This window comes from Microbacterium sp. Marseille-Q6965 (assembly GCF_946151065.1).
In the GTDB taxonomy this organism is placed as follows: domain Bacteria; phylum Actinomycetota; class Actinomycetes; order Actinomycetales; family Microbacteriaceae; genus Microbacterium.
Window position 1 is genome coordinate 1 of the sequence record NZ_CAMGZA010000003.1, and the last position, 57,671, is coordinate 57,671.

At 71.3% G+C, this 57,671-nt stretch carries 43 protein-coding genes and 2 pseudogenes (1 of these 45 running past the window's edge); 23 read left to right on the forward strand and 22 right to left on the reverse strand.

Going from position 1 to position 57,671, the window contains the following annotated elements; translation table 11 throughout:
- Positions 1-366 precede the first annotated feature (366 nt).
- Positions 367-1,800: pseudogene (locus N8N77_RS09045) on the forward strand (tannase/feruloyl esterase family alpha/beta hydrolase); the annotation flags it as partial.
- 90 nt (positions 1,801-1,890) lie between these two features.
- On the opposite strand, the gene N8N77_RS09050 reads toward N8N77_RS09045, so the two are convergent.
- The 6 genes from N8N77_RS09050 to N8N77_RS09075 form a co-directional block, all read right to left on the reverse strand.
- Positions 1,891-2,667, reverse strand: coding sequence for an IclR family transcriptional regulator (locus N8N77_RS09050; RefSeq protein ID WP_261166406.1), 777 nt, complete (start codon positions 2,665-2,667; stop codon positions 1,891-1,893).
- A 4-nt stretch (positions 2,668-2,671) separates the two neighbouring features.
- Positions 2,672-3,466 (reverse strand): ABC transporter permease, encoded by a 795-nt coding sequence (locus N8N77_RS09055; protein WP_261166408.1) that lies wholly within the window; start codon positions 3,464-3,466, stop codon positions 2,672-2,674.
- Positions 3,466-4,290: an ABC transporter ATP-binding protein gene (locus N8N77_RS09060; RefSeq protein WP_261166410.1), complete on the reverse strand. Its 825-nt coding sequence runs from the start codon at positions 4,288-4,290 to the stop codon at positions 3,466-3,468. The genes N8N77_RS09055 and N8N77_RS09060 overlap by 1 nt, the downstream gene beginning before the upstream one ends.
- A 29-nt stretch (positions 4,291-4,319) precedes the next feature.
- Entirely contained in the window at positions 4,320-5,408 is a 1,089-nt protein-coding gene (locus tag N8N77_RS09065) for an ABC transporter substrate-binding protein (RefSeq protein ID WP_261166411.1), read from the reverse strand.
- A gap of 99 nt (positions 5,409-5,507) precedes the next feature.
- Positions 5,508-6,779: an FAD-dependent oxidoreductase gene (locus N8N77_RS09070; protein ID WP_314732522.1), complete on the reverse strand. Its 1,272-nt coding sequence runs from the start codon at positions 6,777-6,779 to the stop codon at positions 5,508-5,510.
- Positions 6,776-8,491, reverse strand: a complete 1,716-nt coding sequence (locus N8N77_RS09075; protein ID WP_261166413.1) for a dihydroxy-acid dehydratase — start codon at positions 8,489-8,491, stop codon at positions 6,776-6,778. The genes N8N77_RS09070 and N8N77_RS09075 overlap by 4 nt, the downstream gene beginning before the upstream one ends.
- 176 nt (positions 8,492-8,667) lie before the next feature.
- On the opposite strand from N8N77_RS09075, the gene N8N77_RS09080 reads away from it, so the two are divergent.
- From N8N77_RS09080 to N8N77_RS09100, 5 genes are all read left to right on the forward strand, one after another.
- The gene (locus N8N77_RS09080; protein ID WP_261166414.1) at positions 8,668-9,930 is read left to right on the forward strand and encodes an aconitase X catalytic domain-containing protein; all 1,263 of its coding nucleotides are present in this window, start codon (positions 8,668-8,670) and stop codon (positions 9,928-9,930) included.
- Positions 9,927-10,343 (forward strand): aconitase X swivel domain-containing protein, encoded by a 417-nt coding sequence (locus N8N77_RS09085; protein ID WP_261166415.1) that lies wholly within the window; start codon positions 9,927-9,929, stop codon positions 10,341-10,343. The genes N8N77_RS09080 and N8N77_RS09085 overlap by 4 nt, the downstream gene beginning before the upstream one ends.
- Before the next feature lie 85 nt (positions 10,344-10,428).
- A complete protein-coding gene (locus tag N8N77_RS09090) occupies positions 10,429-11,763 on the forward strand; it encodes an alpha/beta hydrolase (RefSeq protein WP_261166416.1) in 1,335 nt (444 codons plus the stop codon).
- A 3-nt stretch (positions 11,764-11,766) separates the two neighbouring features.
- Complete coding sequence (locus tag N8N77_RS09095) at positions 11,767-13,905, forward strand: alpha/beta hydrolase-fold protein (protein ID WP_261166418.1); 2,139 nt, start codon at positions 11,767-11,769, stop codon at positions 13,903-13,905.
- A gap of 207 nt (positions 13,906-14,112) precedes the next feature.
- Complete coding sequence (locus tag N8N77_RS09100; protein WP_261166419.1) at positions 14,113-15,048, forward strand: hypothetical protein; 936 nt, start codon at positions 14,113-14,115, stop codon at positions 15,046-15,048.
- Positions 15,049-15,057: 9 nt separating this feature from the next.
- On the opposite strand, the gene N8N77_RS09105 is transcribed toward N8N77_RS09100, so the two are convergent.
- Positions 15,058-16,197, reverse strand: a complete 1,140-nt coding sequence (locus N8N77_RS09105) for a DUF4232 domain-containing protein (RefSeq protein ID WP_261166421.1) — start codon at positions 16,195-16,197, stop codon at positions 15,058-15,060.
- Positions 16,198-16,225: 28 nt separating this feature from the next.
- A complete protein-coding gene (locus N8N77_RS09110; RefSeq protein WP_261166422.1) occupies positions 16,226-17,698 on the reverse strand; it encodes an aldehyde dehydrogenase family protein in 1,473 nt (490 codons plus the stop codon).
- 222 nt (positions 17,699-17,920) lie between these two features.
- Here N8N77_RS09110 and N8N77_RS09115 point away from each other — a divergent pair, with 222 nt between their 5' ends.
- The 11 genes and pseudogenes from N8N77_RS09115 (at position 17,921) to N8N77_RS09165 (ending at position 30,555) form a co-directional block, all read left to right on the forward strand.
- Positions 17,921-18,724 (forward strand): methylenetetrahydrofolate reductase, encoded by an 804-nt coding sequence (locus N8N77_RS09115; RefSeq protein WP_396652826.1) that lies wholly within the window; start codon positions 17,921-17,923, stop codon positions 18,722-18,724.
- A gap of 10 nt (positions 18,725-18,734) precedes the next feature.
- Positions 18,735-19,610, forward strand: coding sequence for a formyltetrahydrofolate deformylase (gene purU / locus N8N77_RS09120; RefSeq protein ID WP_261166425.1), 876 nt, complete (start codon positions 18,735-18,737; stop codon positions 19,608-19,610).
- Between the two features lie 33 nt (positions 19,611-19,643).
- Positions 19,644-21,050, forward strand: coding sequence for an aminomethyl transferase family protein (locus N8N77_RS09125; protein WP_261166426.1), 1,407 nt, complete (start codon positions 19,644-19,646; stop codon positions 21,048-21,050).
- A gap of 85 nt (positions 21,051-21,135) precedes the next feature.
- Positions 21,136-21,741 carry a PadR family transcriptional regulator gene (locus N8N77_RS09130; protein WP_261166428.1) on the forward strand — a complete coding sequence of 202 codons (606 nt, stop codon included), beginning with the start codon at positions 21,136-21,138 and terminating at the stop codon, positions 21,739-21,741.
- Between the two features lie 65 nt (positions 21,742-21,806).
- Positions 21,807-22,997, forward strand: a complete 1,191-nt coding sequence (locus N8N77_RS09135; protein WP_261166430.1) for a cytochrome P450 — start codon at positions 21,807-21,809, stop codon at positions 22,995-22,997.
- A gap of 120 nt (positions 22,998-23,117) precedes the next feature.
- Positions 23,118-24,836: an iron ABC transporter permease gene (locus N8N77_RS09140; protein ID WP_261166431.1), complete on the forward strand. Its 1,719-nt coding sequence runs from the start codon at positions 23,118-23,120 to the stop codon at positions 24,834-24,836.
- Between the two features lies 1 nt (position 24,837).
- Positions 24,838-26,022 (forward strand): ABC transporter ATP-binding protein, encoded by a 1,185-nt coding sequence (locus tag N8N77_RS09145; RefSeq protein WP_261166433.1) that lies wholly within the window; start codon positions 24,838-24,840, stop codon positions 26,020-26,022.
- Positions 26,019-27,242: a cytochrome P450 gene (locus N8N77_RS09150; RefSeq protein ID WP_261166434.1), complete on the forward strand. Its 1,224-nt coding sequence runs from the start codon at positions 26,019-26,021 to the stop codon at positions 27,240-27,242. The genes N8N77_RS09145 and N8N77_RS09150 overlap by 4 nt, the downstream gene beginning before the upstream one ends.
- Before the next feature lie 70 nt (positions 27,243-27,312).
- Positions 27,313-27,582, forward strand: a complete 270-nt coding sequence (locus N8N77_RS09155; RefSeq protein WP_261166435.1) for a hypothetical protein — start codon at positions 27,313-27,315, stop codon at positions 27,580-27,582.
- Positions 27,583-27,709: 127 nt separating this feature from the next.
- Positions 27,710-29,428, forward strand: a complete 1,719-nt coding sequence (locus N8N77_RS09160; protein ID WP_261166436.1) for a hypothetical protein — start codon at positions 27,710-27,712, stop codon at positions 29,426-29,428.
- Between the two features lie 102 nt (positions 29,429-29,530).
- Positions 29,531-30,555, forward strand: a pseudogene (locus N8N77_RS09165) (Atu2307/SP_0267 family LLM class monooxygenase).
- 57 nt (positions 30,556-30,612) lie between these two features.
- Here N8N77_RS09165 and N8N77_RS09170 read toward each other — a convergent pair.
- Both N8N77_RS09170 and N8N77_RS09175 read right to left on the reverse strand, forming a co-directional pair.
- Positions 30,613-31,650: an ABC transporter substrate-binding protein gene (locus N8N77_RS09170; protein ID WP_261166437.1), complete on the reverse strand. Its 1,038-nt coding sequence runs from the start codon at positions 31,648-31,650 to the stop codon at positions 30,613-30,615.
- Between the two features lie 120 nt (positions 31,651-31,770).
- Positions 31,771-33,315, reverse strand: coding sequence for a PaaX family transcriptional regulator C-terminal domain-containing protein (locus N8N77_RS09175; RefSeq protein WP_261166438.1), 1,545 nt, complete (start codon positions 33,313-33,315; stop codon positions 31,771-31,773).
- Between the two features lie 107 nt (positions 33,316-33,422).
- Between N8N77_RS09175 and N8N77_RS09180 the strand changes: the two genes are divergently transcribed.
- Positions 33,423-33,992 (forward strand): MarR family winged helix-turn-helix transcriptional regulator, encoded by a 570-nt coding sequence (locus N8N77_RS09180; RefSeq protein WP_261166857.1) that lies wholly within the window; start codon positions 33,423-33,425, stop codon positions 33,990-33,992.
- A gap of 1 nt (position 33,993) precedes the next feature.
- On the opposite strand, the gene N8N77_RS09185 is transcribed toward N8N77_RS09180, so the two are convergent.
- From N8N77_RS09185 to N8N77_RS09220, 8 genes are read right to left on the reverse strand one after another with little or no spacing between them, the layout of a single operon-like run.
- On the reverse strand, positions 33,994-35,175 hold the full coding sequence (locus tag N8N77_RS09185; RefSeq protein ID WP_261166439.1) for an MFS transporter: 1,182 nt from the start codon (positions 35,173-35,175) through the stop codon (positions 33,994-33,996).
- A 9-nt stretch (positions 35,176-35,184) separates the two neighbouring features.
- On the reverse strand, positions 35,185-36,435 hold the full coding sequence (locus N8N77_RS09190; RefSeq protein WP_261166440.1) for a 2-hydroxyacyl-CoA dehydratase family protein: 1,251 nt from the start codon (positions 36,433-36,435) through the stop codon (positions 35,185-35,187).
- Positions 36,432-37,484: a 2-hydroxyacyl-CoA dehydratase family protein gene (locus N8N77_RS09195; RefSeq protein WP_261166441.1), complete on the reverse strand. Its 1,053-nt coding sequence runs from the start codon at positions 37,482-37,484 to the stop codon at positions 36,432-36,434. Before N8N77_RS09195 ends, N8N77_RS09190 begins: the two co-directional genes overlap by 4 nt.
- The gene (locus N8N77_RS09200) at positions 37,481-38,716 is read right to left on the reverse strand and encodes a CaiB/BaiF CoA-transferase family protein (RefSeq protein ID WP_261166442.1); all 1,236 of its coding nucleotides are present in this window, start codon (positions 38,714-38,716) and stop codon (positions 37,481-37,483) included. The genes N8N77_RS09195 and N8N77_RS09200 overlap by 4 nt, the downstream gene beginning before the upstream one ends.
- On the reverse strand, positions 38,713-39,843 hold the full coding sequence (locus N8N77_RS09205) for a CapA family protein (RefSeq protein ID WP_261166443.1): 1,131 nt from the start codon (positions 39,841-39,843) through the stop codon (positions 38,713-38,715). Before N8N77_RS09205 ends, N8N77_RS09200 begins: the two co-directional genes overlap by 4 nt.
- On the reverse strand, positions 39,843-40,673 hold the full coding sequence (locus N8N77_RS09210) for an amino acid ABC transporter ATP-binding protein (protein WP_314732523.1): 831 nt from the start codon (positions 40,671-40,673) through the stop codon (positions 39,843-39,845). The genes N8N77_RS09205 and N8N77_RS09210 overlap by 1 nt, the downstream gene beginning before the upstream one ends.
- Entirely contained in the window at positions 40,673-41,578 is a 906-nt protein-coding gene (locus N8N77_RS09215) for an amino acid ABC transporter permease (protein ID WP_261166445.1), read from the reverse strand. The genes N8N77_RS09210 and N8N77_RS09215 overlap by 1 nt, the downstream gene beginning before the upstream one ends.
- A gap of 20 nt (positions 41,579-41,598) precedes the next feature.
- Positions 41,599-42,516 carry a transporter substrate-binding domain-containing protein gene (locus N8N77_RS09220; protein ID WP_261166447.1) on the reverse strand — a complete coding sequence of 306 codons (918 nt, stop codon included), beginning with the start codon at positions 42,514-42,516 and terminating at the stop codon, positions 41,599-41,601.
- A gap of 166 nt (positions 42,517-42,682) precedes the next feature.
- Here N8N77_RS09220 and purU (N8N77_RS09225) point away from each other — a divergent pair, with 166 nt between their 5' ends.
- Positions 42,683-43,558: a formyltetrahydrofolate deformylase gene (gene purU, locus N8N77_RS09225; RefSeq protein ID WP_261166449.1), complete on the forward strand. Its 876-nt coding sequence runs from the start codon at positions 42,683-42,685 to the stop codon at positions 43,556-43,558.
- 81 nt (positions 43,559-43,639) lie between these two features.
- Here the strand turns inward: purU (N8N77_RS09225) and N8N77_RS09230 are convergent, their stop codons facing one another.
- Positions 43,640-44,611 (reverse strand): class A beta-lactamase-related serine hydrolase, encoded by a 972-nt coding sequence (locus tag N8N77_RS09230; RefSeq protein ID WP_261166451.1) that lies wholly within the window; start codon positions 44,609-44,611, stop codon positions 43,640-43,642.
- 112 nt (positions 44,612-44,723) lie between these two features.
- Positions 44,724-46,682: a M13 family metallopeptidase gene (locus tag N8N77_RS09235; protein WP_261166452.1), complete on the reverse strand. Its 1,959-nt coding sequence runs from the start codon at positions 46,680-46,682 to the stop codon at positions 44,724-44,726.
- Between the two features lie 105 nt (positions 46,683-46,787).
- On the opposite strand from N8N77_RS09235, the gene N8N77_RS09240 reads away from it, so the two are divergent.
- The 3 genes from N8N77_RS09240 (at position 46,788) to N8N77_RS09250 (ending at position 50,239) form a co-directional block, all read left to right on the forward strand.
- Positions 46,788-47,957, forward strand: a complete 1,170-nt coding sequence (locus N8N77_RS09240; RefSeq protein ID WP_261166454.1) for a MarP family serine protease — start codon at positions 46,788-46,790, stop codon at positions 47,955-47,957.
- A 38-nt stretch (positions 47,958-47,995) separates the two neighbouring features.
- A complete protein-coding gene (locus N8N77_RS09245) occupies positions 47,996-49,327 on the forward strand; it encodes an MATE family efflux transporter (protein ID WP_261166456.1) in 1,332 nt (443 codons plus the stop codon).
- A 180-nt stretch (positions 49,328-49,507) separates the two neighbouring features.
- Complete coding sequence (locus N8N77_RS09250) at positions 49,508-50,239, forward strand: M23 family metallopeptidase (RefSeq protein ID WP_261166458.1); 732 nt, start codon at positions 49,508-49,510, stop codon at positions 50,237-50,239.
- Here the strand turns inward: N8N77_RS09250 and N8N77_RS09255 are convergent.
- Complete coding sequence (locus N8N77_RS09255) at positions 50,206-50,859, reverse strand: TrmH family RNA methyltransferase (RefSeq protein WP_261166459.1); 654 nt, start codon at positions 50,857-50,859, stop codon at positions 50,206-50,208. The two genes, N8N77_RS09250 and N8N77_RS09255, sit on opposite strands and share 34 nt — an antisense overlap.
- A 72-nt stretch (positions 50,860-50,931) precedes the next feature.
- Positions 50,932-57,255, reverse strand: coding sequence for a DUF11 domain-containing protein (locus N8N77_RS09260; RefSeq protein ID WP_261166461.1), 6,324 nt, complete (start codon positions 57,253-57,255; stop codon positions 50,932-50,934).
- Positions 57,256-57,493: 238 nt separating this feature from the next.
- On the opposite strand from N8N77_RS09260, the gene N8N77_RS09265 reads away from it, so the two are divergent.
- Positions 57,494-57,671 carry the start of an Nramp family divalent metal transporter gene (locus N8N77_RS09265; RefSeq protein ID WP_261166463.1) on the forward strand. 1,082 nt of this gene lie beyond the right edge of the window, so only the first 178 of its 1,260 coding nucleotides appear in the window; the start codon lies at positions 57,494-57,496; its stop codon lies off the right edge, out of view.

The window sequence follows — 57,671 nt, forward strand, 5'->3', positions numbered from 1 at the left end:
TCGAATGGAACGTCGTCGCCGAGTACCTGTTCAACCCGAGCGTGCTGCTCGGGCTGGGCATGAGCATCATGCTCACGATCATCGGCATGGTGCTCGGCTCGGTGCTCGGCACGGTGCTCGCGGCGGGGCAGCTGGCGGGCTTCTGGCCGGTCAAGGCCGCGTCGGGCGGGTTCGTGGGGGGCTTCCGCGGGGGCCCCCCGCCCGCCCGCCCCGATCCCCCAGGTCGCCCCGGCGACGCCCGGCGAGCTGCTCGAGTGCGCCTCGCTCGTCGGCTTCGACCACGCCCGCACCACCATCACCGCCGCCGAGGTCGTCCCCGCGGGCGCCCTCCACAACGGCGGAGCGCCCGTGGGCGAGCACTGCCGCGTGACCGGGTCGATGAACGAGCGCACGGGCGTGGACGGCCAGCGCTACGCCATCGGCTTCGAGATGCGCCTGCCCGCCGACTGGGCCGGCCGCTTCCTCTACCAGGCCAACGGGGGCATGGACGGAAACGTCGTGCCCGCGCTCGGCTCGTTCACCGGTGGACAGCTGCGCAACGGCCTGCAGCAGGGCTTCGCCATCCTCAGTTCGGACGCGGGCCACTCCGCGTCGCAGAACCCCCTCTTCGGCCTAGACCCCCAGGCGCGCCTCGACTACGGCTACCAGGCGGCGATCGCGCTCACGCCGATGGCGAAGTCGCTCGTCGCGGCCGCATACGGGCGGGGGCCGGACACGTCCTACTTCGCGGGCGGCTCCAACGGTGGCCGCCACACCATGGTGGCCGCCACGCGCCTGGCCGATCAGTACGACGGCTTCCTGCCCATCGCGCCGGGCTTCAACCTGCCGCAGGCGGCCGTGGCGCAGCTCGCGGAGGCCCAGCTGTGGAACACGATCGCGGCCACGCCCGGCCAGATCGGCACGGCCCTGAGCGGGCAGGAACGCGTCGTGGTGCGCGATGCCATCCTGCGGGTCTGCGACGGCATCGACCGGCTCGACGACGGGATGGTGCAGGACAGCGAGCGATGCGCCAGGTTCTTCGACGTGCAGCGGGATGTGCCCACGTGCGAGGGCGAGCGGGACGGCACGTGCCTCACCGCCGACCAGAAAGACGTGCTGGAGCAGCTGTACGCTGGCGTCACCACGAGCACGGGCGATCGCATCTACCAGCCGTTCCCGGTGGACGCCGGCATCGCCAACGCCGACTGGGAGTGGTGGAACCTCACGGCGAGCGCCGCGCTTGACCCGATGGCCGTCGGCTTCGTGTTCTCCCCCGAGCCGGAGTCGCCGTCGATCCTCGCCGACATCACCCGGTACGCCCTCACGGTCGACGTCGACGCGAAGGCCGAGGCCATCTGGGAGACGGGGTCCACGGGCGAGAGCGCGATGGAGTTCATGACCCCCGTCGGGGACGACACCGATCTCGACGTGCTGCGGAACTCGGGCGCGAAGATGATCGTCCTCCACGGCGCCTCCGACGCCGTCTTCAGCGCCGACGACACCGGCCGGTGGTTCGAGGCCGTCGACAAGGCGTACCGGAACAAGGCCGAGCAGTTCGTGCGCTACTTCGAGGTGCCGGGCATGGGGCACGTCTCGGGCGGCGCCGCGACCGATCAGGTCGACGCCCTCGGCGCGCTCGTCGCCTGGGTGGAGCGCGGGGAGGCGCCGGACCGCCTCATCGCCACGGCGCGCGGCGAGGGCAACCCCGGCGGCGCGAACCCCGAGGTGCCGGGCGACTGGGCCGACGACCGCACGCGCCCGCTGTGCGTCTACCCGCTCGTGGCTCGCTACGTCGGCGGCGACCCCGAGTCGGCCGACAGCTTCGCGTGCAAGCCGAGCTCCGGCGGTCCGCGGCGGCGAGGGCGTGAGGGAGGGCGGGCGGGTCGCGCGACCCGCCCGCCCTCCGCCGCCTCAGCCCAGCCCCTGCTCCCAGGCCGTGCGCTGCACGGCCCGCGCCGTGCTGCGGATGAGGTGGCCGTAGGACGCCTCGACGGAGCCGTCGGGCACGATGATCGACACGGCGCCGAGCGGGTTCCCGCTCGTGTCGAGCACCGGAGCACCGAGCGACACGGACGGCGCCGACTTGCGCCGTGACACGGCATACCCCTCCGAGCGCACCAGGGCCAGTTCGCGGCGCAGTACCCCGGCATCCACGCGGTACTCCTCCCCCTCGCCCTGCGCGCCCGCCATCTCGAGATAGTCCTCCTGGAACGCCGGCGGCATGGAGGCGAGGATCGCCGTGCCCACGGCGGTCGTGTGGAGCAGATAGCTCGACCCGAGCCGTGGCCGCTCGTCGACATCGGTGCGGGGGCGCAGCGACTCGACGAACGTCGCGTCGTTGCCCTCCCGCACCCCGAGGTGCACCGGCATTCCCGTGGTCGCGTAGACGTCCTGCATGAACGGCAGCGCCACCCGCTGGATGCCGTAGGTGCGTGGCGCCAGCAGGCCGAAGCGCCACATGTCCACGCCGATGGTGAGGCAGCCCTCGTCGTCGCGCTCGAGCATGCCCAGCTGGAGCATGTCGCTCACGAGCCGGTGGGTGCTCGTCAGCGGGGTGCCCGTGCGCCGGCTCAGCTCCGACAGGGTCAGTCTCGTGTGCGCGTAGTCGAAAGCCGAGAGCAGCCGGTGGGCGCGCTCGATCGATGAGCGCCGCCCCAGCGCGGAATCCGCTCCCGACGTCATCGTCATGACGTCATGATCCCGCAGTCTGCCCGTAGACCGACTCATGCCACGGGATGAGGAACCGTTTCAGGGCGAACACGATGAAGTACAGCAGCAGGCCGAGGACCGACAGGATCACGATGACCCCGAACAGGCCGGGGGCGTCGAGCTGGTTCAGCGTGCTCACGACCATGAAGCCGAGGCCCTCGCTGCCGCCCAGGTACTCGCCGACGATCGTGCCGATGACCGCGAAGATGATGCCCGACTCCATGCCGGCCAGCAGGTACGGCATGATGCTGCGCATCTCGAGATTGACGAACGTCTGACCGCGCGTGGCGTTCAGCGACTTCATGAGGTCGCGGTGACCCGGCTCGAGCGACTTCACCCCGAGCAGCACGTTGAGCATGATCGGGAAGAACGCCAGCATCGCGGCGATGATCACCTTCGAGGTCATGCCGAAGCCGAACCAGATGACGAACAGCGGAATGAACGCGACCTTCGGCACCACCTGGAGGGCGACGATGATCGGCCGCAGCGACACCTCGAGCCAGAACACCTTCCCCAGCACGACGCCCGTGATCACGCCCGCCACCACCGCGATGAGGAACCCGAGCACGGTCTCGGCGGCCGTGATGCCCGTGTGCTCCCAGGTGGTGGGCTCCTGGAGCAGCTGCCACAGGCGCTGGGCGATCATGCTCGGCGGCGGCAGGATCAGGGTCGACACGTTGAGCGCCCGCACGGCGATCTCCCACACCGTGCAGAGCACCACGATGAGCACCGGGGTGACCACCCACGGCAGCACGCGTTGCAGCTTCTCGGATCGCATCAGAGCTCTCCCTCCAACTGGTGGCGCAGATGCCGCACGATGGCCCCGAACTCGCCGGTGGTCTGCACGTCGACGTCGCGCGGGCGTTCGAAACCCACGTCGGTGATCTCCTCGATCCGGCCGGGGCGCGGCGTGAACTGCACGACGCGATCGCCGAGGAACACGGCCTCCGAGATGTCGTGCGTCACGAACACGACGGTGGCGCCCGTCGCGCCGGCGATCCGCTGCAGCTCGATGTTCATCTTCTCCCGGGTGAGCGCGTCGAGCGCGCCGAAGGGCTCGTCCATGAGCAGCAGCTCGGGATCGCAGCTCAGGGCGCGTGCGATGGCGACGCGCTGCCGCATGCCGCCGGAGAGCTCGCGCGGGTAGGAGCGGCCGAATCCGCCCAGACCGACGAGCTCGGCCAGCTCCTGCGCCCTCGCCCGCCGCTGCGCCGTGTCGACGCCGCGGAGCTTGAGAGGCAGCGCGATGTTGTCGATGACGTCGAACCACGGGAACAGGTTGGCCTCCTGGAAGACCACGCCGAGCTGCTCGATCACGCTCTTCTCGACGCTCGCGCCGTTCCACAGTCGGCGCCCGTTGATGACGACGTTGCCCGAGGTCGGGGCCACGAGCCCCGCCATCACGCGCAGCAGCGTCGTCTTCCCGCAGCCGGAGCGGCCGATGAGCGAGACCACCTCGCCCGAGCGGATCTGCAGGTTGATGTCCTGGAGCGCGACGGTGGTCTTCTTCTTCGTCTCGAAGATCTTCGTCACGCCCTCCACCGCGATCTTCACGTCGGTGTCGGTCTCCGGCGGGGCCGCAGCCATCGTCACGTCGGTCACTTCCCTTCCCCTTCGTCCGGCATCGTCGATCAGCTCAGCAGCGAGTTGTCGACCCAGGACGCGGCGTCGTCGGTGTTCGACGCGAAGCCCGCCGTCTCCAGCTCGGCCATCGCCTCCATCCAGCCGTCGACGTCGGTCGTGAGGAGCTCGGGTGCGTCGCCGCCGTCCGTCCACAGCGCGACGGCCTCGTCGAGCGCCGCCTTCGCCACCGCGTCGTCGTCCAGCGTCGCGAAGCTGTACTCGCCCCGCAGCAGCTCGATGGTCGCGCTGCGGTCGGTGTCGTCGATGATCGACTGGACGGCGGCCTTGACGGCCCCGAGGTAGGCGCGGATCGCGTCGCCGCTGCGCTCCAGCTGCTCCTCCGTCGTGACATACACCTGCGTGTCGGCCTTGACGACCGCGATGTCGGCCGGGTTGAGCACCCCCGCGTCGTCGTTGCTGGCGGCCACCATGAGAGAGATGTCCACGCTGCCCATGTAGCCGTCCAGCTGGCCGCGCCGCACCATCTCGAAGGACGCCGGCGTCTGCGCCACCACCTGACGCTGCACGGAGTCGGGGTCGACGCCCGAGTTCTCGAGCATGAGCAGCAGCGTCTTCTCGCTCGTGCCGCCCTGCGACGGCACGCCGATCGTGGTGCCCTCGAAGTCGGCCGCCTTCTCGAGTGGACGGTCCTGCGAGTACATGATGCGCAGGGAGGGACGACGCACGATCGTCCCGACGTTGATGAGCGGCTGCCCCTGCTCCACGCGGGCCGCGACGAGATCGATCGCCCCGACGCGCGTGAGCGCGCCGGCGCCCGCGATGAGCGTCTGCAGCGCGACGGGTGAGCCCCGCACGGCCTCCACGGTGGTGTTGAGCCCCGCCTCGGTGAAGTAGCCGCCGGTGAGGCCCACCATCTCGGGCGACATCGAGAGGGTGTCGAGGGTGAGGTAGCTCAGGAACGTGAAGTCCTGGAGCGATCCGCCCCCGCCCGCTCCGCCCGAGGAGCCGCCGCCCGCGGCGGGCGAGCATGCGGTGAGCAGCCCGAGCCCGCCGGCGGCGAGCGCCAGCGCGGAGCCGCGCAGGAACGTCGAGCGGCTCAGCATGGCGCGTCGGATATCAGTCACTTCTTGTGTCATGGCGAGGCTCCTTTGCCGCGTCTGTCTTCACCTGCAGGTCATCGTGACAGCGCGGGCGCGCCGCCACATCCAGCTCTTCCGGTATTCGGAAGGCACCGCTCACCCCACATTCTGCGCAACCCGGTCGCGCAGCACCGACACGTCGATGTCGGCGACCGAGCCGCCGTCGGCCAGATCGAGCGCATGGGCGGCTCCCGCGCCCATGGCGGCGCACGGTCCCATCACCCTCACCGACGAGAGCGCGGCGGGCTGGGCGTCGATGCAGCGGCCGGCCGCGATCACGTTCCGAGAGCCCCGCGGGATCAAACTGCGCAGCGGCACGTAGTGCAGGTGCCCGGACTCGAACACCTCCCACCGGTGCCGGTCGGGGCGGTCATGCAGCTCGATCGGCCAGGCCGTGCGCGCCACCGCGTCGTCGAAGCGCACCCCCGCGATGACCTCCTCGTCGAGCAGCGTGTGCTCGGCGCGGATCCAGCGCGTCTGGCGGCGTCCGAGCAGCCCGTAGTCGACGATCCGCGCGTCGCCGAACGCGTCGGGAAACGTGTCGGCGAGGAAGCGCGCCACGCGATCGGCCTGGTCTCGGCCCTCGTGCTGCGCCTTGCCCGTGCCGACCGTGCTGAGCGGGGTCGCGACGTGCGTCATGTTGATGACCGCCGTGCCGGAGCCCGGGAAGACGAAGGGGATCCCCTCGCGCCGCACGACGCCATACCGGTCGCCGACCCGGCGGAGATGCTCGGCGACGACCGTCCGATCCGGCACGTGCTCCTCGACGACCCCGGCGAGGCGGAACTGCTGGGAACCGTAGATCGGCCCGGTGGGTTCGGCGCAGGGCAGCCCGGCCAACCAGCTCAGCGAGGCGTCGCCGCTGGCGTCGACGAACCCGCGCGCGCTGACCCTGACGCGCCCGTATCGCGAGACGAGTTCAATGCGCTCGACCCACCCGTCGTCCCCCTGCACGGCGTCGACCGCGGAGCCGAGCACGACCGTGACGCCGCGCCGGTCGAGCTCTCGCTCCATCCACCGGCCGACCGCCACCTCGTCGTACTGGATGCCCAGCGTCTCGCCGTACCGTTTCGAGAGGGCGCCCGTGCCGTCGAGATCGCGGAAGAGGTCCTCGAACACGGTCCGCGTGAGCATCTCGTAGTCGGGAGCGGTGCCGTAGACGCCGCAGAACAGGCCGATGAGCGAGTTCACGCACTGCCCGCCGATCTGGGGCTGCGCGTCGACGAGCACGACCGACCGGCCCTGATCGGCGAGCGTGATCGCGGCGGCGAAGCCGGCGATCCCCGCCCCCACGACGCAGTAGTCGGCGCTCAGCTCCTCCACGACCGGCACGCTCCTCACGACGGTCGTGGTTGTGATCTCGGTCATGTCGCGGCTCCTGTGGTGTCGAGCGATGGGGTTGCGGTGGTGAGCACGGGGGTGGCGTAGCGCGCGCCGTAACCGGCGGCGAACTGCTCGAGCCAGCCGCGGCCCTCGGGCGGCGCCGGCGCCCCGGCTGCGGCGGCTCGGTCGGCAAGCTCGGCGGTGTCGACGGCGAGGTCGATCCGCCCTGCGGCGATGTCGATCTCGATGACGTCGCCGTCGCGCACGAGGGCGAGCGGCGCGTCGCCGATGCCCTCCGGCGCCACCTCGCCGACGACGATGCCGGTGTTGACGAGACCCGAGAACTGGCCGTCGGTGACGAAGGCGATGCGGCTGGCCATGCCGGCGCCGTCCAGGGCGAAGGCGACGTTGGACGCCATGCCCATGCCCGGCCGTCCCACCGGCCCGTAGCCCCGCAGCACGAGCACCGACCCCTCCGCGATCTCGCCCGCGGTGATCGCCTCGAGCGCCTCGGCGGCGTCGTCGTAGACCCGCGCGGGACCGCGGAAGGTGAGCGGCCGCTTCTCGACGACCGACAGCTTCGCGATCGCCAGCCGCGGCGCCAGGCTCCCGCGCAGGAGCCGGATGGTGGCGTGGTCGCCCTGGGGCGATGCGAGGTCGGTGATGACCTCCCCCTCCGGGCGGGCCCAGCCGGCGAGCGCGTCCTCCCACGTGGCGCCCGTGACGAGCGAGGTCGAGCGATCGAACTCCGCGCCGAGCGCGTCGATCACGCCGAGGGTGCCGCCGGCGGCGACGAACTCCTCGATGCCGCGCGGACCGTTCGGCCGCACGGCGGTCACGGGGCGGATGGTCTCCGCCGCGCGGCGGAACTCCTCCGCGACGTCGACCGCCGCGCCGGCCTCGCGGGCGATCGCATCGAGGTGCTTCACCGCGTTGAGCGAGCCGCTCACGGCCAGCACGGCCTTGACCGCGTTGCGGATCGCCGCCGGCGTGAGGATCCGCCGCGGGCGGCGACCGGCCGCGACGGCCTCGAGGATCACGGGCCCCGAGGCGTCGACGGCCTCGAACATGCGGGACGAGTTGGCGGCCACCGGCGCGTACCCGGGGATCGTCATGCCGAGCGCCTCGGCGACGAGATGCATCGTGTTGGCGGTGCCCATGCCCGCGCACACGCCGGGACTCGCGATGGCACGATCGCTCATCTCGCACAGCTCGGAGAAGCCGATCCTGCCGCGGGCCAGACCGCCGGCGCGCAGGAACACCTCCTCGATGTCGACCGGCTCGCCATCGGGCATCGTGCCGCACGCCTGGTATCCGCACGAGACGATCAGCGTCGGCACGTCGGTGCGCGCCGCGGCCATGAGCTGACCGGGCGTGGTCTTGTCGCACGACGCGAGGCAAATCATGCCGTCGAGCAGCGCCCCGTCGACGACCGCCTCGATGTCGTGGGCCAGCAGGTCGCGCCCCGCCAGGACGTGTCCGCCGTCGCGGCCGGCGCTCATGATGAAGTCGGTTGGCGCCACGGTGCGGATCTCGAAGCCCACGCCGCCCGCCTGCCGGATGGAGGCGACGACGCGGTCGGCGATGTCATCGAGGTGCGAGAAGCACGGTGACAGCTTGGACGAGGAGTTGACCACAGCGATCTTCGGCTTGTCGAGGTCCTCATCGTCGAGGCCGAGCTGTCGCCACTGCGTGCGCCGGGTGAACCACCTCGGCGACGTCCGTGGCAGCACGCTGCGCAGGTTGTGCTCGGTCATGGTCCTCCTTTGGATCCCGAGCCGGGGCTCGATCGGACACGTTCCCGTGGTGCGGACGGGCGGGCAACGGCGTCTTCCGGATAGCGGAAGGCGGTCTCTCGCGCGCGGCCCGGCAGGCCTAGCGTGCAAGGCAGTAGGCGATCCGAAGCGCGATGTGGCGCAGATGGGCAGGGGGCATGAACCTCACAGAGACGCAACGCGCGATGGCGAGCGGCGACGAGGGCGAGGCCGTCGCCGCCGCGATGACCGTCCTCATCGAGTACGGCGAGATCATGGGGGCCGAACGCCTCATCCCGATCTCCAGCGCCGCAGGCGCGAACATCTACGGGCCGCGGCACTCCCGCCCGCTCGGCAGTGACGACCCCGCGCGGCTCTTCGCGCAGTATTCGCTCAACACCGACGCGGCTCTCGACGCGCCGCCGGTGCGGGTGCCCTCGTGCCAGCTCATCGGCCCGATCGATCGCGAGAACGCGGGCGACGTGCAGAACATGCCGCCCGAGGCCATCGCCAAGGTGGCGGAGAGCAGCGACTATCTCGACGGACTCGGGGTGAGCCTGCTCAGCACCTGCACGCCATACCAGGTGGGGTTCCTCCCCCGCTTCGGCGAGCACGTCGCATGGATGGAGTCATCGGCGGTGGTGTTCATCAACTCGGTGATCGGCGCGCGCACCAACACGGAGGGGCGCGAGTCGGCGGCGGCCTCGATGCTGACCGGGCTCACCCCCGAGGCGGGGCTCCACCTGGACGCGCCCCGCAGGGCCACGGTCAGGATCGTCGTCGACACCGAGATCCCCGCGACCTTCGGTTGGAACGCCTTCGGGTACTGGATCGGCAGCGCCGTCGAGGACCGCGTGCCCGTTCTCGACGGCGTGCAGGCGGCGCCCGACTTCGTGCAGCTGAAGCAGTTCGGCGCGGCGGCCGCCAGCTCGGGCGACGTCGAGCTCTTCCATCTGCCGGGCGTGACCGCCGAGTGCACCTCCGTCGAGCAGGTGATCACGGACGACGCGGAGGTCCTCACGTTCGGCGCGGCGGAACTCGCGTGGGCGATCGACCGTCTGAACGCCACGCGCACGGGCGACGACGTGGACTTCGTCATGATCGGGTGTCCGCACGCCAGCTACGAGCAGCTGCAGCAGGTCGCCGCCCTGCTCGACGGGCGACGCGTGGACGACGGGACGGCGCTGTGGATCTTCACTCCCGACGCGCTCCGGCGCCGCGCGCGGGACGAGGGCCTGCTCGCGCTGATCGAATCCAGCGGGGCGCGGATCCTGTCGGACACCTGCCCGGCGATCGCGCAGTTCCTGCCGCGCGGCACCCGGCGGTTCGCCACAGACTCCGCCAAGCAGGCGCACTACCTGCCCGCGATCATGGGCATCGAGGGCGCCTTCGCGACGACCGCCGACTGCGTGCAGGCCGCGCTCACCGGGAGGCTGCCATGACCGACACCCGCATTCTGCTGACCGGCCGCGTGCTCGTCCCGGGATCGGCGGAGGGGCCGTCCCTCGTCTGCTCCGTCGCCATCTCGGGCTGGGGCGGCATCGATCCGCGGACGGGAACCATCACCGAGATCACCCACCCGCAACGCGGCGAGCGCTTCGCCGCGCGGGTGCTCGTCATCCCCGGCGCGAAGGGGTCGTCCGGATGGTCCGGGCAGTTCCACCTCGCCAAGATGATGGGCACCGCGCCGCGCGCCATCGTCACGTCGAAGGTGAACTCGAAGCTCGCCGTCGGGCTCGTGGCGCTCGGCGTGCCCGCCGTGCTCCTCGACGACATCTCGGGCATCCCGAGCGACGGACGGCGCATCGCCATCCGTCCGGACGGACGGGTGGAGGTATCTTCTCAACCCGGTTGATATTCGCGCGTGGCGGTGCCACAGTCGGATCGACCGGCCAGCGCGGCCGGATCCCACAACAACGTCGTTGCACAAGGGAGAGATCATGCCGACTTCGCATCGGACCAGGAAGGCCGCGGTCGCCTCGGCGGTCGTCACCGGGCTCGTTTTCACCGCCGCGCCCGCCGTCGCCGACGAGGGCGACCGCGTGCTCGAGGGCACGCTTGCCGACAGCACGCCGTACCGCTTCGTCGTCCCGGACGACTGGAACGGCACGGTGTTCATCGACATGGACTTCGCGGCGGGCCGCGTGGGAGCGGCCCCGCAGGCGCTCATCGACGAGGGCGCCGCCTACGGCGGGACGACGCGCACCGTGACGGGCTGGAACATCGGCGGCGCGATCGCCAATCAGATCGAGGCGCTCGACGTGTTCAGCGACACCGTCGGCGAGCCGGCGCTCGCCATCACGATGGGCAACTCGATGGGCGGCTTCGTCGCCGCCGCGACGGGCGAGCTCCACCCCGACCGCATCGACGGCGTCGTCGCCGCGTGCGGCGGCCTGTCGGGCACCGTGTCCCAGTGGAACCAGAAGCTCGACACCGTGTTCGTGCTGTCGGAGCTGCTCGACCCGGAGGGCACGCTCCCCGTCGTGGACATCCCCGCCGACGTGCCCGGGGCGCAGCAGGCGTGGATCGATCACCTCAGCGCCGCACAGACCACCCCCGAGGGTCGGGCGCGCATCGCCCTCGCCGCCGCGGTGGGCCAGCTGCCCGCCTGGTCGCAGGAGATCGCCGATCCCGATCCGCGCGACCCCGCCTCGTACCAGGCGGCGTGGTTCGGCGCCCTCGCGGGTGACCCGCTGCCGTACATCGGCCAGGCGATGAGCAGTCGCCGCACGAGCACCCAGATATTCGGCGGGCTGCCGTCGTGGAACACCGGCATCGACTACGTCGAGCAGCTGCGCAAGGCGTCGCCCGAGGCGCGCCGCGTGGTCGCCGACCTGTATGCGCAGGCCGGCCTCTCGCTCGAGGAGGATCTGGCGGCGGTCAACGCGGCGGATCGCTACGAGGCCGACCCGGAGGCGGTGGCGCGCTTCGCGGCCGCCTACGAGTTCACGGGCGACATCTCGGTGCCGACGGTCACGCTCAACAACGTGGGCGACCAGATCTCCACCGTCGCGCAGCAGAGCGCCTACGAGGAGCGCGTGAAGAAGGCGGGGAACGCCTCGCTGCTGCGCCAGACCTACGTCGCCTCGGCGGGGCATTGCGCGTTCAGCGCGGCCGAGACGGTCGCGGCCGCGCACCTGCTCCTGAACCGTCTGGAGTCGGGTCGCTGGGGCGGTGCCGCCACCGCCGCTCAGATGAACGAGGCCGCCGAGTCCCTCGACCTCGGCGCAGCGCGCTTCATCCGCTTCCAGCCCGACCGCTTCAACCGGGGCTGAACGATGATGCGCGTCACCAGGGCACCGTGGGCCCGCCGCGCCCTCGCGCTCTCATCCGCCTGCTGCGCGGCCGCGGTGGGCGCGCTCGTGGCCGCCCCCGCCGCGGCCGGCGAAACGCCTCCGCCCATCCCGGCGGCCGCGCCACCCGCCGCCTTCCTCGACGAGCCCGCGCTGCCCGCCGCCGACGCCTGGGCGTTCTCGGAGGAGTTCTCGCGCACCGCCGGCACCAGCCGCTACGTCGACGGCGCGCTGCTGTGGACCGACTGGTTGTTCGACGACACGGGCGACGGCTCGTTCACCTACGCGGACGAGGCGGCGCACGCCAACGGCGCGGACGTCTTCCGCGCCGGGGTCGGAGCACACGGCCGGTCGTCCTCGTGGCGGGTGGACTTCACGACGCTCGCCGATCCCGACCTCCCGCTGGCGGTGTGGGCGCTCGACACCGATGCCGATCCGAGCACCGGCACGTCGGCGTGGCCGGGCGGCGCAGGCCTCACCTCACCGGGCGTGGACGCGTTCCTCATCGTGTCGTCGCGCGGCGCCGTCCTCGAGACCGCGGACGGCGAGCGCCGCGACCTCGTCCGACGCGGCGCTGTCGTGACCGTGGACGAGGAGGCCGGGTCGTTCGTGGTGGAGATCCCCCGCGCGCTGCTGCGCATCAATGGGCGGTGGACGGTGCGGCTGGCCACCGGCATCGCCGACGGAACCGGGTTCGGCTTCGCCGCGCCGCCCGAGCGAAACGACGTGCGCGCCTACAACGCCGCCTTCCGGACCGGGGCCCAGGAGGGTGAGCGCCTGCCGGGCGCGAAGATGGCGACGAGCTGGAACAACGGGGCCCAGAGCCGGTCGCTGGCCACGGGGGACGTGGCGCCGTTCGCGATCGAGGTCGACTGGCGCCGGATCGCGCGTGGGGAGACGCAGGCCGAGCCGGCCCCGCGCGGCTTCTCCACCCGCTGGTACGTGTCGTCCGTCGACCTCGGCCCGGGCGTGCACCCGGAGGTACGCGAACCGCTGGGCCAGCCGCCGACGACAGCGCCGCGCGTGTACGGCCGGGTGCAGCCCTATCTGCTGTACGTGCCGACCACCTACGACGCCGCCTCGCCCGCGCCGCTGACGATCCTGCTCCACGGCGGAAGCAACAACCACAACGGGTTCCGTGGGGGACAGGAGGACGAGCTGTTCGGGCCGGTGTGCGAGGACCGCGGCTCGATCTGCGTCTCGCCCCTGGGGCGCGGCGACGGCACCTGGTACGTCAACGAGGCCGAGCTCGACGTCTGGGAGGTGTGGAACCGCGTCTCGGAGGAGTACGCGATCGATGGCACCCGCACGGTCATCGCCGGGCACTCCATGGGAGGCGTGGGCGCGACCCGCTTCGCCGTCAACCATCCCGACGTGTTCGCGGCTGTCGGCATCGTCTCGGGCGCCGGCTACCGCAACGCCGGCGGCGGGCGCGACGACGCGGAGGACCCGCTGCGGGTGGAGAACCTGGCGAACATGACCGTGTTCATGGACGCCGGGACCGACGACATCGCCGAGGGCAACACGCGCACATGGGGCGCGGCGTTCGAGGCGGCGGGGGTGGCGCATCGCGTGCACTACTACGGGGGCGCGACCCACGGGGACTTCGGCTGGCTGGGCTGGCGCGAGCTCGCCGCCCACGTCGACGGCGCCACGGTGACCACCGATCCGGCCCGGGTCGCCTTCCGGTGGGATCCCACGGAAGAGCGATCGGAGCTGGGCCTCACGATCGACAGCGCCGCGTGGGTCTCGGAACTCGCCCCGCGCGATCCCGAGGCGCGCTGGAGCCGCGTCGAGGCGCGCTCCGCGGCGCTCGACACCGTGCGGTGGGAGCCCGTGGTCGGCACCGAGACCGTCGCCTACGGCGACCACGAGACGGAGGTGCGCGAGCTCGCCCTCGTCCCGATCGGCGCGCACGACCCCGCCGACGAGCTCGATCTCGCGTTCACCAATGTCGCGACGGCGGCGGTGGATCTCGACGTCGCGGGCCTCTCGGACGCGGAGTCGATCACCGTGCGCGTCACGACCGACGGCGCCGTCGAGCTGCGCCTCCGGCACGGTGACGGTACCCACGTCACCTCGGTCGCGGCCGGCGAGCACGTGCTCACCGTCGAGCTCGACTGAGAGCCGCTCCCGAGGCCGTCACGCCGTCTGGGCCGTCACGGCGGCACGACGGGCACGTGGGGAACCGGATGGCCCCTTCCGCGGGAAGGGGCCATCCGCGTCGGGGCGGTAGCGTGAGGCCGAGATGTGACGAACGACCCCGTGGCCTTGGTGGCTCACGCTCATGTTGTGCGCTGAGCCTCCCCCGCTAAGCAGAGCGAGCACACGATGAACACCGATACGCACAGCGAGCTGCGCATGCTGCAAGATCGTGCCTACGGCCCCGCGGCCGACATCGCGCAGGACCCGGCCGCGTTGCGGCGCCTTCGCGAGCTGGAGAGTCGACGGCGCGTCCGCCGGGTACCGATGTCGTCCGATCAGGCCACGGCCTTCCTCACCCTCGACGCCGCCTCGCCCGAACCGGAGCGGGATGCCCCCGTCGCGGAACACCGCTCACCGCAGGCACCTCCCGTCCGCGCGGAACGGCCCGCAACGCAGGGGTCGCCCGTCGTCACGGAGCACGCCGCATCCCAGCCGCCTCCCGTCCGCGCGGAACACCCCGCACCACAGCTCGATCTCCCCGTCGCGGTCGCGACCTCGCCGGAGAACGCCGCTGCGAGCCGCGGGGGCGCCCGGGGCACGCGCGCTTCCGCCTCCCTCCCGCGGCGGCTCCGACTGATGTGGGCGTTGTCCGTCGTGGCCGCCGCCGCGGCGGCCGCCGGCGTCACCTACGGGCTCACGAAGATCGCCCCCGTGTCGGTGTCGAGCGGAGCACCGCAGATCGCGAGCCTCGACCCCGTGCCGGGGCTGACGGTCCCCGCCGGCTGGATGGGAGCAGGACCGAGCTCCGCGGCGTGGGAGTTCTACGGCCTGACGATCTTCGAATCGGATTTCTGGGGTGCCGGAGCCGGCGGCGAGTGCTTCACGATCGTGCACACCGAACAGCTACCGAGTGCGGACGTCGACGTGACGAGCTACTCCTTCAGCGGCACGTCCTACAGCGGATGCCGCGAGGGGTCCTTCCCGGCGACGGCCAGCATGTCGGTGAACAGCAGCGCCCCCCGGCCGTTGCGGGAGCAGTACCCGGACAGCGTGCTGCAGTTCGTCATGGACGGTGACCGGATCGGCGTCTTCCTCGACGCGGGTCAGGGAACCGGAGACTGACCGCGCCCCTCACGACGTCGACGCATCGGCGGGCGGCAGCGCCCACGCGGTGACGGCCACGCTCGAACCGGCGATGACGTCAATGGCGATGGGCTTCGAGCCTCGCGGCTCGCCGGCCATCGCGGCCACCCACAGGGTCCGAGCGACGAGCGCGCCGTGGGTGGAGTTCGCGTCCCACCCGACGTACGCGACCGCCGAGCCGCCCGCGGGGATCTCGACACGGGCCGGCCCCGGGTCGGCGGCCATGAACGAGCTGCCGCGCTCGACCGTGACCTCCAGCAGGTGATCGTTCTGGTCGCCGAACGCGATGTCGGGGTAACCCTCGATCACGCACGGGGCGTCGGAGACGTTGAGCAGCTCCAGCCGCAACACACGGTGCCCCGTCGCTGCGTCGCCGTCGCCGATGAGCACCGTCGCGCGCTCCGGCGTGCACCCGTCCTCACCCGTGACCCCGTCTCCCTCGGCGCGCTCGGGAACGGGATCGCCCGCGGCGCCCTCATCCGGGCGGGCCGCGCCGTCAACCGGCGCGGGTTCGGTCGCGACCGCCTCGGCGCGCACCTGCGCCTGCGTCGCGTCGTTGCCGAGCACCTCGGCCGCGCCGAGCAGCACGAGCGCGGCGAGCGCCGCCGCGGCGGCAGTCACGGGAAGGCCGCGCCGGATCCGATCTTCCGGCTCATCCGACCGCGCCACGCGCCGCGCGAGGAGCGCCGGAATCCACCCGTACAGCAGGCCCCAATAGGCGCCCGTGGCGGCGCGCGAGCCGAGGTCGAGCGCCCACATCGCCCACCCCTCCGTGAACAGGGTTCCGAAGACGAGCACGACATCCACCGTCATCCCGGCGATCGCCCCGGCCGCGACCGTCGCCAGCCACGTCGCGGCGAACGGTGCGCGACGCGGCGGCACGACGCGGAGGAGCGCCGCATGCACCAGGGCGACGGCCACCGCCCCCGCGAGCGGCAGCAGCACCGGCCACGGCGCCGCCCACGACCACCTGTACGGGGTCACGCCGGCCGGCAGCACCGCGTCCTGGACCCGCGCGAGAGGAGTCGACGAGACGAGGGCCGCGCAGAGCACGACGGCCAGCCACAGCCCCCCGACGGTGGCGCTGATCACCCACGTGCGCCGTCCGCGCAACCCTGGCCTCGACATGCCAGGAGCCTATCGAGCAGCCGGCGGATCAGAACGGGTAGCGCTCCACCTCGCCCTGCAGGGTGATCCACTGCGTCTCGGTGAAGGTCTCGAGACTGGCGTGCGGCCCGCCGAAGCGACCGCCGACGCCCGAGGCCTTCACGCCACCGAACGGGATGACCGCCTCGTCGTCGACGGTGGCGTCGTTGATGTGGATCGCGCCGGAGTGGATCCGATCGGCGAGCTCGTAGCCGCGGTAGGCATTGGGCGTGATGATCGAGACCGACAGTCCGTACTCGCTCGCGTTGATGATGTCGATCGCCTCGTCGAGGTCGTCGTAGACCATCACCGGCGCCACGGGCCCGAAGATCTCCTCCACCCAGGCCGGATTGTCGGGGGCGAGGTCCGTCAGGACGGTCGGTCGATAGTAGAGGCCGTCGTACTCCCCGCCGGCCGCGATCGTGGCGCCCGCCGCCGTGGCCGACTCCACGAGGCCGTGCACGCGGTCACGCTGCCGCTCGTCGATGATCGGGCCGAGCGGGGCGCCCTCGACCGGGTCACCCACCGGGATCGCGTCGGCCTTCTCGACGAGCGCGGCGACGTACTGCTCGGCCAGGGAGCGGTGCACGAGGTGGCGGCCCGTCGTCATGCAGATCTGGCCCTGGTGCAGGAAGGACCCCCAGGCACCCACCGACGCCGCGGCGACCGGATCGGCGTCGGGCAGGACGAGCATCGCGTTGTTGCCGCCCAGCTCGAGGTGCACGCGCTTCAGCAGCGGCGCGGCGGCCTCGCCGATCCTGCGGCCCGCGGCCGTCGACCCGGTGAACGAGATGCAGGGCACGTCGGGGTGCGCCACGAGCGCGCCGCCCAGTTCGCCGCCGCCCGGCAGGACGTGGAGCACGCCCTGCGGCAGGCCCGCCTCTTCGAGGAGCGCCGCAAGGGCGAAGCCCCCGGAGATCGTCGTGCGCGGGTCGGGCTTGAGGATGACGGCGTTGCCGAGTGCCAGCGCCGGCGCGACCGAGCGCATCGAGAGGATCGCCGGGAAGTTGAACGGCGAGATCACGCCCACCACGCCGAGCGGCACGCGCCTCGCGATGGACGTGCGGCTCTTCGCCGAGCGCAGCAGCTCGCCGTACGGATGGGAGGCGACGGCGGCGGCCTCCTGCAGCTCGCTGACCACGAGACCGACCTCGAAGGCGGCCTTGCCGGCACCGGCCCCGCCCTCGGCCACGATGAATCGCGCGAGCCGCTCCGGGTCCGCCTCGAGGATCTGGGCCGCCCTGAGCATCACGGCCGCCCGGGCCGCATAGGGCTGTGCTCCCCATGCCCGCTGCGCGATCGATGCGCTCGACACGGCACGATCGAGATCGTCCGACGACGCGGAACCGACGCGGTCGAGCAGCGTTCCCGAGCCGGGAGCGATCACGTCGAACGCCTCGCCGGACCCGCTCGTCCAACCATCGGAGAAGATCTTCTCGGTCCAGACCGACGTCTCCGTCCGGACCTGCGCCTCATTCGTCATCGAATCCTCCTCAGCAGGGGTGGCCGTCTCCATCCTCGCACGGCGCTGATCGGGTGGGGCGGGCGTCTCGCCGTCACGAAATCGCCCACACCTCTAGACGTTCCCTATCGCCATAGGTATGTTCGTGCACAGCGGCACAAAGCGGTGCCGCTGAGCCACCCGGGAAGGACCACCGCTGTGACGGTTTCGCAGGCGAATCTCATCGACGGCTATTCCCTCGAGATGACGGGCAAGGACGTACCGGCCCTGCTCGAGGCACAGTCCGCGATCCCGGCGGGCACCCGCATCAACGTCACGTTCCTGGGCAACGAGGACCTGGAGATGAGGGTCACCGCCGCCAAAGCCGTGAAGGACGCCGGTTTCGTCCCCGTCCCGCACGTGTCGGCCCGGCGTCTGGCCTCGCCGGCGCAGCTCGAGGAGTTCCTCGCCGCGCTACGGGAGGTCGGCGCCTCCACTCACGTCTTCGTCGTCGGCGGCGACCCCGCCACCCCCGAGGGCCCCTATGCCAGCTCGCTCGACGTCATCCGCACCGGGCTGCTGCCTCAGTACGGGGTCGAGGAGGTCTCGATCGCCGGCTACCCCGAGGGCCATCCCGACATCTCGACCCCGCTGCTGTGGGAGCACCTCACGGACAAGGCGGCGGCGCTGGCCGAGCAGAACCTCGGCTCGGTGATCCTCACCCAGTTCGGGTTCGACACCGCCCCCGTGGTCGAGTGGATCGACGCGGTCCGGGAGCGGGGCATGACGTCGCCGATCCGGATCGGCACGCCGGGCCCGGCCGGCATCAAGCGCCTGTTGGCCTTCGCGCGCCGCTTCGGCGTGGGCGCGAACGCGATGATCGTGAAGAAGTACGGCTTCTCGCTGACGAACCTCATGGGCACGGCGGGCCCCGACCGCTTCGTCGACGACCTGTCGGCGCTCCTGAGCCGCGACGCGACGGCGGGCGACGTCGGCATCCACCTCTACACCTTCGGCGGGCTGAAGGCGACGGCCGACTGGGCCGCCGGCTACCGCGCGGGGCGGTGAGGGCACCGACATGCGAGACACCATCGAGTCGCTCGTCGATCACGCGTGCCTGATCGTGCACGGACCGGATCAGCAGGGAATCGTCGCGGAGGTCGCCGCGCTGATCTCCCGCAACCAGGGGAACATCACCTCCCTGGACCAGTACTCCAGCGACCCCGAGGGCGGCGACTTCTTCCAACGAGTCGTGTTCCACCGCCCCGACCTCGTCGCCGCGCTCCCCGAGATCCGCGACGACCTCGCCCGCACCCTCGGCACACGGGGCATGTCCTGGCACATCGACGACATGTCCACCCCCAAACGAATGGCCATCCTGGCCTCCAAGAGCGACCACTGCCTACTCGACCTGCTCTGGCGCCACCGCCGCGGCGAACTGCCCGTGACGATCCCCATGGTCATCTCCAACCACACCAACGTCGCCGACGACGTCCGCTCCTTCGGGGTGCCGTTCTTCCACGTTCCCTCCCAGGAAGGCCCCGACAAGAGCCAGTCCGAAGCGGCCATCCTGGCGCTGCTGACCGGCAACGTCGACTTCGTCGTCCTCGCCCGCTACATGCAGGTCATCTCCAACGACTTCCTCGAAAAGCTCGGCGTGCCCGTCATCAACATCCACCACTCCTTCCTGCCCGCCTTCATCGGCGCCGCCCCCTACCGCAAAGCCAAAGAACGCGGCGTCAAACTCATCGGCGCCACCGCCCACTACGTCACCGAAGAACTCGACGAAGGCCCCATCATCGAGCAAGACGTCGTCCGCGTCAGCCACGCCGAAACCGCCGCCGACCTCCAACGCCGCGGCGCCGACGTCGAACGCGCCGTCCTCTCCCGCGCCGTCCTCTGGCACGCCCAAAACCGCGTCATCCGACACGGCAACCACACCATCGTCTTCTGATCCCCGATCCACCATCCCTACGAAAGGTTCACCGTGGCACCTCAGAATCTGCAGCAGGCCATCGACGCCGCCGGAAGCCCCGTCGAGCTGCTCCGCAACTCCCCGATCGGCTCGTACATCTACCCCGTCGTGCCCGCCGACTTCCAGAACTGGATCAAGGAGCAGCAGGCGTGGCGCAACACGGCCGTGCTGTACGACCAGTCGCACCACATGGACAACGTCTTCCTCAAGGGCTCGGACGCCATCAAGCTGATCAGCGACACGGCGATCAACTCGGTCGCGAACTTCCCCGTCAACAAGGCCAAGCAGTACGTCCCGACGACCGCTTCGGGCCACGTCATCGGTGACGGCATCCTCTTCCGCGAGGCGGAGGACGAGTACGTCTACGTCGGCCGCGCCCCCGCCTCGAACTGGCTGATGTACCACGGCGAGAAGGGCGGCTACTCCAACCTCGATGTCGTCGTCGACCGCCGCTCTCCGTCGCGCCCGTACGGTCACGCCGTCACGCGCAGGTACTACCGCTTCCAGATTCAGGGCCCGAGCGCCTGGGACGTCATCGAGAAGCTCAACGGCGGCCCGCTCGAGCAGCTGAAGTTCTTCACGATGTCGACGATGACGGTCGCCGGCAAGACCGTGCGCACGCTGCGTCACGGCATGGCGGGAGCCCCCGGCCTGGAGCTGTGGGGCCCGTACGAGGACCACGACCTCATTCGCGACACCATCGTCGAGGCGGGCGCCGAGTTCGGCCTGGTCCCGGTCGGCTCGCGCGCCTATCCGTCGAACACGCTGGAGTCGGGCTGGATCCCGTCGCCGCTGCCGGCGATCTACACGGGCGCCGAGGAGGCGGCCTACCGCGAGTGGCTGCCCGCAGACTCGTACGAGGCGACCGGCACGCTGGCCGGGTCGTACGTCGGCGACATCGAGGACTACTACCTCACGCCGTGGGAGCTCGGCTACGGCTCCTTCGTGAAGTTCGACCACGACTTCATCGGGCGCGACGCGCTCGAGAAGATCGACCCGGCCACGCAGCGCCGCAAGGTGACCCTCGCCTGGAACGCCGAGGACCTCGGCAAGGTGTGGACCTCGCTGCTGAACGTCGATGGACCCCAGTACAAGTTCTTCGACCTGCCGCTGGCCAACTACGGCTCGGCGAACTACGACTCGGTCATCGACGCCGACGGCAACGTCGTGGGCTACTCGATGTTCACCGGCTACTCCGCCAACGAGCGCCGGGGCCTCTCCCTCGCCACCGTCGACCCCGACGTGCCGGAGGGCGCCGAGCTCAAGGTGGTGTGGGGCGAGCCCAACGGGGGCACGAAGAAGGCCTCCGTCGAGCCGCACGAGCAGACCGAGGTGCGCGTGGTCGTCAGCCCCGTGCCGTACGCGACGGTGGCACGCGAGACGTACCACGGCGGATGGCGCACCGGCTACGCCAAGTGATCTGAGCACGCGCGAAGGGCTCGGGCGCGATGCCCGGGCCCTTCGCCGTGCCCATGATCGAATGGGTTCGACAGAAGGGTGGCCGATGAGCCTCAGATACGCGCTGCTCGCGCTGCTGCGAGTGGGGCCGCAGTCCGGCTACGAGCTGCAGAAGAAGTTCGATGCGTCGGTCGGTCACCTCTGGCACGCCCCCGACAGCCAGATCTACCCCGAGCTGCGCAAGATGGAGGCCGAGGGGCTCATCGAGGCCGAGGAGCAGGCGCGGGGCGAACGGGGCACCCGCCGGATGTACCACGTGACCCCCGCCGGCGAGCGCGACTATTCGGCCTGGGTGAACGGCCCCCTCTCCTACGCCCGTGTGCGCGAGCCGGCCTCGCTGAAGGCGGCGTACTTGGAGGGGGCCACGCCCGAGGCCGCCCGGGCCTTCCTCGCGCAGCACATCGCGCACTGGCGCGGCGAGCTGGCGCAGTGGGAGGCCGAGCTGGCGCGGGTCGACGCGCGCGTGACGCCCATGCTCGTCGACCGACTCGCCGTCACGCCCGAGGACGACCGTGACCGCGTGGTGGCGTTCAAGCGGCTGGGCTACGAGAACCTCGTCGGCCGCGCGCGCGCCGAGATCGCGTGGGCCGAGCGCGGGCTGCGCCTGCTCGACGAGCTCGGCTATCCCGGCGCCGCAAGCGTCGACATTTGACACGATCACGCACGACCGGCACTCTGAATGTGTCGCCAATGGTGGCGACGGATGACGGAGCGACGATGCGAGACGACTTCGACCCCACGCTCAGCGACGACCCGGAGCAGTCGCACCGGATGTACGCCGAGCTGCGCGAGCACTGCCCGGTCGCCTATTCCTCGGCCTACGGCGGGTTCTACGCCCTCACGCGGTTCGAGGACGTCAAGAACGCCGCCTCCGACCCGCAGACCTTCATCTCGTCGGTGCGGGCGGTCGTTCCGAGCGACCCGCGGGGGCTGCGCCGGCCGCCCCTGAACTTCGACGCGCCCGCGCACACGCCGTTTCGCCGGGCGCTGGACCGCACGCTGCAGCGTGCACGCCTGGAACGACTGGAGGAGCCCCTCCGCGCGCACGCCCGCGACGCGTTGCAGCCGCTGCTCGAGGCGGGCGAGGGCGACATCGCCACGGGCTTCGGCGTGCAGTTCCCCGCCTGGGTGACCACGGAATGGCTCAACCTGGAGCCCCACATCGCGCCCTACCTGGCCGAGACGTCGTTCCGGTGGGTGAACGCCTGGCGGATGCAGGATCGCGACACGGTCAACGAGATGAGCGAGAAGATGTACGACATCGCGCGCGACCTCGTGGCACGACGGCGGGCGGAACCGCTCGACATCGAACGCGACCCGGCGAGCTCCCTCCTCGCGGAGCGGGTCGACGGCGAGCCACTGGCGGAGGAGCACCTCGTGGGCTGTCTGCGTCAGAGCCTCGTGGTGGGGATGGTGGCCCCACCGATCGTCCTGGGCTCGATCATGCGGCACCTCTCGGATCATCCGGATCTCCAGGCCCGCCTGCGAAGCGCACCGGAATCGATCCCCGCGGCGGTCGAGGAGTTCGTGCGTCTCTACTCGCCCTACCGGGGTTTCGCGCGCACCGTCTCGCGCCCCATCGAACTGCACGGCCGCACCATCGAACCGGGCGTGCCCGTCACGCTCGTGTACGCCGCCGCCAACCGCGACCCCGACCAGTTCCCCGATCCCGACGCCTTCGTGCTCGACCGCCCCAACATCGCTCAGCACCTGGGCTTCGGCCGCGGCCGCCACCGCTGCGTCGGCATGCCGCTCGCGCGCATGGCCATCCGCATCGCGCTGGAGGAGCTCCTCGCCGCCACGGAATCGTTCGAGGCGCACGGCCCCTTCGAGTTCGCGCGCATGCCCGAGGTGGGGCTCACCTCGGTGCCCGTGCGCGTGCGCGCGCGAAAGCCCGTCTTTACTTGACGGCCACATGACCGCCCGTTACCTTTTCTGTACGGAATACCCCTCGACGAAGACGGGACCATGACCACGACGACGTTGTCGCCCTCCTCACCCCGCCCCCCATCGGACATGACGATCCCGATGAGCGCGGTGCCCCTGCGCCGCTCGCGTCGGCGCGCAAGTCCGCTGACGGTGGCGAGCGTCGTCCTGGCGATCGTGATGGGCCTGCTCGGCGTCATCCCGCTCGCGGCGGTGGGCATCGGCGCGATCAGCGAGGGCAGTGGCATGATCGACGCCCTGGCCAAGGAGGACATCGTCGGGCTGCTGCGCAACACGCTCATCGTCGTTGCGGTGAGCACGGTGTTCGCCCTCATCATCGGCGCCGTCCTGGCCTGGGTGAACGAGCGCACCGACGCCGGCATGGGCATCATCACCGAGGCCATGCCGCTGCTGCCGTTCATGCTGCCGCCGATCGCCGGCTCGGTCGGCTGGGTGCTCCTCATGGCGCCGACCGCCGGCTTCCTCAACGGGATCATCCGCTGGTTCGCGGGCCTGTTCGGCGTGCAGATGGAGCAGGGTCCCCTGGACATCTACAGCTGGTACGGGCTGATCCTCGTCTACACGATCTACGCCGTCCCGTACGCCTTCATGATGTGCACCTCCGGGCTGCGCAACATGGACCCGTCGCTCGAGGAGCAGAGCCGCGTCAGCGGGTCCTCGCTGCTGCGCACGCTGCGCACGGTGACGCTCCCGGCCATGCTGCCGAGCCTCCTGGGCGCCACGATGCTCATCCTCATGAGCAGCTTCGGCCTCTTCTCGATCCCGAGCGTGATCGGTCGCGGGGCCGACATCCCGATCCTGTCGACGCGGATCGTGCACCTGCTCAACTTCACCTTCCCCGCCGAGACGGGGGCGGCGATCGGGCTGAGCCTCATCCTCGTGGCGTTCGTCGCGGTGTTCTGGTGGCTGCAGGCCAGCACCCTCAAGCGCGGCCGCTTCGCGACGATCGGCGGCAAGGGCCAGCGCGCGAGCCGCATCCGCCTGGGCAAGGGGCGCCCGTGGGTGCGCGCCGCGGTGCTGCTGTACATCGGCATCACCACGGTGGCCCCGCTCGTCGCGCTGCTCGTCGTGTCGCTGAACGGCTTCTGGACCCTCGACGTCAACTGGGCCGGCCTGAGCCTCGACGCCTTCTTCTCGACGCTCATCGAGGACCGCTCCACGCGACGGGCGCTGACGAACAGCCTCACCTTCGGCGTGATCGGCTCGCTCATCGGCATCGCGGCGGTGGCGTTCGCCTCGCTGTGGATCGTCCGCTCCCGCAGCCGCTTCGCGCGGGTGATCGACGGCGCCATCAAGTTCCCCGCCATGCTGTCGCACCTCATCATCGCCGTCGGCTTCGTGCTCGCATTCGCGGGGCCGCCCTTCGGCCTGGGCGGCACGGCCGTGATCATGGTGGGCGCCTACCTGGCGCTGTACATCCCGCAGGCGTCGGTGAGCGCCGACACCGCGGTGGCGCAGATCGGCAAGGAACTGCCCGAGGCGTCTCGCGTCGCCGGTGCCGGTGAGACCAAGACGGTCGCCCGGATCTATCTGCCGCTCATGATGCCGGCCCTCATCCTGGGGTGGGCGATGCTGTTCGTCCGCATGATCGGCGACCTCACGGCGTCCGCGATCCTCGCCGGAACCCGCAACAACGTCATCGGGTTCCGGATCCTGGAGATCTACCAGAACGGCTCCTACGCCGAGCTCGCCGCGATCTCGACCTTCCTCACCCTCGTGAGCGCCGTCATCGTGATCACGGTGCTCGTCGTCTCGCGACGACTCGCCCGCTGGACCGACCAGAGCCTCGGAGGCCGCTGACATGGCACTGCACCTCAAGACCCAGCCCACGCCCGCGGCCACGACCCGCGCGGCGGCGGACCCCGCCGGCCCCGTCATCCAGCTGCGCAATGTCGCGAAGCGGTTCCGGCGGGCCGACGGCACGGTGGCCAACGCGATCGACGGGGTCACGCTCGACGTGGCGCCCGGGGAGTTCGTCGTGCTGCTCGGGCCGTCCGGATGCGGCAAGACCACCCTGCTGCGGACCATCGCGGGCCTGGAGCGCGCCGACGAGGGCGAGATCGACATCCACGGGCGCACGGTGTTCGATGCGCAACGCGGCATCGAGGTGCCGCCCGAGAGGCGCAACCTCAGCATGATCTTCCAGTCGTACGCGCTGTGGCCGCACCTGACCGTGTTCGACAACGTCGCGTATCCCCTGCGCAGCCGCGGCCAGCGCCTGTCGAAGGCGGAGATCGCGGAGAAGGTGAACCACGTGCTGCAGCTCGTCGGGGTCGGCGAGCTCGGCAAGCAGTACCCCGGCCAGATGTCGGGCGGCCAGCAGCAGCGCGTGGCGCTCGCGCGCGCGCTCGTCGACGGCGGCGACCTGGTGCTCTTCGACGAGCCGCTGTCGAACGTGGACGCCAAGGTGCGCGAGACGCTGCGTCGCGAGCTGCTCGAGATGCAGCGCACCCTCGGGTTCGCGGCGGTGTACGTGACCCACGATCAGCACGAGGCGATGGAGCTCGCGCACCGCGTGGCCGTGATGGGCGGCGGAAAGGTGCGCCAACTTGACGTGCCGAGACGCATCTACTCCGAGCCCGCCAGCCGATACGTGGCCAACTTCATCGGCACGACGAACGAGTTTCCCGCCACGGTGCGGGCGGTGGACGGCGACGCGCTCGTGCTCGACACCCCCGCGGGCCAGGCGCGCGGCGTGGCGGCCGCCGAGGGTCTCGCCGTCGGCGACGAGGTGGTGGCATGCTTCCGGCCGGAGTACGCCCTGCTGGACACCACCTCCGGCGAGGGCAACGTTTGGCCCGGCATCGTGGAGCGTGTGCTCTTCCTGGGGCAGACCACGGAGACGGTCGTGCGGCTGGGCCCCACCAGCCAGCGGGTGCGCGTGACCACGCTGGGCGAGGCCACGCACGCCGAGGGTGACGACATCACGGTGTACGTCTCCGCCGAGCGCCTTCGGGTGCTCCCCGTCGAGGATGTCGTCGCATGAGCGCGATCGACGTCCTCGGCGTCCGCGACGAGCGACGCGATGCGCACGATTTCGATCCCGTCCGCGAGGGGGAGACGTTCACCAGCGCGCACGAGGAGTTCCGCGCGCTGCGTGAGCGCCATGGCGGCCTCGCGCGCAGCCAGGAGTACGAGGGCTTCTGGGCCGCCATCGGCTACGACGAGGTGCTCGAGGTGATCACCGACATCGAGCACTTCACGACGCGCAAGCAGAACGCCATTCCCAAGTTCGCGTTCACGGGCGTGCGCCCGCCGCTGCATCTCGACCCGCCGGAGCACACCGAGTACCGCCGGGTCATCAACAAGTTCTTCACCCCGCCACGCATGCGCGCGCTGGAGCCGCACGTGCGCGAGGCGGCCATCTCGCTGCTGGACCCCCTGCTCGAGGAGCGGTGGGTCGACGTGTGTAAGCAGTACGCGCACCGCTTCCCCGCGTTCGTCTTCGCGAAGTTCTTCAACCTCGACGTGGCCACGTCCGAGCTCATCAAGAAGGTGAGCGGCACCTACGTCGACGCCATCCAGGTGCTCGACCACGACACGGTCAAGTCGCTCAGCGGCAAGCTCTACGAGATCGCCCAGGGCATCATCGACGATCGCATGGCGGGTGATTACGACCCCGAGGACGACCTCACCGCCGGGCTGCTCGCCGCCCGCCACAACGGCGAGCCCCTGCCGGCCGCCATGATCCTCGGCTGCGTGCGCCAGCTCATCGTGACGGGCATGGTGGCGCCGAGCGTGTTCACGGGCAACATGTTCGTGCACCTCAGCCGCGACCCCGAGCTCCAGCAGACGCTGCGCGCCGACCCGACGCTCATCCCCGCCGCGGTGGAGGAGATGCTGCGGCTCTACTCGCCGTACCGCGGCATGGCCCGCACCGCCCGCGAGGACGTGGTGCTGAGCGGTCAGCTGATCAAGAAGGACGACCCCATCGCCCTCGTCTACACCTCCGCCAACCGCGACGAGAAGGTGTTCCCCGACGGCGAGCGGTTCGTCCTGAACCGCCCCAACATCCAGAAGCACATCGCCTTCGGCCGTGGCACGCACAGCTGCCCGGGCGCCCCTCTCGCACGCATGATGATGCGCATCACTCTCGAGGAGGCCCTCGCGCGCACGAGCGCATGGACCCTGACGCGCGAGCCCGAGATGGCGATCTGGGCCGAGTGGGGCACGCGCTCCGTCCCGCTGGACTTCGTGCGGGCGTGATCTCGATCGGGAGGGCGAGGCGCCTCGGAGGCGCTCGCGTCGAGAGACGCGCGGCCACAGAATAGGAGCCATGTCCTCCCCTGCCGAACGCCGCACCAACTCGACCGCCTGGGCCGCCTTCTGGGTCGCGCTGGTCGGTCTCGTGCTCATGCCCATCCCGCTGTTCATCGGGCTGATCCTGGGCGGCGGCCTTTCCCTCGTCGCGGCGGTGCTCACGGCGATCGCCTTCCTCAAGGGCCTCGCGCGCAACGGCACGGGAATGGCGCCGGTCGTGTTCGCCGCCATCTTCATCGCGCTCACGTGGGGCGGCATCTCCGTCGGCGGCGGCACCATCTGGTAGCCGCGCGCCGATGTATGACATTGCTCTGACGGCCGGCAATGCGGATGTTGCCTAATCCGGCGAGCGCGGCCAGGATGAGCCTGGGAGGCGCACACGCGCGCTCCGTCCGATCGACAAGGAGGTCGATGTGGCTGCGAAGAGATCATTCGGCGTGCTGCTGGCGACAGCGGCTCTGCTGCTGGCGCCGGTGACGGCCGCGCACGCGGAGGAGGCCGAGGTGCGGGTGTCGGGAACCCTGCACGTCGGCTCCCCGGGACAGGTCGTGTACGAGGCGATCAAGCCGGCGGAATGGAACGGGACCCTGATCCTCGACCTCGACTTCAACGGCTGGTCGGCCGCGCGGCGGGACTTCTTCCTGTCGCAGGGGTACGCCATCGGCGGCAATCAGCGCACGCAGAACGAGACGGCCTACGAGCTGAAGGACTACGTCGACAACCTCGTCACGACGCGCGACCTCCTCGTCGACGCGATCGAGGCCACGGGCGCCGAGGGCGAGCCCGACCGCACGATCGCATGGGGCAACTCGCGCGGCGGGTTCGTGGCGCGCATGGCGGCCCAGTACCGGCCCGACGTGTTCGACGGGGCGCTCGGCAGCGCCGGCGGCGGGGCCGGTGTACTGGCGTCGTGGCTCGGCAAGGCCGACGCCGTGTGGGCGCTGCAGCAACTGGTCGACCCGAACGCGGGTCTCTCGATCAACGATCTGCCCGACATCCCCGAGGGCGCCACCTACGGCCCCGACTACGAGGAAGACGTCGAGCTCGGTCGCCTCGTGAGCACCGCGCGCTCGAGCGACGCGGGGCTCGCGCGGCTCGTCCTCGCCGCGGCCTTCGAGCAGGCCACCGACTTCCCGCGCGGCGACACGCCGCCCGCGCCCGACGACTACTACACACAGGGCCTCAACATCGCGAGCGGCTTCGCCTTCGGCAACCCGCAGTTCGTCCACAAGGAGGTGGAGGTGATGTCGGGCGGACCCGTCGTGTGGAATGTCGGCGTCGACTATCGCGACCTCCTCGAGCGCTCGGGGGCGATCGATCGCGTGCGATGGTGGTACGAGCATGCGGGTCTCGACCTCGAGGCGGATCTGGATGCGCTGGCCGCCGCGCCGCGCTACGAGGCCGACCCGGCCGCCGTGGCCACGGTGGAGCAGATCGGCACCTACACCGGCACGGGAAGCCCCGTGCTCACGATCAAGACCATCGGCGACTCGGCGGACCCGGCGCCGCTCGACGAGGCGTACGTGCGCACGTTCGAGGCCTCCGGCAACGCCGACGAGCTGCTGCGGGCGCTGCTCATCGAGCGCCCGGGCCACGGCGGACAGACGTTCGGAGAGCACCTGGCGGCGTTCCGGGTGCTCGAGGAGAGGCTCGACACGGGCGCGTGGCCCGACGTCTCGCCCGAGGCGATGAACGCGCGCGTGGCCTCGCTGCCCGCGCAGACGGGCATGCCCGCGTCGTTCTTCGGAGGCGAGGGGAGGTACATCCCGTTCGACGGGCTCACCCCCGCGCTGCGAACGTGGGACGTGACGAACTGGGGCACGTACGACGGGCGCGATCCGAGCGTCGAGACGGAGCGCTCCGCGCCGCGCCCGGCCGCCGACCCGGGAGCGATCCCGGTGTCGGCGACCGACGCGTCGGGGATCGCGTCGGTGACGGCGGTGGTGCGGGACACCGCCGGCCGCACGGTCGGCGAGATGGAGGCGACGGCGGCGGGCGAGCGGGCGTGGTCGGGTTCGCTCGCGCTGCCGGACGGCCTTTCACCGCGGCGATACGTCGTCGAGGTGACGGTCACCGACGCGCTCGGGTGGGCGTCGACCGCGACGACCGCCGTGACCTTGACCGGGCGGTAACCGGCCGGCGGGAGGCGGCGGCGCCCGCCCCTCCCGCCGGACCCACGCTCGCGGCAGTCCATGCACGGGAATGGATACGCGGTCCGCGCGGTTGCTCCGGACATGACACGACTCGAACTGGGCCTCGACACGTTCGGCGGGGTGACACTCGACGAGAGCGGGGCGCCCCTGCCGCATCCACAGGTCATCCGCGACCTGGTGGACGATGCGGTGCTGGCCGACGAGGTCGGACTCGACTTCTTCGGCGTCGGCGAGCACCATCGTCCCGACTTCGCCGTGTCGAGCCCCGAGATGGTGCTGGCCGCCATCGCCTCGCGCACCCGGCGGATCCGCTTGGGATCGACCGTCACGGTGCTGAGCTCGGACGATCCCGTGCGCGTGTTCGAGCGGTTCGCCACGCCGCCGCGGTGTCGGGGGGGCGGGCCGAGATCGGCGCGGGGCGGGGATCGTTCGTCGAATCGTGCCCGCTGTTCGGCTACGACCTGCCGGCCTACGGGGTGCTGTTCGAGGAGAAGCTCGGGCTGCTCGCGGCGCTGCTGCGCGAGGAGCCGGTGACATGGAGCGGCACGACCCGCGCCGCGCTGCGCGATCAGCGCGTGTTCCCGACGACCGAGGGGGGCCTGCGCGCGTGGGTCGGGGTGGGTGGCAGCCCCGAGTCGGTCGTGCGCACCGCGCGGCACGGCCTGGGCCTGTTCCTTGCGATCATCGGAGGGCCCGCCTCGCGCTTCGCGCCGTACATCGACCTCTTCCACCGGGCGCAGGACGAGTTCGGCACGGCGCACCAGCCCATCGCGGTGCACTCCCCCGGCTTCGTGGCAGAGACGGACGCCCGGGCGCGGGAGATCGTGCGCGAGGGGTGGATCGCGATGCGCACGCGCATGGGGCGCGAGCGCGGCTGGCCGCCCCCGCAGGTGGGCGACTTCGAGCGTGAGATCGAGGGCGGCGCCCTCTACGTGGGCGCACCCGAGACCGTCGCGCGCAAGATCGCCGCGACCATCCGCACCCTGGGCGTCGACCGCTTCGACCTCAAGTACGACCAGGCCCAGGTGCGGCACGCCGACCTATCGCGGTCGATCGAGCTCTACGGCACGAAGGTCGTCCCCCTGGTCCGCGACCTGCTGTCCTGAGCACGCGCTCACACGCACGGGGCGGCCGGATCAGCGATCCGGCCGCCCCGTGGTAGCTCAGAGGCCGAAGGCGTCGAGGATGGCCTGCTCGTTCTCGAGGGCCGCGTCGCGGTCCACGCGCACGTACTCCGACGGCATCTGGTCGAAGTCGTACGCCGAGATGTTGCCGGGGGCGGCGTTGATGATCTCCTGGCCCTCCTCCGAGAGCACGAAGTGCGCGAACAGCCGCGCCGCGTTGGGGCTCTGAGCCTCGGCCGAGATCGACAGCACGATCTCCGGGCCGTTCGTCAGGTCGGGCACCGCCGACTCGACCGGGGCGCCGTTCGCGGCCGCACCCGCCACCACCTGGCCGACGTTCGGGCCGGTGACCGCGCCCTCGCCCGCCGCCAGCGCCTCGGTCATCGGCACGACCGAGTTGTACAGGCGCACGGCGTTGTCGGCGATCGCCTCGACGGTCTCCATGCCGTACTCGTCGGCGACCATCGTCCAGAACTGGATGTAGGCCTGCGACGACGACGGATCGGTCAGCAGCAGCTTGTCCTTGTAGACGGGATCGGCGAGGTCGTCGAACGAGTCGGGGACCGGGAGGTCACCGAGCGCGTCGGTGTTCCACGACAGCGCGCTGGGGGCGAACTGCACGACGGGCAGCGCACCGTCGGCGAGCTTGCCCTCCTCGGGGAACTCGTCGTAGCCCGGGACGCCGGCCTCGTCCATGCCGAGCAGCCACCCCTCGTCGAGCCCCTGATCGATGAACTCGTCGTAGCTCGGCATCACGAGGTCTGCCGCCGGCGCGCCCGACTCGACCTCGGCGCTGTACCGCGCGGCCAGCTCGCCGCCGGTCATGCGCACGAACTCGGCCTCGATGTCGTACTTCTCGAAGAACGCGTCGGCGAGCTCGCGGGCGGTCGCCTCGGGGGGTGTGAGGTAGAAGATCAGCGACCCCTCGTCCTGGGCCGCCGCGATGAGCTCGTCGAGCTCCGAGTCGCCGGACGCACCGCCGCCGGCGGGGGCGTCGGCGGGCTCGGAGGACGAGCAGCCGACGAGGGCGATGCCCGTCGCGGCCGCGAGCGCGATTGCGGAAAGTGAACGCCTCATGCTGTGACTCCATTGTCGAGAGGTGCGAGCGTAATTGCTTACGTCAAGCTAGCCGCGCGTTTCAATCGATGTCAACCATCATGAGATCACGATTCGCCATCGGGGCGCGGCCGGCGCCCCTCAGCGACGCAGTCCGCGGCGGCGATCCTCGTCGGCGGAGCGGGCCAGCTCGGGGGTGAGCGCCTGGCCGAAGTGTGGCGTCGCGTTGTAGGTGACGATCCGCGAGAGCGGCTCGTCATAGCGCGCGACCACCTGGCGCACATGACGGGCGGCCGCCGGACCGAGCGCGTCGTAGAGCGCCAGGAACGCATCGCGGGCGCGCGGCCGCGGCCAGTCGTCCGGCAACAGCGACGCCGGCAGCTCGGGATCGTCGAGCCGGAACGCGAGCCAGTCGTTCGTGAGCTGCGTGCGCAGGACCAGGGCCTCGCGCGGGTCGACCGTTCCCCGCGCCCAGGCCAGCCGCGGCTCATACTGCGCGACGAAGTCCTCGTAGCGGCCCGCGAGCTCGTCCAGGCCGAAGGCGCCGGCGATCGCGGCCTCGTCGCCCGCGCGCATGCGCCACGTCGCCCGCATCACGTGGCCCTCCGCCACCTCGAGCTCGTCGAGCAACGCGACGGCGTCGTCCTGCCGGTCGTGGGGCGTGATCCACACCCCGTCCTGCAGGTCGCCGAACGCCATGTTGCGCAGCCCGTTGCGCAACACGCGCCGCACGTCCCGTTCCGATTCGGGGATGGAGAAGGACACGATCGTCCACCTGCCGTCCCAGTCCGCGAAGTCGGCGCCGAAGGTCACCGCGCGGGCGAGGCGAAGACGTTGACTGGCGACGATCTCGCGCGGGATGCCGTACGACGTGGTCCTTCCCTGCTTGCCCTGCGCCAGCAGGCCCCGCTGGGTGAGGCGCCGCATGGCCTGGCGGGAGGCGTTCTCGTTCGCCCCGAACTCACCAAGCAGCTCGACGAGCGCGGCCGAGGGCAGCAGCTCCTCGCGCGCGAACCAGTAGTCGCCCAGGAGGGTGATCAGCAGGTGCTGCGGGCCGCCGCCGGAATGGGGCCGCGGCAGCCGGCGCGAGCGGGTGTGCGGCTGCGCGAAGTCCATGTTGTGCATCATGGTCGACGCGCCCGTGGAACCGCCACTCATCCCTCCCGCCCGCCCTCCGGCGCGTCGTCGAGCGGCAGCGCGATCCGCAGCGGGTCGAGCGGCTCGCCCACCGGGTAGACGTCTCCGAACAGGGCGACGCCTCGGTCTCGTGGGCTCGGCGGAGAGCGGGGGGAAGACGAGCCACGCGCCGGACACCGCGACCGGTCGCGCCGCCCGCACGCGGGCGATCGTGACGCGCTCCTCGCCGCGGCTCACCGACAACGTGCCGCCGTCGCCGCGCAGGTCGAGAGCCGGACGCGCGATGCGGACACCCAGCATCCCGCCGTGGGCGGTGAAGACGACCTCCCCGGCGAACTCGATCGACCAGCCGTCGTCGCCCCGCGCCACGGCGTGCAGCGGGAAGCGGAAGGTGCCGTCGCCGTCGGTCTCGACGCCGTCGGCGCCGAACATCTCACCGTCCGGGTTGGCGAGGACGTACCGCACGAAGCTCTCGCGGATGCCCCAGTAGAGCCCGGGGACCACGGCGGCATCGGCCGGAGCCGCGGGCCGCTCGGCATCGTCGCGCATGACACCGATCATGACGACCGGATCAACCGAGGTCAAATGACGCCGCGTCCGCCCGGGCGGCCGCGTCCGAGGCGGACCGGCGTTGATACAGTCTCAGCGTGGATGAGATGCGCGACCCGCGCGGCGAGCCGGCGACCGAGCGCCTGAACTACACGGCGTACCGCCTCGCCCGGGCGCTCAACCGCTTCGCCGAGAACGCGGCGCTCGCCCACGGCGTCACGCTCTCGCAGTTCTTCGTCCTCCAGGTGCTCGGTGAGGGCGTGGCCCTGTCGAACGCCGCCCTCGCGCGGCGCACCTTCGTGAGTGCCCAGGCCGCGCACACCGTCTCGAACGAGCTCATCGCGTCGGGCCTGGTCGAGCGCGGCTCGCACCCGTCCAACAAGCGGATCCGCCTCGTGCAACTCACCGAGCAGGGCTGGGACGTGCTCGAGCAGTGCCACGCCGAGCTGCGAGCGCACGAGCAGCGGCTCCTCGCAACGCTCGGCTCCGACCTGCACGGGTCGCTCGCCGAGGTGCTCGACCGCAGCGCCGAGGTGCTCGCGGGCGGCTACTTCGGCGACGACGAGGCCGAGGCCGCCGCGATCGCCCGCCGCCAGAGCGACATCCGGCCGCGGCACATCCCTTCGCGACTCGCCCGCGCGCGCCTGAGGGCCGCCGCGAACGGCGACGCCGACTGATTCAGTCGCGACGCGGCACGCGCACGGCGACGAAGACGGCGCACACCAGACAGGCGATGCCGCCGACGAGGATCGAGACGCGCCCCGAGGACACGTCGATCACCCATCCCATCAGCAGGGCACCGAACGGGACCATGCCGTAGTTCCCGAGGGTGACAAGCGACATCAGGCGCCCGATCGCCTCCGGCGGGGCGGAGGACTGGGCCGCCGCGTTGAGCACCCCCTGGTAGTAGCCGATCGCGACGCCGAGGGCGGGAGCGGCGAGCAGGAAGAGCGGCAGTGTCGGCGCCGCGGCGTTCAGCAGCATGGCGGCGCCGAACACCGCTGCGGCGAGGCTCAGGGAGCGCACCCCGACCCGGGGAAGCGCGGCGGCGAGGAAGCCCCCGACGATCGCTCCCACCGCATTCAGCGCGTGAACCGCGCCGACCGCGGTGGCATCGCCCCCGTATGACAGGTCGACGGTGGCGGTGAGGACCAGCCCGAAGTTCATGCCGAGCAGCGCGATGGCGACGTTCACGACGAGCAGCGTCGAGATCGCTCGGTCGCGCAGGAAGTCGACGGCGCGCACGCCGGTCGCCTGCGAGCGCGGCGGGCGCGGGTGAAGGCGGTCCGGCCGGATCAGCAGCAGCGAGAGGCCGATCAGCACGAAGGAGGAAGCGTTGAGCAGCATGCACGCGGGCGCGCCGAGTTGCTGGAAGGCCAGCCCCGCAAGCCCGGGGCCGATCGAGCGCGCCGCGGCGAGCGCGATGGTGCTGATCGAGACGGCGCTCGACAGGCGTGCCGGGCCGACGAGCTCGAAGATGATCGCCTGCGCGGCGATGCGTTCGAAGGCCTGCACGGTGCCGAGCAGCAGGATCAGTCCGTAGATCGCCCACACGTCGGGGTGCTCGTGGACCACGACGAGCGCGAGCGACGCCGCCACCACCGCGGCGAGCGAGGACGTGACGAGCAGGATCGTCCGCGGCCGCAGGCGATCGGCGAGGCGGCCCGCGGGGACGCCGAACAGGAGGATCGGCAAGAACTGCGCGACCGTCACGCCGCTCAGCGCCTGCGCGCTCCCCGTCGCGTCGAGCACCACGAGCTGGAGCGCGAGGTTCTGGAACCACGTTCCGGTGTTCGAGGCCACCTGCCCGGCGAAGTAGAGCGCGAAGTTGCGCTCGCGAAGCGGCCCGAAAGCACCCATCCGCGCGTCTCAGCCGCGCGCCGGCACGCGCGTGCGCAGGAACTCCGCGATCCGCTCCGGGATGCGCGCGGCGGCGCTCGATCGCGCGTCGGCGTTGTTCGCCCGGATCTCGAGCACGGGGATCCCCGCGGCCTCGAGCGCCTCGGTGATGAACCCGCCTCCGGGGGTGTCGTCGGCGACGAGGTGCACGACACCGTCGACCCCGTGCGACAGCGCCTCCTTGAGGTACCACTGCGTCGACCAGGGCGGCACGTACAGCTGGTCGGTGAACCCGACGAACCGCGCCGCCAGCGCGCGTACCGGGTCATCGCCGTAGCGCGGGTAACCGTCGGCGGCGATCGCGAGGTACATCGACCACACGAACACGGCGCCGAACTCCTCCTGGAAGCGCTGATACATGCCGAGATCCGACCAGAGGCCGCGCCCGATCCACATGAGCCGCCGCCGCTCGCCGGGGCACACCCCGAAGCCCGCGTCGACGCGGGCGGCGACCTCCTCGTACAGGCCGCGGGCGGCGTCCACCCCCCACGCGGTGCCGCGGTGCCACTGCGGCGCCATCACGGCCGGCATGGTGTCGTTCACGGTGACCGGTGTCGGTCGCGCCGAGGCGATGAGGTCGCGCGTGCGGCGGTTCCAGGCCGCCTGCTCGTTGCCCAGCCGCATGATCTCCGCGAGCCGGTCGACGTCGAAGCGCCGCCCGGTGCGCTCCTCGAGCCACTCGATGAGCTCGCCGATCTCGGCCTGCAGCAGGTCGAGCCGGTCGGTGCCGAAGGCGCTCTCCCAGTCGTGCGGCACGAGCTCCCACCACCTCGGCGGCACGGGGTCGGCCGCCGTGCGGGAGAGCAGGAACGTCTCGGTGCCGGGCCGCTCGCCCCACTGCTCGAAGATCTTCTGCGTCACGTCGCCGCTGCGCTCGGCGACGGCGAAGGCCGGTGTCGGCAGTCCGCCCCAGGGCCGCTGGTCGGCGGGCAGGTCCTGCTCGCCGAGCGGCATGGAGTCGTATTGCAGGCTGAAGTCGGGCAGTCCGCGCTGGGCGACCTTCATCATCGCCGCAGGGCCGAGCTGCTTGGCCGCGATGATGGACGACCACCACTGCGTGACGACGTAGGGGATGTCGAAGGCGCGCAGGATCTCGAGCGGAGCGTCGGCGTTCGCGATCGCGATCGGCTCCCCGTTCCGGGCGCGCGCGGCGATTTCGGCGAACCACTCCTTCTGATGTCGCGTGGCAGCCACCGCGGAGGAGAGACGGTCGGCGCTCATCGGGCGGCCTCCCCGGTCAGGCGGCCAGCAAGGGCGCCGGCGGCGTCCGCGGCCACGCCGCGGGCCACGTCGGGCCCGATCCGCACGCGTTCCTCGAGCGGAATGCCGCGGGCCGCCGCGAGCGCACGCTGGGCGGCCAGATCCCAGGCCGGCGCATCGTCGAGCTCGCGCACGAGCGCGAGGATGCCCGAGGGCGCTCCGGCATCGAGGCGACGCGCGAGCGCGTCGGCGCGCTCCCGCGAGCGGGACCGGGCCGCCAGCGGCAGGCGCTGCGCATGGTGCGCCGCCAGCCGCGCGATCGCCTCGCCCGCGTCGTCGGTGGCGACCGCGTCGCCGATCCACGCGGCGTCTCCCGTGTCGTGATCCTCGCCGGCCACGACCAGTCCCGCCGACTCGATCGCCGCGTACACCGACCCGTCGGGGTGCGCGCTGCCCGTGACGAAGATCGGGTGGCCCGCGGCCGCGTCCACCGCCGCGTCGACGACGGCGATGGCGTGCTCCGGGGGGAGGGTCGCGGCGGCGCGGTAGGCCGCGAGCGCGAGCTGCCCACTGCAGCGGCCGGCGGCGCGGCGGTCGCGCATCCGAGCCAGCGCGGCGCCCACCGCGACCTCCCGTTCCGCGGCGTCGCGCAGGGCCGCGCCCTCCGCCGGGCGACCGGTGAGGGAGACGACGAAGCGGACGAGTCGCTCGTACTGCCGGATGACGAAACGATCCCGCGGCGCACCGCCCCCGCGGGGCGCATCGAGCAGGTGCACGGGAAAGGGCACCCGGCCTCGCTCGGCGAGGACGCGCAGCACGTAGAAGACGCGCAGGTTCGCCGCCGAGTCGTTGCAGACGATCAGCCCCGCCAGATCGTCATGGGCCCCCGCCAGCAGCGCATCGAGGATGCGACAGGCGACGGCGTCGACGGCGCCGGGCAGCTCGGCCGTCTCGGGCGCGTACGCCCCCGACCACGAGCCGAGCAGGCGCACCGGCGTCGCGCCGGCCGCGAGCACCAGCTGCCGCGGCACGTCCGCCCCGACGATCCCGATCCGCGGCGCCTCGGTCACAGCACTCCGTCGGCGCGCAGCTGCGCGATCCGGTCGTCGTCGTAGCCGACGCCGCGCAGCACCGATTCGGTGTTCTCCCCCAGGCCGGGTGCCGGCTTGTCGAGACCGACCTCGCTGCGCGAGAACACCATGGGCAGCCCCGCGCCGTAGAGGCCCTCGAAGTGCCCGTAGCGGGGGTGCACGAGCGGCACGACCTCGCCGCGGCCGGTCACCTGGGGATCGCGCACCGCCTCGGCGGTGGATCGGACGGGCGCCGCCGGCGCCCCGTGCGCATCGAGCGCCTCGAGGACCTCGGCGAGGGAGCGCTCGGCGGCCCAGCCGGCGATGAGGCCGTGCAGCCGATCCGCGTTCGCGACCCGCGCGTCGCGCGTGGCGAAGTCGGGGGTCTCGAGCAGGTGCGCGCGGTCGATCGCCCGCAGCACGCCGGCGGCGAACTGGTCGGTCGGCGCGCAGATGGCGAACCACCCGTCCGCGGCACGGAACGTGCCGAACGGCGCGAGCCGCGGCACGTACGCGCCGGTGCGCAGCGGGAACCCGACCGACTCGAGCGCGTCGAACGGCTCGCACGCCACGAGCGAAGTGAGCGCACCCAGCATCGACACGTCCACGTGCTGGCCCTCGCCGGTGCGGTCCGCCTGCAGCACCGCGGCGAGGGTGCCGATGACGGCAAAGAGGGGGGCGACGAGGTCGCCGACCGGCAGCCCGAACCGCACGGGCGGGTCGCCCGGCTCGCCCGCCGTCATCATGACGCCGCTGAGCGCCTGGATGATCGTGTCCATCGCCTTGCGGTCGCCGTGGTCGCCGGTCGCGCCGAAGCCGCTGATCGACGTGTAGACGAGCCGCTCGTTCAGGCCGCGCACCGACGCGTAGTCGATGCCCAACCGCTTGGTGACGCCGGCGCTGTAGTTCTCGACCACGATGTCGGCGTCGCGGATGAGGTCGAACAGCACCTCGCGGCTCTCGGGGTGCTTGAGGTTGAGGGTGATCGACTCCTTGCCGCGACCGCGGAGCATCATCGAGACCGACATGTCGTCGGGCGAGGTGCGGCGCAGGCTCAGGCCGTCGGCCGTGACGTACGGCGAGTTGTTGCGCGACGAATCGCCGCCGCGCGTCGGATTCTCGACCTTGATCACCCGCGCCCCGAGGCCCGCCAGCAGCAGCGTCGCGTAGGGACCGGCGAGGGCCGTCGTCAGGTCGATGACGGTCTTGCCGGCCAGGGGTGCGGTGCTCATGCGGTCTCCTCGATGCGGATGGTGAGGCGGTCGCCCGCCCAGTCGTATTCGGTCGCCAGCGCGGCGTCGCGGCTGATGCCGCGGATGTACTCGGCCACCCGTTCGCCGCCGTCCGCGCGGGTCAGCGGCACGGGGCGGGCCTGGTCGTCGATCCAGCAGGGAATCAGCGATGCCGTCACGCCGCCGTCGTCATCCAGATCCATCACGGCGATGGCCGTGTGGCGGCTCTCGGGGTGGAAGGGGTAGTCCGGCATCGCCGGGTCGGGCTCGAAGCCGAACAGCCGGCGCCGCTCCCGGGCCCACGCCCGGCGCTCCGGCGTGTCGTCGTCGTCACCCGCGAGCGCGCTGGTCACGGTGGCGAAATTGCCGAGCCCGTGGAAGATCGGCCGGCGGCGATAGACCTCGACACCCTTCAGGATGTGCGCGTGATGCCCGATGACCGCCGCCGCGCCGGCGTCGATCGCCGCGTGCGCGACCTCGTACTCGTACGCCGCGATGTCGACCGGCTGGTGCACGAGGCCCTTGTGCAGGGCCACGAGGACCGTCGCCCCACCGGCGGCGAGGCCCGCGACCTCGTCGGTGAGTCGTGCAAGGCTGCGCGGCTCGGCGAACGTGTAGACGCGCGGCGGCCCGCCGGGGTTCGCCCCGCGGGGTTCGTAGTGGGTGATCACCTCGACATACGCGCAGCCGGGCTTGTCGGTGCCGGCCCACGATTCCCGCGGGCCGACGCAGTTCACGCTGAGGACGGCGACCCTGTGGCCCTCGGCCTCCACGATCGCGGGCCGCCACGCCTCGGCGAGCGTGGCGCCGGCTCCCGCGACGGCCATCCCGCGGGCCAGGCAGTGCGCCCGCGTGTCGGCGATGCCGGGGCCGCCGAAGTCGAAGACGTGGTTCCCGGCCAGGGTGAGCACGTCGAACCCGGCTGCGGCGACGCCGTCCAGCGCGGAGGGCGGGGCGGGCAGGGCGGGCACGTCGGTCGACATGGAGACGGTCGCCTCGGTGTGCGGCACCTCGAGCTGCCCGATGAGAACGTCGGCGGTGGCGAGCGCGCCGAGCGCGGGGGCGAGCAGCGGGGCGCTGTCCGCGCGTTCGAGGACCAGGTCGCCCGTCGCGAGGACGCGCGTCATCACTCGACCTCGGCCGGCGAGCGACCGCCCGCGCGGGCGAGAAAGGCCTTGAGCCGCTCGGAGCGCGGGTCCTCGAAGAAGTCGTCCGCGGGGCGGTCCTCGATGATCCGGCCCGCCGACATGAACACGCAGCGGTCCGCGACGTTGCGCGCGAACTCGAGCTCGTGCGTCACGACGACCATGGTGCGTCCGGTCGACGCCAGCTCCTTCATCGTCTGCAGCACCTCGTCGACGAGCTCCGGGTCGAGAGAGCTGGTCGGCTCGTCGAAGAAGAGGATCCGCGGGTCCACCGCCACGCTGCGCGCGATCGCCACGCGCTGCTGCTGCCCGCCCGACAGGTGACGCGGGTAGGCGTCCGCCTTCTCGGCCAGGCCCACGCGCGTGAGCAGCTCGATCGCGCGCTGGCGCGCCGCCGCCGCGGGCACGCCGTGCACCACGGTCATGGCCTCGGTGACATTGCGCAGCACCGTCCAGTGCGGGAAGAGGTTGAACTGCTGGAAGACCATACTCATGCGGCGCTGTTGGCGCTTCCGGCCGGCGTCGGCGAGCGGCCGCAGGTGCCCGCGGATCTCCTCGTAGCCGAGCAGCTCACCGTCGAGGAACATCGCGCCGCCGTCGATCGACTCGAGTTGGTCGATGCAGCGCACCAGCGTCGACTTGCCCGACCCGGAGGGACCGAGGATCGCCACGACCTCGCCCTCGTAGACCCGCAGGTCGACCCCGTCGAGCGCCGTGTGGTCGCCGAACTGCTTGCGCAGCCCACGCACCTCGAGCACGGGCACCTCGTCGACGACCTCCGGGGTCACGATCAGTCCGGATTGCTCGGCCATCAGCGGGCCTCCTTCGCCTTGCGGATGGGCCGCCGGGCCGCGATGCGCGCGGTCCCGCGGCCGAAGTGCTCCTCGACGCGGCGCTGCACGAGCGTGAGCGCCGTGACCACGACGAGGTACCAGACGACGGCGACGATGAGCATCGGCACCACCTCGTAGGTGCGGTTGTAGATGACCTGCACGGCGTGCAGGAGGTCGCCCATGGCGATGACGCTGACGAGCGACGTGCCCTTGAGCAGGGCGATCACCTGCGATCCGGTCGGCGGGATGATCACGCGCATGGCCTGAGGCAGCACGATGCGGCTGAACGTGTGCCAGCGCCCGAAGCCCATCGCCGCGGCCGCGTCGCGCTGGCCCTGGTCCACCGACAGGATGCCGGCACGGATGATCTCGGCCATGTAGGCCGCCTCGTGAAGCGACAGGCCGATGATCGCCGCGGTCAGCGGCGTGATGAGGTCGTTCGTCGACCAGCTGAACAGCTCGGGGCCGAACGGCACGCCCACGGTGATGCGAGGCAGCAGATACGCGAGGTTGAACCAGAAGATGAGCTGGACGAGCGGCGGGATCCCGCGGAAGACGCCCACGAACACGATCGACGCGGCCTTGACCGGCCAGAAGTCCGACAGCTGACCCGCCGCGAGCACCGTGCCGAGCACCGAGCCGAGCACCATGCCGATGATCGTGAGCATGATGCTCATGCCCAGCCCGAGCAGCACGCTCGGGTTGAACAGGTACTCGGCGACGACGTTCCATTCGAAGCGCTCGTTGCTCACGAAGAACCACAGGATGCCCACCGTGACCAGCAGCAGCACGGCGCCGCCGATGAGCCGCCCGGGGCGCAGGCGGGCCCGCGCGTTCGCGACGTCGACGGTGGGCGCCGCGTCGGCGGCAGGGACGGTGCTCATGCGGGTGGCCTCCGAGGTGCTCATCCGGCGGTCATCGGGTTCAGCTGCGGCTCCTCGACCATGACGTCGGTGAGCTCCCACTCGGTCATGATCCGCTCGTACTCGCCGTTGTCGAAGATGCCCTCGAACGCGGCGAACATGGCGGGGGCGAGCTCATTGCTCTTGGGCATGAACATGGCGAGCAGGTCGATGCCCGCGCCCTGCTCGTCGCCCTGCACGAGGTACTCGTAGCGGTCGGGCTCGGCGACCTGCACGTCCTTGGCGGCCGTCTGGGTGGTGCCCGCATAGTCGGCACGGTCGGAGTTGAGCGCGAGGAACGTCGAGTTCGTGTCTTCCAGCCCGATGAACTCGGGGGCCTCGAGGCCCTCCGCCGCACACCATTCGCTGTACCGCTCCAGCTGGCTCTCGGTGACCGAGCCCGTCACGCCGGCGACACGGGCGCCGCACAGGTCCTCGGGCTCGCTGAGCTCGTCGGAGCGCTCGGCGAGGTACAGGTACGACGTGCGCGTGGTCATCCACACCACGGTGTCGAAGTCGGCCTCCCGCTCGGGGGTGGTGCGCACCGGGCCGTTGAAGGCGTCGTACCGGCCGGAGAGCATGCCGGTGAGCATGGCGTCGAGCCCGGACGAGGTGCTGATCTCGAACGGCACACCGAGCTGCTCGGAGAGGGCGGCCTGGATGTCGGGGTCGATGCCCGTGATGTCGCCGTTCTCCTCGATGGTGCGGTACGGAGGGTGGGTGTCGCCGGCGATCGTGATGACACCCTTGTCCTTGATCGCCTCGGGGAGCAGGTCGTAGGCGGGCGCGTCCGTGTTCACGGCCTCGTCTGCCGGTGCATCGCCGGCGCCCTGGTCGGGGGCGCCTGCCGAGCCGCAGGAGGCGAGGGCGAGCGACACACCGGCGATCGCCACCAGTCCGAGCGTGGTGCTGAGCTTCATTGCGTTCTCCACATCGTTGTGCAGGGGGGCAGGGCGGGGGCCGTGCATGTCCAGGAATATCATGTCGTATGACATTCCGCACGGCAACCCGTCGCGGATCCCGACGCCGGGACCGGCGGGGAGGGGTGCGACGCGCGGCCGCGGCGTGAGCGGCCAGAATAGACGCATGCCCGAGACCATCGAGTCGCTCGTCGATCACGCGTGCCTGATCGTGCACGGACCGGATCAGCAGGGAATCGTCGCGGAGGTCGCCGCGCTGATCTCCCGCAACCAGGGGAACATCACCTCCCTGGACCAGTACTCCAGCGACCCCGAGGGCGGCGACTTCTTCCAACGAGTCGTGTTCCACCGCCCCGACCTCGTCGCCGCGCTCCCCGAGATCCGCGACGACCTCGCCCGCACCCTCGGCACACGGGGCATGTCCTGGCACATCGACGACATGTCCACCCCCAAACGAATGGCCATCCTGGCCTCCAAGAGCGACCACTGCCTACTCGACCTGCTCTGGCGCCACCGCCGCGGCGAACTGCCCGTGACGATCCCCATGGTCATCTCCAACCACACCAACGTCGCCGACGACGTCCGCTCCTTCGGGGTGCCGTTCTTCCACGTTCCCTCCCAGGAAGGCCCCGACAAGAGCCAGTCCGAAGCGGCCATCCTGGCGCTGCTGACCGGCAACGTCGACTTCGTCGTCCTCGCCCGCTACATGCAGGTCATCTCCAACGACTTCCTCGAAAAGCTCGGCGTGCCCGTCATCAACATCCACCACTCCTTCCTGCCCGCCTTCATCGGCGCCGCCCCCTACCGCAAAGCCAAAGAACGCGGCGTCAAACTCATCGGCGCCACCGCCCACTACGTCACCGAAGAACTCGACGAAGGCCCCATCATCGAGCAAGACGTCGTCCGCGTCAGCCACGCCGAAACCGCCGCCGACCTCCAACGCCGCGGCGCCGACGTCGAACGCGCCGTCCTCTCCCGCGCCGTCCTCTGGCACGCCCAAAACCGCGTCATCCGACACGGCAACCACACCATCGTCTTCTGATCCCCGGGTCGTCACCCTCGGCTTCCGGGGGACGAGGCGGTGCCACCCGGCCGGCGATCCGCGGAGCGTCGGCCCGCGGTGTCAGTGCACGAACTCCATCAACTCCGCGCCGAGCGTGCGGAAGACGCGGTGCCCCCGGTCACGGTGCATGGGCGACAGATCGTCGAAGCACACGGTGAGCGCGTAGGCCACGCCGGCGCCCGGACCGGCGATCACGCCGGCCTCCGAGCGGACGCCGTCGTTGTTCCGACCCGTGCGGTTGAGGAACAGCAGACCGTGGCGATCGTCGTCGTGCGCGAACGGATCGAGGTTGGTGGCGGCACCCACGAGGGTGAGGTCGTAGCCGAGCGTCAGCCACTCCGCGACCTGCGCGCTCACGCGCGCGTTCACGACCCGCCCGTTCACCAGATCGGAGAAGAGCTTCGCGTACTCGCGCGTGGTGCCGAGCGCGAAGTGCGGCGCGTCGTCCGGGCCCCGCTCGTCGCGGAAGCGGTCGAGCACGGCCGAGCGCGGCATCCCGAGCTCCACGAGCCGGCGCGTGACCGACTCGAGGCCGACCGCGTCGAGCAGTGCGTTGACCGCGAAGGCGTCGCCCGTGCTGGCCGCGAGGACGACGAGGTCGCCCAGCGGCAGGGTCGGCACCGCCAGATGGCGCCAGATCCCCGCCACCCCGACGCGGTCGAGCGAGGATCGCTCGACGAGGGCGAACGGGTCGAGCGTCTGCTCGTCGAACCGCGCCGCGGCCTCCACGAGGACCGGCACGACGCCGACACCGGCCACGGGGAGGGTGACGTAGTCGTCGCCCGACAGCACGACCGATCCGCGGTCGAGGTCGGTGATGTGGATGGACACCTGCGCGCCGGACGAGGCCAGGTCGTCGAGGGCCGCCATCGTGCCGGCGAAGACGCCGCTGCGGCCCCGGCGCACGACGCGAGCGCGCCCGTCGCGGGCGCGTCGTCTCGACGCGGTGTCATGATCGGGCTCGACGGCCACGATTCCTCCGGGGACGAGGGGTGGGGGAGGATCCGCGCGCTGCCCGGCGGTCGGGCCCATGGAGCTCATCGCCCCGGCCCCGTGCGCTCACGCGCGTGCGCGCGACCTCACGCGCCGATCCAGTAGAAGACTAATCCGCCCGCCGCGCTGAGCGCGACGGGCGGAGAAGACGTCACCAGATCGTCACACGCCTGTCAGGCGCCAGCCACAGAGCGTCCGACTCGGTCACGTCGAACGCGTCGTAGAACGCGTCGATGTTGCGCACGATCTGGTTGCACCGGAACTCGGCCGGCGCATGGGGATCGATCGTGAGGAGTCGGATCGCCTCGGCCTCGCGGCTCTTCTGCTGCCAGCACTGCGCCCACGACAGGAGCACCCGCTGCACGCCGGTGAGGCCGTCGATCTCGGGCGCCTCACCGCCGTCGAGCGACAGCGCATAGGCCTTGAGAGCGATGCCGAGGCCGCCGAGGTCACCGATGTTCTCGCCGATCGTCAGCGCGCCGTTCACGCGATGCGTCTGTGCGTCGAGGCCCTCCGGGGTCAGCTCGTCGTACTGCGCGATGAGGCTCTTCGTCCGCTCCTCGAAGGCCGCGCGGTCCTCGTCCGTCCACCAGTTGCGCAGGGCCCCCGCCCCGTCGTACTGCGATCCCTGGTCGTCGAAGCCGTGGCCGATCTCGTGACCGATCACGGCCCCGATGCCGCCGTAGTTCGCGGCGGCATCGCGCCCGGCGTCGAAGAACGGGTACTGCAGGATGGCCGCCGGGAACACGATCTCGTTCATCGTGGGGTTGTAGTAGGCGTTCACGGTCTGCGGCGTCATGAGCCACTCGTCGCGATCGATCGGCTTGCCGAGCTTGCCGAGCTCCCGATCGTGCTCGAACGCGGCGGCGCGCTGCACGTTTCCGAGCAGATCGCCGGCGTCGATCTCGAGAGCCGTGTAGTCGCGCCACCTCACGGGGTACCCGATCTTCGGCGTGAACGCCTCGAGCTTGGCGAGCGCCTTCTCGCGCGTTGCGGGGCTCATCCACTCCAGTGCCGTGATGCTCTGGCGATACGCCTCGATGAGATTCGCGACGAGCTCGTCCATCGCGGCCTTGGCCGCGGGCGGGAAGTGCCGCTCGACGTACACCTTGCCCACGGCCTCGCCCATCGATCCCTCCACGAGCGAGACGCCGCGCTTCCACCGCTCGCGGTTCGCCGGCACACCGGTGAGGGTGGTGCCGTAGAAGGAGAAGTTCTCGTCGACGAACTCGTCGGTGAGGTACGGCGCCGCCGCCCGCACGACGCGATAGCGCAGCCACGCCTTCCAGTCGTCGAGCCGCTCGGTCACGAGCAGCGCTCCGAGCCCCTCCAGGTACGACGGCTGCGAGACGACCACCTCGGCGAATCCCGCGGGGTCGGGGGCCACGGCCTCGAGCCACGGCTGCAGATCGAGACCGGCGAGCTGCTGGGTCTCGGCCCACGTCTTGAGGTTGTAGGTCGCGACGGCGTCGCGGCTGCGCACCGTGTCCCAGTGGTGCCCCGCGAGCTCGGTCTCGAGCGCGAAGAGGCGCTCCGCCTGGCCCGCCGCGTCGCCGAGACCGGCCAGCGCGAGCAGACGCTCCGCGTGCGTGCGGAACGCCGCGCGCACCTCCTCGAAGCTGTCGAGACGGTAATAGCTCTCGTCCGGCAGCGAGAGTCCCGCCTGCAACAGGTATGCGATGTAACGGTCGGGGTCACCCTTGTCGGGCGCGACGTACATGCCCACGATCGCCGCGACGCCAGCGCGGTCCAGCCGCCCCACCGCCTCCAGAAAGGCGGGGACGTCGGCGATCGCGTCGACCTCGGCGAGACGATCGGCGAGCGGCGCGGTGCCGAGCTGTGCGATGCGCTCGGTGTCCATGAACGACGCGTACAGGTCGCCGATCTTGCGCGTCTCCGTGCCCGGCTCAGCCGCCTGGGCCTCCTCGATGATGTCGCGCACCTGCTTCTCGGCCTGCTCGGCCAGCAGGTGGAACGAACCCCAGCGGGCCTTGTCCTCCGGGATCTCCGTGCGCGCGATCCACGAGCCGTTCACGTGCCGGTACAGGTCGTCCTGCGGGCGGACGTTCGGGTCGAGTTCGTCGATGGCGATGCCGGAGGGTTCAGTCATGGGTCCATCGTAGGGTCGGGCTGTGCGCGGGCGGCGGCCGGTCTTTCCGCGCTCTCACCGGCCGCCTCGGGCCATCTGCGGCACGATAGAGGCAGGAGGCGGCTGATGCTCGTGGTGGACGTGATCGTGATCGCGGTGATCGTCGTCGCGCTGCTCAGCGGCCTGCGCGTCGGATTGTTCACCGGCCTCGGCGCCTGGGCCGGTATCGCCGCGGGCGCCCTGCTGTCGCCCTGGCTCGCCCCGCTGGCGAGCCGGGCGGTGCCCGAACCGGCTTGGCGCGGCGCGGCGCTGCTCGCGACCGTGATCGCGCTGCTGGCCGTGGGCTGCGCCATCGGAACCGCGATCGGGGCCATGCTGCGGCGCGGGGCCGACCGGATGAGGGTGGGCGCGCTGGATCGCCTGCTCGGGGGCCTGGCCGGAGCGGTCGCCGCCACGCTGGCGGCGGCACTGGCGGGATCGGTTGTCGCGACCGCCGGCATCCCCGTCGTCTCCGCGGCCGTCGCCTCGTCGGGAGTCTTGCGCACGATCAACCGGCTCACGCCGGATCCCGTGGCCGAAGCCCTCGCGCGGCTGCGCTCGGCGGTGGTCGAGGACGCCCTTCCGACCATCGGCGGGATCATCGATCCGACCACCGTCCTGCCCTCTCCCGACCTCGACGTCGACGATCCCGCCCTCGCGGCCGCCGCCGCGTCCGTCGCCCGCATCTCGGGCGTCGCGTACGCGTGCGGCACGGGATCGACGGGATCCGGGTTCGTCGTGGCCGAGGACCTCGTCGTCACGAACGCGCACGTCGTCGCGGGCGTGGAATCGGTCGTCGTCGAGCTGCCCGATCGCCCGGCCGTCGATGGACGCGTGGTGTACTTCGACCCCGTCGACGACCTTGCGGTGATCTCCGCCGACGTTGCGGCCGAACCGCTCACCGTCACCACACCGCTCGGCATCGGCGCGGAGGCCGCGGTGCTGGGGTATCCCTACGGCGGGCCCTTCCAGACGCGGGCGGGAACCGTGATGTCGGTGGGGCCCGTGGAGATCGCCGACATCTACGGCGGGCCCCCCACGGCCCGCGACACCTACGCGCTGGCCGCCGAGGTGCGCCCCGGCAACTCGGGCGGGCCGCTGCTCACGCCGGATGGCGAGGTCGCCGGCGTCGTCTTCGCGCGCGACGAGGCGAACCCCGGCATCGGGTACGCCATGACGACGGCCGAGCTCGAGCCCGTGCTGGGCGCGGTCGGCCCCGCGGACGCGCCGGTGTCGACCGGTTCGTGCGCGCCGTGACGGCGACCCCGCTTTCCGGCACGCCCTAGGCTCGAGGGGTGGCACAACCCGGCACCCGGCGATCGCTGAACCGTGACATCCTGCGGCTCGCCGTGCCCGCGCTGGGCGCCCTCATCGCCGAGCCGATCTTCCTCATCACCGACTCGGTGATGGTCGGGCACCTGGGCGTGACGCCGCTGGCCGGACTGGGCATCGCCTCGGCAGTGCTGCAGACGATCGTGGGGCTGATGATCTTCCTCGCCTACTCCACGACCCCCGCCGTCGCGCGCCGATTCGGCGCCGGCGATCTTCGTGGCGCCGTGTCGGTGGGCATCGACGGCATGTGGCTCGCCCTGGGGATCGGCGCGGTGCTCGCCGTCGCCGGGTACTTGGCCACTCCCCTCCTCGTCGGTCTGTTCGGGGCGAACGCCGCCGTCTCGGCGCAGGCCGAGACCTACCTCGGCATCTCGATGTGGGGGCTGCCGGCGATGCTCATCGTGTTCGCGGCGACCGGTCTGCTGCGCGGTATGCAGAACACGGTCATCCCGCTGTGGGTGGCCACGGCCGGCTTCGCCGCCAACGCGCTGCTGAACTGGCTGTTCATGTACGGGCTCGGATGGGGGATCGCGGGCTCGGCCGCCGGCACCGTCGCCGCCCAGTGGGGCATGGTGGCCGCGTACGCGCTCGTGATCGGTCGCCTCGCCGCGCGCCACCACGCCTCGATCCGCCCGCAGCGCGAGGGCGTGCGGGGATCGGCGCGGTCGGGCGGCTGGATGTTCCTGCGCACCGTGAGCCTGCGGGTCAGCCTGCTCGCGACGGTCAGCGCCGCGACCGCGCTCGGCACGGACGAGCTGGCCGGGTGGCAGATCGTGTTCACCATCTCGTCCACCGCCGCCTTCGCCCTCGATGCCCTCGCGATCGCAGCGCAGGCGCTCATCGGCCGCTCCCTCGGCGAGGGCGATGAGGAGCATGTGCGCGGCGTGCTCGCGCGCACCCTGGCGTGGGGCGCGTGGTTCGGCGTGCTGTGCGGCGCCGTCATCGCGGCGCTCTCGGGCGTGATCGGCCTGCTCTTCACGGGTGACGCCGACGTGGCGGCGCTGCTCGTGCCCGCGCTCGTGCTCATGGGCGTGATGCAGCCGCTCGCCGGCGCCGTCTACGTGCTCGACGGCGTGCTCATGGGCGCGAACGACGCCCGCTACCTCGCGCTCGCGGGCGCGATCAACCTCGTGCCTTTCCTGCCGTACCTCGCGGTGGTGTGGTGGTTGCGGCCGACGGGATCGTGGGGCCTGGCGCTCATCGCGGCCGGCTTCTTCGTCATCCTCATGGGCATGCGCTTCTGGACCCTGCACCGCCGCGTGCGGGGCACGGAGTGGCTGCATCAGGAGGCCTGACGCCCCGGGTGCGGCCCGCCCGATTCGCGCGCCGGCGCGGACCGATCCGTCGCGCTCCCCCTCTAGCGAGACGCCGGCCGCGGCGGGAGCATGGAACGGATCGCCATGCCGACGTCACGCAGAGGCCTCCGAGACGCGCGCGTCCGCGCGCGGCACGGGCGCGCGATCCGGCGGGTGTGCGTGGACGCGGGCCTCGCCCTCGCGATCGTCGCGGCCGCGGCCAGCGGCTCGCTCGCGGGAATCGTGGCCATCGGCGACCGCACCCGCGTCGTCGCGGCTCCGATCCCCGTCGACACCGATGCCCAGGCGTACGTCGCTCCGAGCCGACCCGCTTCGCCGGTACTGACCGCGAGCGACTACGGCGCCACGACGGTCGCGGAGGTCCGCGCCCTGCACCGAGCGATGGAGGCCGCGGCCGAGCTCGAACGCCTGAAGGCGATCCGCGCCGCCGTGGCGGCGGGCGAGCCGTACTCGGTCGACGACCTGCCGCGCGCCGGCGATCCGATGGTGGCGGCCATGGGGTGGACCTGGCCGGTCGCGATGGGCACGATCACCGACACCTTCGGCACCCGGGGAGGGGCGCATGCGGGCATCGACATCGCCGCGGCCGAGGGCACTCCCGCGCGGGCGGCGGCACCGGGGATCGTCGTGGCCTCGGAGGAGTCCGCCCCCGGCTACGGCGTCATGGTGGTCATCGAACACGCCGACGGGGTGCGCACGCTTTACGCGCACCTCGTCTCCGGGAGCCGCGCGGTCCGGGTGGGGGACTGGGTCGAGCCCGGCGAGATCGTCGGGGCGGTGGGGAACACGGGTCGAAGCTTCGGGCCCCACCTGCACTTCGAGGTGCGCGTGGCCGGCGCCGCGGTCGATCCGTTCGGTTACCTTCCCGGGGCGGGCGCGCCTCCGGCGTAACGCCGGGCCCACTCGTACATGACGACCGCCGCCGCGGCGCTGGCGTTGATCGAGCGCGTGGAGCCGTACTGGGTGATCTCGATGTGGCTCGACGCCGCCGCGAGGGCCTCGGGTGACAGCCCCGGCCCCTCCTGGCCGAACAGCAGCACGCACCGCTCGGGCAGCTCGGCGCGGTCGACGGGCACGGCCTCGCCGACATTGTCGACGGCGACGATCGGGATGGCCTCCCGCGCTGCCCACTCGGCGAAGGTCGCGACGTCGGGATGGTGCACGACGTGCTGATAGCGATCGGTCACCATCGCGCCACGGCGGTTCCAGCGCCGCCGACCGATGATGTGCACCGTGTCGGCGAGGAACGCGTTGGCGCTGCGGACGATCGAGCCGATGTTCATGTCGTGCTGCCAGTTCTCGATCGCCACGTGGAACGGATGGCGCCGCGCATCGAGGTCGGCGACGATCGCCTCCATCGTCCAGTAGCGGTAGCGGTCGATCACGTTACGGCTGTCGCCGTGGGCCAGCAGCTCGGGGTCGTACTGGTCCCCCTCCGGCCACTCCCCCGGCCAGGGCCCCACGCCGTGCGTCGTGAACTCGCGGCTGGGCTCGGGCGTCGCGTCGGTCACCGGTTCAGCGTAGCCGCGCGCGTATGGCGAGGGGCCGCCCGCGTGGTGTGCGGGCGGCCCCCGGTCGCGTGCTTACGCGGCGGCGATGCGGCGTCGGCGGGCGATCAGCAGGCCGCCGCCGAGCAGGAGCAGCAGCACCGCGGCGCCGATCACCCCTGCCGCGATCGTCGCGCCGGTGCGCTCCAGCGGCGACGGGACGTCCTCCGGCCACTCCGGCACCGCGCACGCGCCGGCCGCATCCGACAGGCCGTTGTGAGCCAGACCCGCTGTGTTCGCGAAACCGCCCGGCTCACCCGAGCCCGGCTTCGGGCACGCCAGCGTCGACGCGTCCGCCGCGTCGGTGTCCAGCACCGCCGTCACACTCACCCGATAGGTGTGCGTCACCCCCGCACCCAGAGCCACGTCCGCGGCGACGACGTTCTCATCCGAACCGTCCTCACCCCGACCGGTCCACGAGCTCGACGGCGTCACACCCTCCGGCGCATCGATCACGACCGCCGAGCGGACCTCCAGCCCCGCCCCGTACCGCAGGCGGTCGACCAGGTCGTACTCACCCGCAGCGGCACCATCGTTCGTGGCCGTCACCACGTAGCGGACCGTCCACAGGCCGTCCTCCCCGGCCACCGGGTCGCCGTCCATCGCCTTGTCGATCTCGATCGAGGGCAGCGGCGCGCAGTCCGTGTCGGTCTGGGTGCCACCGGTCTCATCCGTCAACGTCGCGGCGTTGTTCAGCCCCTGTTCGATGAAGTTCCCACCCGGAGCCATCGTGCAACCCGGCGCGCCGGTGCCGTCGGGCTCCGCGGCATCGAAGTGCAGCGGCACGTTCGCAACCACGGCGACCCGGTAGATGTGCGGGGCATACCCGTCGTCATCCAGACCCGCGATCGACACGTCGGTCGCGATCACCTGGTCGGCGTCACCGTCGAACCCGGGGTTCACCGTCACACCGTCCGGCCCGTCCACGGCGACCGAGTCGACCGTGATGACCGGAGCGAACAGGAACTCGTCGTCCAGGTCATAGGTCGTCGCCTCCGTGCCGACGTTGCCGACCGTCAGGTCGTAGACGACCTCCCACTTCCCGTCACCGACCGGCTTCGCCGAAACCAGCGACTTGTCGAGCGTCGGCTTGCCCGGGCGCACGCACTCATCGTCTGACTCTTCGATGCCGTTCCATCCGACCGTCGCGACGTTGTTCAGCCCACCGGGCACCGTCGAGCCGTCACCGGTGGTGCAGCTTTCGGTGTCGCGGATCTCCACGTCGGACAGATCGACCGCATAGCGGACCGTCACGGTGTAGGTGTGCACCACCGGGGCACCCGTCGCGCCGTCGATCGGCTGGCCGGTCACGATGCGGACATCGCCCAGGCCGTCGAAGCCGGAGTTGATGCCGACCGGGTCCGGCGCATCCGTCACGACCTGCTCGATGCCGACGATCGTCACGCCGTCGCCCGGAGCGAGCGTGTCATCCAGGTCGTACGATCCGGCGCCCGGACCACGGTTGATCGCCGTGATCTCGTACGTCACGTCGTACACGCCGTCCTGACCGTCGACCGGCGTCACCGCGCCCGAGAGGGACTTGGTGGTGTCGATCAGCGGCAGCGGAGCGCAGTCCTCGTCGTCACGGGTCTCGCCGTTGTGCTCGAGTTCGACCGTGTTGGCCAGGCCACCCCGATCGCCCGAACCCGGAGCCGGGCACGCCAGGTCCTCCGGCGTCACGACGTCGCGGTCCATGGAGACCACCACCTGCACCTGGTAGGTGTGGGTGCCGCCGGCCTCCAGCTCGATGCCCCCCGCGACGAGGTTCTCCGCGTCGCGCAGGTCCGCGCCCTGGCCGGTCCATCCGGCCTCAGGCGTGACGCCCACCGGCGCGGTGCTCACCGTCGCGGACTCGACGACGATGCCGTCGCCGTAGCGCAGCTGGTCGCGCACGTCGTAGTCGCCCGCCGCGCCGCCGGTGTTGGTGGCGACGAGATCGTACGTGATCGTCCACGTGCCGTCGCCGTTCGGCGTCGGGCCGTCGCTGATCTCCTTGTCCACGTCGATCAGCGGCAGCGAGGCGCAGTCCTCATCCTGGGCGATGATGCCGTTGTGGTCGACGCTGGCCGAGTTCGCCAGGCCGCCGTTGTCACCACTGCCCGGGGCGGGGCACCGCAGCTCGTTCGGGTCGACCGTGGCCTCGTCCGTCTCGACGACAACCTCCACCTGGTAGGTGTGAAGGCCGCCCGCGGCGAGGGGCACGTTCTCGGCGACGAGGTTCTCCGGCGAGTCGTCGTCCGGTCCCCTGCCCGTCCACGACCCTTCTGCCGTCACGCCGCCCGGCGTGGTGACCACGTCGGCCGAGATGATGTCGATGCCCGCACCGTAACGCAGGCGGTCGTACAGGTCGTACTCGCCCGCGCCGCCGCCGACGTTCTCCGCGACGATGTCGTACACGATCGTGTAGGTGCCGTCGCCGTTCGGCGTCGGGCCGTCGCTGATCGTCTTGTCGACCGTGACGTAGGCGATCGTCACGCACGCCTCGGCCTCGTCGGTCAGATCGTTGTGCTCGATGCCCGCCGCGTTCGACAGGCCGCCGCTCTCGTTGGGATCGGCCGCGCACGACGTGACCACGGGCACGCCGGTCACGCCGTCGGCGATCCCGATGATCACCTCGACCCGGTACGTGTGCGACGCGCCAGCCGGGAGCGTCACGCCCGAGGCGATGACGTTCTCGTCGGCGCCCTCCGCGCCCAGGCCCGTCCACGACGCGTTCGGCGTCACGCCCGCCGGTGCCGTGGTGACCGAGCCGGAGACGACCTCGAGGTCGCCGTCGGCGGTCATGCGGTCGGTCACCCGGTAGGTGCCGTCGAAGGCGCCGTCGTTCGTCGCGACGATGTCGTACGTCACCGTCCAGGTGCCGTCGCCGTTGGGCACCGGGCCCGCCGACACGCCCTTGTCGATGTCGATCGAGGGGATCGGGGCGCACGCCTGGTCGTCCTCGACGCCGCCACGAGCATCGGTCAGCTGTGAGGTGTTGTTGAAGCCCTGCTCGGCGTCGGACCCGTCACCCGGGCACGACGTCGAATCCGGGTTCGCTCCCGCCCCCGGCACCTGCAATGGCACCTCGGCGATCACCGTGAGCTCATAGTGATGCGCGGCGTAGCCGGGGTCGTCGTTGCCGAGCAGCGGCACGTTCTGCGCGATCGCGGCCTCTCCCTGACCGTTCCACGCCGGCGTGGCCAGCGTCACGCCCGCCGGCGAATCGGTCACCTGGGCCGACACGATCGTCGCCTCCGGGGTGAAACGCAGCGTGTCCGCAAGGTCGTACGACGTGGGGTGCGCCGACGTGTTCGTCACGTCGATGCCGTAGACGACCTCCCACTGGCCGTTGCCGATCGGTGTGGCCGACAGCAGCGTCTTCTCGTGCGTCGGGTCGCCGTCCACCTCGAAACCGGCCGGGTCGCAGCTCTCCTGAACCTCGCCGATCATGTCGGCCGGCAGCGTGGACACGTTCACGCACGCGTTGTTCACCACCGTGTCGAGACCGCCCTCCTCGAGCACGATCGAGTACTCCTCGACGTGGGCGTTGTCCTCACCCGGCAACAGCTCGGCGATCTCGAACGACCCCAGCTCCGGCTGCTTGTCGTCCGTCACCACCAGGTCGCGCAGGGTGCCCTGGCCGGTGTTGGTCACCACGATCCGGTAGTTCACCGTCTCGCCCGGTCGGAACGACGGGTACTCGGCCGCATCGTTCGCATCGACCCAGTTGCCGTCACGGTCCTGCACGTACTTCTTCAGCGACACCGAGTACATCGCGCCCATCGTGAGGGGCTCGGACGTGCGCATCACCAGCTCGGTGTGCTCCGCGATGGCCTGCGCCCGGTTCACGTACACGTCCCCCGGCTCCGCACCCTCGGGCTGGATGTGCACCGTGAAAGCGAAGGTCGCCCCCGGCGCCAGCTCGCCGCCAATCACGCGGATCGCGGTCGGGTTCGCCACCGGCGCGGTGCTCCATCGGGCCGGGTCCACCGTGCCCGGCGCAGGTCCGTTGCTGCGGTCCGACGGGTCATCCGACAGCGTCGCCGGGGCGTCGGTCGTGTAATACACCGTCGCCCCCGCCGGCACGTCCACCCCGGTCACGTCATACGTGCCCTCGAAGTCGGTGCCTCGCCCGTCGCCCTCGTACGGGAGAATGTCGATCGTGTCCGTGAACGCCTGCGGCAGCGGGTCCTCCGACCGCAACGTCACCGTCCACGAACCCGACTCGCCCGAGCCGTCGCCGTCCGGGTTCGCGATGAACCACCGGTCCGTGCTCTTTGCGATCGAGGTGAAGCCGTTGGTCGAGACGGTGACCTGCGCGGTCGCCGGTGTCGACGACTCGCCCTCCACCGACGCGACCACGCTGTTGGTCAGCGCGGCGCCCGGCGTCACGTCGGCCGCGGCGACCGCCTGGTAGGTCAGGGTCTGCAGCGCGTTCGTGGGCACGCCGTCGAGGTCCCAGGTCAACACCTGCTGCCCGGACCCGTTCGTCGTCACGGTCGGCGCGGGGTTGGCCGATCCGGGAACGTACGTCATGCCCGCGGGCAGCGTGTCCACGAGCCCGAAGTCATCGACCGTCGGGTCGATGGCTCCGGTGCCGTTCGCGCTGTAGGTGAGCGTGTAGGTCGCCGGGACGCCCGGCTTGACCGAGGAACGGTCGACGGACTTCGTGACCGCTGGGGTCACGCCGATGACGTACAGGACGTCGCGACCACTTTCGGCGTACGGGTACCGCTTACCCGGCGTCAACGGCCCCCACCTGGTGGGCTCGGCGGGGTTCATGCTGCGGGCCGGGTACTGCCACGCCCCGTTGACGTAGGCGGCACCCCACTCCCATACGTCCGTCCCGACCGGCGCGGTCGGCTTGATCATGTGGCGGACGTTCAGGCTCGATCTCGGGTTGCCGGTCATCGCCGAGAAGGGATAGAGAGCGCGCACGGCCTTCACGGTCTGGCCGGCTGCGGGCGTCGTGGTCCAGCCCGCGGGGTCCTGGTCGCACCGGAACGCGTTCGGGTCGTAGCTCCCGCTGGCCGGATCGACGGTGACCGCCGACCCGACGTAGTACTCGAGCGCCACGCCAGGCAGCGAAGCCCCGCCCCAGCCGTGACTGATCTCCGCCCACACGAAGTCGACGTAGCGGGTGTCGAGGATCTGGCACTGGCCGAACACCGTGGCCGGGTTGGATGAGGCCCACTCGGCGGTGGTCGTGGACTGCACCGTCCGGCCCGGCGAGACGCGGAACTCGTTGCTCCACCACGAGGGCACCTGGATGCCCGTGAACTCAGGCTGCCAGGCGTTGGACCAGCCGCCACGCGTCCAGACCTTGTTCGAGGTGTTGTTCGACGGGTCGTCCGTCGACGTGGCCCCCGACGGGGACTGGTACGTGGGCGCGCTCGAGGTGAGCGTCATGCTGTTGTTCGCACCGCTCATGAAGCGGAACCACACCGTGCCGCTGGCCACCGCCTCGCGGTTCGCCGGAAGCGCGCGCCCCACCGAGTCCCGCGTGGGCACCTGCAGACGCGAGTAGTCGATCCCGGTCAGCGTGAGGGTGAAGGACCCGTCGGCGTTGCGCGTCAGCGAGCAGCCGTCCACGAACGGAGCCGTCTGCTCCGCAGGGTGACCAGCGCCGGACCACGGGTGCCCCGTCGCGCCGCCCGTCGTGAACGGCGAACACGCCTGAGGTCCCACTCGGATCTCCGCGCCCACCGGATTGGTGACGTCAAGGCGGTAACTCACCGAATCGGGCCCAGGGTCGCTGCCGGCCTGTGTGAACAGCGTCCACTGGACGTCGATGTCCACATAGTTGTCGGCCCACCCGATGCCGCTGGTGGGCGTCTGCCAGACCATGTCCATCGCGAACGGGTTCTCGATGGTGATGAAGGGAACATCCGCCGTCTCGTCACCGATGGTGGCGACGGCGTCGATCCGGTCCCCGCTCTGGCCGTCGGCCCGGATGGGAGTCTGCACGACGTGAGCCGTCCCCTGGTCCTGGGTCCCGAGGTTGCAGACGAGCGTCTTGCCGTCGGGCGAGATGCTCGACGCCGGGGTCACACCGGTGACGAGGCAGGCGTCGGGGAGGGCGCTGAAGGCGCCGCGGGGGATGGTCACCTCGAAGGTGACGTTGTCGACCGGCTCGTTGGCGGGAGCGGCGGCGTCATCGTTGACGTTGACGCGCCATTCCGCGGTCACGACGTCGCCGGAGGCCACCACGCTGGGCGCGTTCTCCGCCCACCGGCCGGAAATCTCGTAGACGGTCGCGGCCACGGCGGGCGTCGCGACGAGCACGCTGCCCGCCGTCACGATGATCGCGGTGGCCGCGGCGGCGATCGCGCGAAGGCCGCGCGGCGCGCGGAACGAACGCGAGGTCGACGTGTTCATTGGTTGTACTCCCCCATTGGACGACCGACCTCGCCGCGCCACACCACGCGCGGCACCAGTCGGGCTCACACCATACACTCAGGTTCCGCCTCGCCCGGACAACGTGTGCGCCGTAATTCACCCGACACTTCACCCTCCGCGCGCCGGGGAGGGGGCGCCCCCACCCGTCCACGACTCGAACCCTCCGATCGGTCACCAGCACTTTTCGGCACACCTAAAAATCTGGCACACTGTCGGCATGACGACGGAGACGACGACGCGCACCGCACCCCGGCCGGCCTGGCTACTCGGCCCCGCCCTCGTGGCGGGAGTGGCCTACCTCGACCCCGGCAACGTGGCCACGAACATGTCGGCGGGCGCGCAGTTCGGCTACCTGCTCGTGTGGGTGGTGGTGCTCGGCAACGCGATGGCGTGGC

Excerpts from the sequence above, each read along its gene's own strand:
- N8N77_RS09065 (WP_261166411.1), bottom strand. The coding sequence starts at position 5,408 with ATGACACAAGAAGTGACTGATATCCGACGCGCCATGCTGAGCCGCTCG.
- N8N77_RS09220 (WP_261166447.1), bottom strand. The coding sequence starts at position 42,516 with ATGAAGCTCAGCACCACGCTCGGACTGGTGGCGATCGCCGGTGTGTCG.
- N8N77_RS09050 (WP_261166406.1), bottom strand. The coding sequence starts at position 2,667 with ATGACGATGACGTCGGGAGCGGATTCCGCGCTGGGGCGGCGCTCATCG.
- N8N77_RS09150 (WP_261166434.1), top strand. The coding sequence starts at position 26,019 with ATGAGCGCGATCGACGTCCTCGGCGTCCGCGACGAGCGACGCGATGCG.
- N8N77_RS09205 (WP_261166443.1), bottom strand. The coding sequence starts at position 39,843 with ATGACGCGCGTCCTCGCGACGGGCGACCTGGTCCTCGAACGCGCGGAC.
- N8N77_RS09105 (WP_261166421.1), bottom strand. The coding sequence starts at position 16,197 with ATGTCGAGGCCAGGGTTGCGCGGACGGCGCACGTGGGTGATCAGCGCC.
- N8N77_RS09055 (WP_261166408.1), bottom strand. The coding sequence starts at position 3,466 with ATGCGATCCGAGAAGCTGCAACGCGTGCTGCCGTGGGTGGTCACCCCG.
- N8N77_RS09240 (WP_261166454.1), top strand. The coding sequence starts at position 46,788 with ATGCTCGTGGTGGACGTGATCGTGATCGCGGTGATCGTCGTCGCGCTG.
- N8N77_RS09155 (WP_261166435.1), top strand. The coding sequence starts at position 27,313 with ATGTCCTCCCCTGCCGAACGCCGCACCAACTCGACCGCCTGGGCCGCC.
- N8N77_RS09170 (WP_261166437.1), bottom strand. The coding sequence starts at position 31,650 with ATGAGGCGTTCACTTTCCGCAATCGCGCTCGCGGCCGCGACGGGCATC.
- N8N77_RS09230 (WP_261166451.1), bottom strand. The coding sequence starts at position 44,611 with ATGGGCCCGACCGCCGGGCAGCGCGCGGATCCTCCCCCACCCCTCGTC.
- N8N77_RS09145 (WP_261166433.1), top strand. The coding sequence starts at position 24,838 with ATGGCACTGCACCTCAAGACCCAGCCCACGCCCGCGGCCACGACCCGC.
- N8N77_RS09075 (WP_261166413.1), bottom strand. The coding sequence starts at position 8,491 with ATGACCGAGCACAACCTGCGCAGCGTGCTGCCACGGACGTCGCCGAGG.
- N8N77_RS09185 (WP_261166439.1), bottom strand. The coding sequence starts at position 35,175 with ATGGGTGCTTTCGGGCCGCTTCGCGAGCGCAACTTCGCGCTCTACTTC.
- N8N77_RS09190 (WP_261166440.1), bottom strand. The coding sequence starts at position 36,435 with ATGAGCGCCGACCGTCTCTCCTCCGCGGTGGCTGCCACGCGACATCAG.
- N8N77_RS09180 (WP_261166857.1), top strand. The coding sequence starts at position 33,423 with ATGCGCGACCCGCGCGGCGAGCCGGCGACCGAGCGCCTGAACTACACG.
- N8N77_RS09115 (WP_396652826.1), top strand. The coding sequence starts at position 17,921 with ATGACGGGCAAGGACGTACCGGCCCTGCTCGAGGCACAGTCCGCGATC.
- N8N77_RS09235 (WP_261166452.1), bottom strand. The coding sequence starts at position 46,682 with ATGACTGAACCCTCCGGCATCGCCATCGACGAACTCGACCCGAACGTC.
- N8N77_RS09175 (WP_261166438.1), bottom strand. The coding sequence starts at position 33,315 with ATGCGCGACGATGCCGAGCGGCCCGCGGCTCCGGCCGATGCCGCCGTG.
- N8N77_RS09140 (WP_261166431.1), top strand. The coding sequence starts at position 23,118 with ATGAGCGCGGTGCCCCTGCGCCGCTCGCGTCGGCGCGCAAGTCCGCTG.
- purU (WP_261166449.1), top strand. The coding sequence starts at position 42,683 with ATGCCCGAGACCATCGAGTCGCTCGTCGATCACGCGTGCCTGATCGTG.
- N8N77_RS09090 (WP_261166416.1), top strand. The coding sequence starts at position 10,429 with ATGCCGACTTCGCATCGGACCAGGAAGGCCGCGGTCGCCTCGGCGGTC.
- N8N77_RS09080 (WP_261166414.1), top strand. The coding sequence starts at position 8,668 with ATGAACCTCACAGAGACGCAACGCGCGATGGCGAGCGGCGACGAGGGC.
- N8N77_RS09210 (WP_314732523.1), bottom strand. The coding sequence starts at position 40,673 with ATGGCCGAGCAATCCGGACTGATCGTGACCCCGGAGGTCGTCGACGAG.
- N8N77_RS09100 (WP_261166419.1), top strand. The coding sequence starts at position 14,113 with ATGAACACCGATACGCACAGCGAGCTGCGCATGCTGCAAGATCGTGCC.
- purU (WP_261166425.1), top strand. The coding sequence starts at position 18,735 with ATGCGAGACACCATCGAGTCGCTCGTCGATCACGCGTGCCTGATCGTG.
- N8N77_RS09135 (WP_261166430.1), top strand. The coding sequence starts at position 21,807 with ATGCGAGACGACTTCGACCCCACGCTCAGCGACGACCCGGAGCAGTCG.
- N8N77_RS09130 (WP_261166428.1), top strand. The coding sequence starts at position 21,136 with ATGAGCCTCAGATACGCGCTGCTCGCGCTGCTGCGAGTGGGGCCGCAG.
- N8N77_RS09200 (WP_261166442.1), bottom strand. The coding sequence starts at position 38,716 with ATGAGCACCGCACCCCTGGCCGGCAAGACCGTCATCGACCTGACGACG.
- N8N77_RS09260 (WP_261166461.1), bottom strand. The coding sequence starts at position 57,255 with ATGAACACGTCGACCTCGCGTTCGTTCCGCGCGCCGCGCGGCCTTCGC.
- N8N77_RS09085 (WP_261166415.1), top strand. The coding sequence starts at position 9,927 with ATGACCGACACCCGCATTCTGCTGACCGGCCGCGTGCTCGTCCCGGGA.
- N8N77_RS09095 (WP_261166418.1), top strand. The coding sequence starts at position 11,767 with ATGATGCGCGTCACCAGGGCACCGTGGGCCCGCCGCGCCCTCGCGCTC.
- N8N77_RS09110 (WP_261166422.1), bottom strand. The coding sequence starts at position 17,698 with ATGACGAATGAGGCGCAGGTCCGGACGGAGACGTCGGTCTGGACCGAG.
- N8N77_RS09215 (WP_261166445.1), bottom strand. The coding sequence starts at position 41,578 with ATGAGCACCGTCCCTGCCGCCGACGCGGCGCCCACCGTCGACGTCGCG.
- N8N77_RS09070 (WP_314732522.1), bottom strand. The coding sequence starts at position 6,779 with ATGACCGAGATCACAACCACGACCGTCGTGAGGAGCGTGCCGGTCGTG.